The sequence below is a fragment of the Burkholderia sp. RS01 genome (assembly GCF_039748055.1).
Taxonomy (GTDB): Bacteria; Actinomycetota; Actinomycetes; order Actinomycetales; family Micrococcaceae; genus Arthrobacter.
Window position 1 is genome coordinate 114022 of record NZ_JBDLAK010000010.1, and the last position, 55135, is coordinate 169156.

The 55135-nt window shown below is 66.6% G+C and carries 59 protein-coding genes, 1 tRNA gene and 1 other RNA gene (2 of these 61 running past the window's edge); 36 read left to right on the forward strand and 25 right to left on the reverse strand.

Annotation, left to right across the window (positions count from 1 at the left end):
• From ABFP37_RS11255 to ABFP37_RS11310, 12 genes are all read left to right on the forward strand, one after another.
• Window positions 1-625, forward strand: the 3' portion of a protein-coding gene (locus ABFP37_RS11255) for a sugar ABC transporter permease (protein WP_078029848.1). Its footprint begins 350 nt before the window's first position; the window shows 625 of its 975 coding nt (coding positions 351-975); the start codon falls outside the window, past its left edge; its stop codon occupies window positions 623-625.
• The gene (locus ABFP37_RS11260) at window positions 625-1518 is read left to right on the forward strand and encodes a carbohydrate ABC transporter permease (protein ID WP_078029847.1); all 894 of its coding nucleotides are present in this window, start codon (window positions 625-627) and stop codon (window positions 1516-1518) included. The genes ABFP37_RS11255 and ABFP37_RS11260 overlap by 1 nt, the downstream gene beginning before the upstream one ends.
• A gap of 68 nt (window positions 1519-1586) precedes the next feature.
• A complete protein-coding gene (locus ABFP37_RS11265) occupies window positions 1587-2351 on the forward strand; it encodes a sugar phosphate isomerase/epimerase (protein WP_078029846.1) in 765 nt (254 codons plus the stop codon).
• Window positions 2348-3466, forward strand: a complete 1119-nt coding sequence (locus tag ABFP37_RS11270; protein WP_078029845.1) for a Gfo/Idh/MocA family oxidoreductase — start codon at window positions 2348-2350, stop codon at window positions 3464-3466. Before ABFP37_RS11265 ends, ABFP37_RS11270 begins: the two co-directional genes overlap by 4 nt.
• Window positions 3467-3476: 10 nt before the next feature.
• Window positions 3477-4673 (forward strand): Gfo/Idh/MocA family oxidoreductase, encoded by a 1197-nt coding sequence (locus ABFP37_RS11275; RefSeq protein WP_078029844.1) that lies wholly within the window; start codon window positions 3477-3479, stop codon window positions 4671-4673.
• A 1-nt stretch (window position 4674) separates the two neighbouring features.
• Window positions 4675-5676, forward strand: coding sequence for a sugar phosphate isomerase/epimerase family protein (locus ABFP37_RS11280; protein WP_347033628.1), 1002 nt, complete (start codon window positions 4675-4677; stop codon window positions 5674-5676).
• Between the two features lie 3 nt (window positions 5677-5679).
• Window positions 5680-6543, forward strand: coding sequence for a DUF1080 domain-containing protein (locus ABFP37_RS11285; protein ID WP_347033629.1), 864 nt, complete (start codon window positions 5680-5682; stop codon window positions 6541-6543).
• Between the two features lie 2 nt (window positions 6544-6545).
• Entirely contained in the window at window positions 6546-7448 is a 903-nt protein-coding gene (locus tag ABFP37_RS11290) for a hypothetical protein (protein ID WP_347033630.1), read from the forward strand.
• Entirely contained in the window at window positions 7441-8478 is a 1038-nt protein-coding gene (locus ABFP37_RS11295; RefSeq protein WP_347033632.1) for a Gfo/Idh/MocA family oxidoreductase, read from the forward strand. Before ABFP37_RS11290 ends, ABFP37_RS11295 begins: the two co-directional genes overlap by 8 nt.
• Window positions 8471-8953, forward strand: coding sequence for a heme-degrading domain-containing protein (locus ABFP37_RS11300; protein WP_347033633.1), 483 nt, complete (start codon window positions 8471-8473; stop codon window positions 8951-8953). Before ABFP37_RS11295 ends, ABFP37_RS11300 begins: the two co-directional genes overlap by 8 nt.
• 10 nt (window positions 8954-8963) lie before the next feature.
• Window positions 8964-9497: a GNAT family N-acetyltransferase gene (locus ABFP37_RS11305; RefSeq protein ID WP_347033634.1), complete on the forward strand. Its 534-nt coding sequence runs from the start codon at window positions 8964-8966 to the stop codon at window positions 9495-9497.
• A 91-nt stretch (window positions 9498-9588) separates the two neighbouring features.
• Entirely contained in the window at window positions 9589-10308 is a 720-nt protein-coding gene (locus ABFP37_RS11310; protein ID WP_347033635.1) for a DsbA family oxidoreductase, read from the forward strand.
• 353 nt (window positions 10309-10661) lie between these two features.
• Here the strand turns inward: ABFP37_RS11310 and ABFP37_RS11315 are convergent, their stop codons facing one another.
• Entirely contained in the window at window positions 10662-10916 is a 255-nt protein-coding gene (locus ABFP37_RS11315; protein ID WP_139362684.1) for a hypothetical protein, read from the reverse strand.
• A gap of 84 nt (window positions 10917-11000) precedes the next feature.
• A complete protein-coding gene (locus ABFP37_RS11320) occupies window positions 11001-11273 on the reverse strand; it encodes a hypothetical protein (protein WP_347033637.1) in 273 nt (90 codons plus the stop codon).
• Window positions 11274-11488: 215 nt separating this feature from the next.
• Between ABFP37_RS11320 and ABFP37_RS11325 the strand changes: the two genes are divergently transcribed.
• The gene (locus ABFP37_RS11325; protein ID WP_078026756.1) at window positions 11489-12139 is read left to right on the forward strand and encodes a TetR/AcrR family transcriptional regulator; all 651 of its coding nucleotides are present in this window, start codon (window positions 11489-11491) and stop codon (window positions 12137-12139) included.
• Window positions 12140-12142: 3 nt separating this feature from the next.
• On the opposite strand, the gene ABFP37_RS11330 is transcribed toward ABFP37_RS11325, so the two are convergent.
• Window positions 12143-12817 carry a LytR C-terminal domain-containing protein gene (locus ABFP37_RS11330; RefSeq protein ID WP_078026757.1) on the reverse strand — a complete coding sequence of 225 codons (675 nt, stop codon included), beginning with the start codon at window positions 12815-12817 and terminating at the stop codon, window positions 12143-12145.
• Window positions 12810-13109, reverse strand: a complete 300-nt coding sequence (locus ABFP37_RS11335; protein WP_104140389.1) for a type II toxin-antitoxin system VapB family antitoxin — start codon at window positions 13107-13109, stop codon at window positions 12810-12812. The genes ABFP37_RS11330 and ABFP37_RS11335 overlap by 8 nt, the downstream gene beginning before the upstream one ends.
• 147 nt (window positions 13110-13256) lie before the next feature.
• Between ABFP37_RS11335 and ABFP37_RS11340 the strand changes: the two genes are divergently transcribed.
• Both ABFP37_RS11340 and ABFP37_RS11345 read left to right on the forward strand, forming a co-directional pair.
• Window positions 13257-14189, forward strand: a complete 933-nt coding sequence (locus tag ABFP37_RS11340) for a hypothetical protein (protein ID WP_078026758.1) — start codon at window positions 13257-13259, stop codon at window positions 14187-14189.
• Window positions 14190-14248: 59 nt separating this feature from the next.
• A complete protein-coding gene (locus ABFP37_RS11345) occupies window positions 14249-15886 on the forward strand; it encodes a stealth conserved region 3 domain-containing protein (protein WP_347033640.1) in 1638 nt (545 codons plus the stop codon).
• 66 nt (window positions 15887-15952) lie between these two features.
• On the opposite strand, the gene ABFP37_RS11350 is transcribed toward ABFP37_RS11345, so the two are convergent.
• The 3 genes from ABFP37_RS11350 to ABFP37_RS11360 all read right to left on the reverse strand — a co-directional run bounded on the left by ABFP37_RS11350 (window position 15953) and on the right by ABFP37_RS11360 (window position 18836).
• Window positions 15953-16864 (reverse strand): phosphodiesterase, encoded by a 912-nt coding sequence (locus ABFP37_RS11350; protein WP_078026760.1) that lies wholly within the window; start codon window positions 16862-16864, stop codon window positions 15953-15955.
• Between the two features lie 174 nt (window positions 16865-17038).
• Window positions 17039-17389, reverse strand: coding sequence for a hypothetical protein (locus ABFP37_RS11355; protein WP_078026761.1), 351 nt, complete (start codon window positions 17387-17389; stop codon window positions 17039-17041).
• Between the two features lie 124 nt (window positions 17390-17513).
• Window positions 17514-18836: a peptidoglycan DD-metalloendopeptidase family protein gene (locus tag ABFP37_RS11360; protein WP_347033642.1), complete on the reverse strand. Its 1323-nt coding sequence runs from the start codon at window positions 18834-18836 to the stop codon at window positions 17514-17516.
• Between the two features lie 297 nt (window positions 18837-19133).
• Between ABFP37_RS11360 and ABFP37_RS11365 the strand changes: the two genes are divergently transcribed.
• Window positions 19134-19679, forward strand: coding sequence for an oxygenase MpaB family protein (locus ABFP37_RS11365; protein ID WP_347033644.1), 546 nt, complete (start codon window positions 19134-19136; stop codon window positions 19677-19679).
• Window positions 19680-19684: 5 nt separating this feature from the next.
• Window positions 19685-20041: a hypothetical protein gene (locus ABFP37_RS11370; RefSeq protein ID WP_347033646.1), complete on the forward strand. Its 357-nt coding sequence runs from the start codon at window positions 19685-19687 to the stop codon at window positions 20039-20041.
• A 46-nt stretch (window positions 20042-20087) separates the two neighbouring features.
• Here ABFP37_RS11370 and ABFP37_RS11375 read toward each other — a convergent pair.
• A tRNA-Ser gene (locus ABFP37_RS11375) sits at window positions 20088-20175 on the reverse strand.
• 168 nt (window positions 20176-20343) lie between these two features.
• Between ABFP37_RS11375 and ABFP37_RS11380 the strand changes: the two genes are divergently transcribed.
• The 5 genes from ABFP37_RS11380 (at window position 20344) to ABFP37_RS11400 (ending at window position 26544) form a co-directional block, all read left to right on the forward strand.
• The gene (locus ABFP37_RS11380) at window positions 20344-20667 is read left to right on the forward strand and encodes a hypothetical protein (protein WP_078026763.1); all 324 of its coding nucleotides are present in this window, start codon (window positions 20344-20346) and stop codon (window positions 20665-20667) included.
• A gap of 75 nt (window positions 20668-20742) precedes the next feature.
• Window positions 20743-20839: signal recognition particle sRNA small type (ffs, locus tag ABFP37_RS11385), an RNA gene on the forward strand.
• Between the two features lie 28 nt (window positions 20840-20867).
• A complete protein-coding gene (locus tag ABFP37_RS11390) occupies window positions 20868-24368 on the forward strand; it encodes a DNA polymerase III subunit gamma and tau (RefSeq protein ID WP_347033648.1) in 3501 nt (1166 codons plus the stop codon).
• A gap of 94 nt (window positions 24369-24462) precedes the next feature.
• Entirely contained in the window at window positions 24463-25062 is a 600-nt protein-coding gene (gene recR, locus ABFP37_RS11395) for a recombination mediator RecR (protein ID WP_078026765.1), read from the forward strand.
• A 123-nt stretch (window positions 25063-25185) separates the two neighbouring features.
• A complete protein-coding gene (locus tag ABFP37_RS11400) occupies window positions 25186-26544 on the forward strand; it encodes an aspartate kinase (protein WP_347033650.1) in 1359 nt (452 codons plus the stop codon).
• Window positions 26545-26562: 18 nt separating this feature from the next.
• On the opposite strand, the gene ABFP37_RS11405 is transcribed toward ABFP37_RS11400, so the two are convergent.
• Together ABFP37_RS11405 and ABFP37_RS11410 are read right to left on the reverse strand one after the other, a co-directional pair.
• Complete coding sequence (locus ABFP37_RS11405; RefSeq protein ID WP_347033651.1) at window positions 26563-26778, reverse strand: hypothetical protein; 216 nt, start codon at window positions 26776-26778, stop codon at window positions 26563-26565.
• A 141-nt stretch (window positions 26779-26919) separates the two neighbouring features.
• Window positions 26920-27144, reverse strand: coding sequence for a hypothetical protein (locus ABFP37_RS11410; RefSeq protein ID WP_347033652.1), 225 nt, complete (start codon window positions 27142-27144; stop codon window positions 26920-26922).
• An 82-nt stretch (window positions 27145-27226) separates the two neighbouring features.
• Here ABFP37_RS11410 and ABFP37_RS11415 point away from each other — a divergent pair, with 82 nt between their 5' ends.
• Entirely contained in the window at window positions 27227-27730 is a 504-nt protein-coding gene (locus tag ABFP37_RS11415) for a MarR family transcriptional regulator (protein ID WP_347033653.1), read from the forward strand.
• 111 nt (window positions 27731-27841) lie between these two features.
• On the opposite strand, the gene ABFP37_RS11420 is transcribed toward ABFP37_RS11415, so the two are convergent.
• Complete coding sequence (locus ABFP37_RS11420; protein ID WP_347033654.1) at window positions 27842-30289, reverse strand: S8 family serine peptidase; 2448 nt, start codon at window positions 30287-30289, stop codon at window positions 27842-27844.
• Window positions 30290-30533: 244 nt separating this feature from the next.
• On the opposite strand from ABFP37_RS11420, the gene ABFP37_RS11425 reads away from it, so the two are divergent.
• The 3 genes from ABFP37_RS11425 to ABFP37_RS11435 are packed head-to-tail and all read left to right on the forward strand — an operon-like array spanning window position 30534 to window position 32474.
• Window positions 30534-31133, forward strand: coding sequence for an SSI family serine proteinase inhibitor (locus ABFP37_RS11425; protein WP_078026769.1), 600 nt, complete (start codon window positions 30534-30536; stop codon window positions 31131-31133).
• A gap of 22 nt (window positions 31134-31155) precedes the next feature.
• Window positions 31156-32109 carry a 3-methyladenine DNA glycosylase gene (locus ABFP37_RS11430; protein ID WP_347033655.1) on the forward strand — a complete coding sequence of 318 codons (954 nt, stop codon included), beginning with the start codon at window positions 31156-31158 and terminating at the stop codon, window positions 32107-32109.
• Window positions 32106-32474: a serine protease inhibitor gene (locus ABFP37_RS11435; RefSeq protein ID WP_078026771.1), complete on the forward strand. Its 369-nt coding sequence runs from the start codon at window positions 32106-32108 to the stop codon at window positions 32472-32474. The genes ABFP37_RS11430 and ABFP37_RS11435 overlap by 4 nt, the downstream gene beginning before the upstream one ends.
• 147 nt (window positions 32475-32621) lie before the next feature.
• On the opposite strand, the gene ABFP37_RS11440 is transcribed toward ABFP37_RS11435, so the two are convergent.
• Window positions 32622-35678 (reverse strand): S8 family serine peptidase, encoded by a 3057-nt coding sequence (locus ABFP37_RS11440; protein ID WP_347033656.1) that lies wholly within the window; start codon window positions 35676-35678, stop codon window positions 32622-32624.
• Window positions 35679-36036: 358 nt separating this feature from the next.
• Window positions 36037-36222 (reverse strand): hypothetical protein, encoded by a 186-nt coding sequence (locus tag ABFP37_RS11445; RefSeq protein ID WP_078026772.1) that lies wholly within the window; start codon window positions 36220-36222, stop codon window positions 36037-36039.
• A gap of 238 nt (window positions 36223-36460) precedes the next feature.
• Between ABFP37_RS11445 and purS the strand changes: the two genes are divergently transcribed.
• From purS to purL, 3 genes are read left to right on the forward strand one after another with little or no spacing between them, the layout of a single operon-like run.
• Window positions 36461-36712 carry a phosphoribosylformylglycinamidine synthase subunit PurS gene (gene purS, locus ABFP37_RS11450; protein WP_056631212.1) on the forward strand — a complete coding sequence of 84 codons (252 nt, stop codon included), beginning with the start codon at window positions 36461-36463 and terminating at the stop codon, window positions 36710-36712.
• Between the two features lies 1 nt (window position 36713).
• Window positions 36714-37487: a phosphoribosylformylglycinamidine synthase subunit PurQ gene (gene purQ, locus ABFP37_RS11455; RefSeq protein WP_078026773.1), complete on the forward strand. Its 774-nt coding sequence runs from the start codon at window positions 36714-36716 to the stop codon at window positions 37485-37487.
• Window positions 37484-39817 carry a phosphoribosylformylglycinamidine synthase subunit PurL gene (purL, locus tag ABFP37_RS11460; RefSeq protein WP_078026774.1) on the forward strand — a complete coding sequence of 778 codons (2334 nt, stop codon included), beginning with the start codon at window positions 37484-37486 and terminating at the stop codon, window positions 39815-39817. The genes purQ and purL overlap by 4 nt, the downstream gene beginning before the upstream one ends.
• 83 nt (window positions 39818-39900) lie before the next feature.
• Here purL and ABFP37_RS11465 read toward each other — a convergent pair whose 3' ends face one another.
• The 5 genes from ABFP37_RS11465 to ABFP37_RS11485 are packed head-to-tail and all read right to left on the reverse strand — an operon-like array spanning window position 39901 to window position 42281.
• Window positions 39901-40194 carry a DUF503 domain-containing protein gene (locus ABFP37_RS11465; RefSeq protein ID WP_347033657.1) on the reverse strand — a complete coding sequence of 98 codons (294 nt, stop codon included), beginning with the start codon at window positions 40192-40194 and terminating at the stop codon, window positions 39901-39903.
• A 20-nt stretch (window positions 40195-40214) separates the two neighbouring features.
• The gene (locus tag ABFP37_RS11470; protein ID WP_078026776.1) at window positions 40215-40532 is read right to left on the reverse strand and encodes a putative quinol monooxygenase; all 318 of its coding nucleotides are present in this window, start codon (window positions 40530-40532) and stop codon (window positions 40215-40217) included.
• Entirely contained in the window at window positions 40529-41218 is a 690-nt protein-coding gene (locus ABFP37_RS11475) for a hypothetical protein (RefSeq protein WP_347033658.1), read from the reverse strand. The genes ABFP37_RS11470 and ABFP37_RS11475 overlap by 4 nt, the downstream gene beginning before the upstream one ends.
• Before the next feature lie 14 nt (window positions 41219-41232).
• Entirely contained in the window at window positions 41233-41781 is a 549-nt protein-coding gene (locus tag ABFP37_RS11480) for a DUF1990 domain-containing protein (RefSeq protein WP_347033659.1), read from the reverse strand.
• Window positions 41778-42281, reverse strand: coding sequence for an MmcQ/YjbR family DNA-binding protein (locus ABFP37_RS11485; RefSeq protein ID WP_347033660.1), 504 nt, complete (start codon window positions 42279-42281; stop codon window positions 41778-41780). Before ABFP37_RS11485 ends, ABFP37_RS11480 begins: the two co-directional genes overlap by 4 nt.
• A 45-nt stretch (window positions 42282-42326) precedes the next feature.
• On the opposite strand from ABFP37_RS11485, the gene ABFP37_RS11490 reads away from it, so the two are divergent.
• Window positions 42327-43352: a 2-oxoglutarate and iron-dependent oxygenase domain-containing protein gene (locus ABFP37_RS11490; protein WP_347033661.1), complete on the forward strand. Its 1026-nt coding sequence runs from the start codon at window positions 42327-42329 to the stop codon at window positions 43350-43352.
• 20 nt (window positions 43353-43372) lie between these two features.
• On the opposite strand, the gene ABFP37_RS11495 is transcribed toward ABFP37_RS11490, so the two are convergent.
• Window positions 43373-43798: a CoA-binding protein gene (locus ABFP37_RS11495; RefSeq protein ID WP_078026779.1), complete on the reverse strand. Its 426-nt coding sequence runs from the start codon at window positions 43796-43798 to the stop codon at window positions 43373-43375.
• A 286-nt stretch (window positions 43799-44084) separates the two neighbouring features.
• Between ABFP37_RS11495 and acs the strand changes: the two genes are divergently transcribed.
• The 5 genes from acs (at window position 44085) to ABFP37_RS11520 (ending at window position 50286) form a co-directional block, all read left to right on the forward strand.
• Window positions 44085-46334 (forward strand): acetate--CoA ligase, encoded by a 2250-nt coding sequence (gene acs, locus ABFP37_RS11500; protein ID WP_347033662.1) that lies wholly within the window; start codon window positions 44085-44087, stop codon window positions 46332-46334.
• 10 nt (window positions 46335-46344) lie between these two features.
• Entirely contained in the window at window positions 46345-47544 is a 1200-nt protein-coding gene (sfnG, locus tag ABFP37_RS11505) for a dimethylsulfone monooxygenase SfnG (protein ID WP_078026780.1), read from the forward strand.
• The gene (locus tag ABFP37_RS11510; RefSeq protein ID WP_078026781.1) at window positions 47544-48926 is read left to right on the forward strand and encodes an O-acetylhomoserine aminocarboxypropyltransferase/cysteine synthase family protein; all 1383 of its coding nucleotides are present in this window, start codon (window positions 47544-47546) and stop codon (window positions 48924-48926) included. Before sfnG ends, ABFP37_RS11510 begins: the two co-directional genes overlap by 1 nt.
• Window positions 48923-49417 (forward strand): CoA-binding protein, encoded by a 495-nt coding sequence (locus ABFP37_RS11515; protein ID WP_078026782.1) that lies wholly within the window; start codon window positions 48923-48925, stop codon window positions 49415-49417. The genes ABFP37_RS11510 and ABFP37_RS11515 overlap by 4 nt, the downstream gene beginning before the upstream one ends.
• 638 nt (window positions 49418-50055) lie before the next feature.
• Entirely contained in the window at window positions 50056-50286 is a 231-nt protein-coding gene (locus ABFP37_RS11520; RefSeq protein ID WP_078026783.1) for a hypothetical protein, read from the forward strand.
• Window positions 50287-50363: 77 nt separating this feature from the next.
• On the opposite strand, the gene ABFP37_RS11525 is transcribed toward ABFP37_RS11520, so the two are convergent.
• From ABFP37_RS11525 to ABFP37_RS11540, 4 genes are all read right to left on the reverse strand, one after another.
• The gene (locus ABFP37_RS11525) at window positions 50364-50912 is read right to left on the reverse strand and encodes an RNA polymerase sigma factor (RefSeq protein ID WP_078026784.1); all 549 of its coding nucleotides are present in this window, start codon (window positions 50910-50912) and stop codon (window positions 50364-50366) included.
• Between the two features lie 87 nt (window positions 50913-50999).
• A complete protein-coding gene (locus tag ABFP37_RS11530) occupies window positions 51000-51527 on the reverse strand; it encodes a hypothetical protein (RefSeq protein WP_347033663.1) in 528 nt (175 codons plus the stop codon).
• Between the two features lie 258 nt (window positions 51528-51785).
• Window positions 51786-51968 (reverse strand): hypothetical protein, encoded by a 183-nt coding sequence (locus ABFP37_RS11535; protein ID WP_139362685.1) that lies wholly within the window; start codon window positions 51966-51968, stop codon window positions 51786-51788.
• A gap of 132 nt (window positions 51969-52100) precedes the next feature.
• Window positions 52101-53390 carry an adenylosuccinate synthase gene (locus ABFP37_RS11540; protein WP_347033664.1) on the reverse strand — a complete coding sequence of 430 codons (1290 nt, stop codon included), beginning with the start codon at window positions 53388-53390 and terminating at the stop codon, window positions 52101-52103.
• A 408-nt stretch (window positions 53391-53798) separates the two neighbouring features.
• Here ABFP37_RS11540 and ABFP37_RS11545 point away from each other — a divergent pair, with 408 nt between their 5' ends.
• The gene (locus tag ABFP37_RS11545; RefSeq protein WP_347033665.1) at window positions 53799-54425 is read left to right on the forward strand and encodes a hypothetical protein; all 627 of its coding nucleotides are present in this window, start codon (window positions 53799-53801) and stop codon (window positions 54423-54425) included.
• A 70-nt stretch (window positions 54426-54495) separates the two neighbouring features.
• Here ABFP37_RS11545 and ABFP37_RS11550 read toward each other — a convergent pair whose 3' ends face one another.
• Together ABFP37_RS11550 and fbaA are read right to left on the reverse strand one after the other, a co-directional pair.
• Window positions 54496-54927, reverse strand: a complete 432-nt coding sequence (locus ABFP37_RS11550; RefSeq protein ID WP_078026787.1) for a DUF3151 domain-containing protein — start codon at window positions 54925-54927, stop codon at window positions 54496-54498.
• A gap of 2 nt (window positions 54928-54929) precedes the next feature.
• Window positions 54930-55135, reverse strand: the 3' portion of a protein-coding gene (gene fbaA, locus ABFP37_RS11555; RefSeq protein WP_078026788.1) for a class II fructose-bisphosphate aldolase. The gene runs 814 nt beyond the window's last position; only the last 206 of its 1020 coding nucleotides appear in the window; its start codon lies beyond the right edge, outside the window; its stop codon occupies window positions 54930-54932.

Genomic DNA, 55135 nt, shown 5'->3' on the forward strand with positions numbered 1-55135 from the left:
GGCTGTCGGACTGGGGCTGGCCCTGCTGTTACGGACCAAGATCCCGGCCGGCGGCACCTTCAAGGTCCTGCTGCTCCTGCCCTGGGTGGTCCCCATCGTCGTTTCCTCCACCGCCTGGAACTGGCTGGTGGCCACACCGGACAGCCTCGTCCCCTCCCTGTACCGCAACCTGGGCCTGGGCACTCCGCTGTTCCTCGCGGACCCCACCCTGGCCGCGGTCACCGTGATGATCTTCAAAGTCTGGGTCAGCTTCCCGTTCATGATGATGATGATCTCCGCGGCCCTGGCCTCCGTGGACAGCACCGTCTACGAAGCGGCCAGCATGGACGGCGCCACCCGCTTCCAGCAGTTCAGCCAGATCACCCTGCCGCTGATCGCCCGCTCCACCTACATCAGCTGGATCCTGATGACCATCTTCTGCGTCAACGACTTCCCCACCATCTACCTGCTCACCGGCGGCGGCCCCGTTGACGCCACCACCTCCCTCGTGGTCCTGGCCTACCGCACGGTCTTCCAGGACTTCACCACCGGACCCGGCGTGGCCATCGCGTTCCTCATGACCATGACCCTGGTGGTCATCTCCGTTCTTCTGTACCGCCAGATCCGAAAGTCGAGCGTCGAATAATGAGCGCAGTAGTCCACGCCCACCCCCAGTCCGGCCCCGTCCTCGGCGTCGCCGGCCCGGCCAAGAACAAACGCGTCCTCTCCGAAGCCGGCCACCGCGGCCAGTGGTGGCGCTTCACCGCCATCCTTCTCATCACCGCGATAGTCCTCGTACCCATCATGGTCACGGTGGTCCTCGCCTTCACCCCCGGCCCCAACAGCACAGCGACCGGCCTGACGTTCGAGAACCTCAGCAACGTCTTCTCCACGACACTGGCCGCCACCTGGCTGCAGAACAGCCTCGTCACCACCCTCTCCACCGTGGTGGTCTCCGTCGCAGTCGCAGCCCCGGCCGGCTACGTCCTCTCCCGCGGCCGCTCCAAAGCAGTCTCTGGCTACTCCCTGCTCCTGTTCGTCATGCAGTCCCTGCCTGTCATCACCTCCGTGGTCCCGCTCTTCATCCTGTTCGCAGCCATGGGCCTGGTGGACAACCTCATGGGACTGACCATCATCTACGTCGGCTCCACCATGACCGTGGCCACCTGGATGATGGCCGCCTACTTCGACTCCATCCCCATCAGCCTCGAAGAAGCCTCCTGGATCGATGGCTGCTCCGTCTTCGGCTCCTTCACCAAAGTCGTCCTCCGCAACTCCCTGCCCGGCATCCTCTCCACCGCGATCTTTGCCTTCCTGCTGGCCTGGAACGACTACCTCGTAGCCATCGTGTTCCTGCGCTCCAACGAAATCTTCACCCTCCCCATGGGCGTCCAGTCCTTCTTCCAGCAAAACAACACGGACTGGTCCGGAGTCATGGCCCTCGCGGTGATCATGATGCTCCCACCCGTCATCGTCTTCGCCACACTGAACAAATACTTCAGCGTCGGCGGCATCGGCGGATCCCTCGCCGGCCGGTAACCAGCTACCAGACGGCGCCGCCATCGGCTCTGAACCCTTTTTCGAACAAGCTCCCGCAAAGGAACCCCATGTCTTACTCACTTCAGCTCTACACCCTGCGCAATGCCGTCCAGGAGGACCTGCCCGGCACCATCAGGAAGGTCGCTGAGATCGGCTTCACCCAGGTTGAACCGTACAACTTCGTGGCCACGGCAGCCGAACTAGGTGCCGCCTTGAAGGAGAACGGCCTGACCGCCCCGTCTGGGCACGCGCCGCTGCTCAGCCAGGACCAGGATGAGATCTTTGCCGCCGCGAAGGAACTTGGCATCAGCACCGTCATCGACCCCTACCTGCCTGCCGAACACTGGCAGAAGGCCGAGGACATCCAGGCCACCGCTGCCAAGCTCAACGCGGCAGCGAAGAAGGGAGCTGAATACGGCATACGTGTCGGCTACCACAACCACGCTTGGGAACTGGAGTCCATCATCGAGGGACGCACTGCGCTGGAATACTTCGCCGATCTCCTGGACCCGGAACTGGTCCTGGAAGTGGACACCTACTGGGTTGCCGTCGGCGGCCAGGACCCGGTGGACATCCTGGCCAAGCTCGGGGACCGGGTGAAGTTCATCCACATCAAGGACGGCCCGGCCACCACCGACACCAAGGCCCAGCAGCCCGCCGGGCAGGGCAAGATCGCAGTGTGGGACGTCATCGGCGCCGCCAAGTCCCTGGAAGTGGGCGTCGTGGAGTTTGATGACTACTCCGGCGACATCTTCGACGGCATCGCCCAGAGCCTTGCCTTCCTGAACACCGGAGCGTCCGAAGGCGCCCAGTCCGAAGGAGCACGGGCATGAGCACCTCCTCCATGAAGCGGGGCCCGGTCGGCGTAGCGGTCATCGGCGCCGGCAACATCAGCAAGCAGTACCTGGACAACCTGACCGTGTTCCCGGACCTGAAGGTCCACGTCATCGCCGATCTCTTCGAAGATGCCGCGGCGGCGCGGGCGAAGGAATACGGGATCGCCGAGTTCGGCGGGGTGGACGCGGCCCTGAACCATCCCGACGTCGAAATCATCGTCAACCTGACCATCCCTGCCGCGCACGTGGAGGTGGCCACGGCCGCCGTCAATGCCGGCAAGCATGTGTGGACGGAGAAGCCCTTCTCGCTGGACCGGGAATCAGGGCTGGGGCTCCTCAAGGCCGCCGACGCTGCCGGACTGCGGCTCGGCTGCGCACCGGACACGTTCCTTGGCGCGGGGCTGCAGACGGCCCGGCGACTGATCGAGCGCGGCGACATCGGCACCCCGCTGACCGCCATGACCACGTTCCAGACCCCCGGGCCGGAATCCTGGCACCCGAACCCCGCGTTCCTCTTCCAGCACGGTGCCGGTCCCTTGTTCGATATGGGCCCGTACTACCTCACCGCGCTGGTCCAGACGTTCGGATCCGTGCGCAAAGTGGCAGCCATCGGCTCCAAAGCCAAGGAAGTCAGGGTCATCGGCTCCGGGCCCAAGCTGGGTGAAGAGTTCACGGTGGAGGTCCCCACCCATGTCAGCGCGATGGCACAGTTCGACGGCGGACAGTCCTCGCACAGCGTCTTTTCGTTCGAGTCGCCGCGGCTGCGGATGGGCTTCGTGGAGATCACGGGCACGGAGGCCACCATCTCGCTGCCGGATCCGAACTACTTCGACGGCGACATCAAGCTCTGGCGCGCCGGCGACGAAGAGTGGACGGTCATTCCCGCGACCGGCGCCGCCAACGGCCGGGGCATGGGCGTGCTGGACATGGCCCGCTCCATCCGGGCCGGGGTTCCGCACCGCGCCACGGGCAACCTGGCCTACCACGTGCTGGACACCATGGTCTCGATTTCCGAATCCGTTGAATCCGGCACCTTTGTCGACGTCGAAAGCTCCGCCCCTGCGTCGCCGGTCCTCCCCGAGGACTGGGACCCCACCGCTTCCACCCTCTAGGAACCAGGCCATGAACTCCCCCGAAAGCACGGACGGCACCAACCCGGACACCCTACCGCTGGGCGTTGCAATGATCGGCTATGCGTTCATGGGCAAGGCCCACTCGAACGCCTGGCGGAACGTTTCGTCCTTCTTCGACGTCCCGGCCTTCGAGCAGAAATTGCTCGTGGGCCGGGACGCCGCCCAGGTCGCCGAAGCCGCCGCGAAATACGGCTGGGCCGAAACCGCCACTGACTGGCGTTCGGTCCTGGAGCGGGACGACATCCACATCGTGGATATCTGCGCCCCGGGCTGGATGCACGCCGAGATCGCCATCGCGGCGCTCGAGGCCGGAAAGCACGTCCTGGTGGAAAAGCCGCTGGCCAACACCCTGGCCGAGGCCGAAGCCATGGCGGACACGGCCCGGTCCGCCCGGGAACGCGGCGTGCAGTCCATGATCGGTTTCAACTACCGCCGCGTGCCCGCCCTGGCCCTCGCGAAGGAGCTCATCGCCGAAGGCCGGCTCGGGACGGTCCGGCACGTCCGTGCCGTCTACCTGCAGGACTGGCTGGTAGACCCGGATTCCCCCATGACATGGCGGCTGAACAAGGAAACCGCCGGGTCCGGAGCGCTGGGCGACATCGCGTCCCACGCGATCGACCAGGTCATGTTCCTGCTCGGCGGCACCGTCACCGAGGTCTCGGGCCGGCTGCACACCTTCGTGAACAGCCGCCCCGGGGCGGACGGCCCCGAAGAGGTAACGGTCGACGACGCCGCCTGGGCGACGCTGACACTGGACTCAGGGGCCATCGCCTCCGTGGAGGTCTCCCGCATGGCCACCGGCCAAAAAAACTCCCTGAAACTGGAGATCTACGGGGACAAGGGCTCCCTCCTGTTCGACCTGGAAGCCATCAACGAACTCGGCTTCCTGGACGCCACTCTCCCGGTCCGGGAACAGGGCTTCCGGCGGATCCTGGTCAACGAACCCGAACACCCGTACATGGCTGCCTGGTGGCCGCAGGGCCACGTGATCGGCTGGGAGCACACTTTCACGCACGAAATCCGGGACTTCCTTACCGCGATCGACGGCGGCACCCAGCCCTCGCCGTCGTTCGAGGAAGGCCTGGCCGTGCAGCGGGTGCTGGCCGCCATCGAAGAATCCGCCAACGCCAAGTCCTCCATCATCCAGCTCACCGCCTCCCCCGTCCCCGCCATTGAAGGAGCCTGACATGCCCCGCCCGTACACCCTGTTCACCGGCCAGTGGGCCGACCTCCCGTTCGAGGAAGTCGCACGCCTGGCTTCCGGCTGGGGCTACGACGGCCTGGAAATCGCCGTTTCCGGGGACCACCTGGATGCCTGGCGCTGGGACGAGCCCGGCTATGTCGAGTCCAAACTCGCCGTCCTGGAAAAGTACAACCTCAAGGTCTGGGCCATCTCCAACCACCTCAAGGGCCAGGCCGTCTGCGATGACCCCATCGACTTCCGCCACGAAGCGATCGTCGGGTCCAAAGTCTGGGGCGACGGCGACCCCGAAGGTGTCCGCCAACGCGCTGCCGAGGAAATGAAGCACACCGCCCGGCTCGCCAAAGCCCTCGGCGTGGACACCGTGGTCGGGTTCACCGGCTCCTCCATCTGGCAGTACGTCGCGATGTTCCCGCCCGTGCCGGAAAAGGTCATCGAGGCCGGCTACCAGGACTTCGCGGACCGCTGGAACCCCATCCTGGATGTCTTCGACGAGTGCGGGGTCCGTTTCGCCCACGAAGTCCACCCGAGTGAGATCGCCTACGACTACTGGACCACCGTCCGCACCCTCGAAGCGATCGGCCACCGTCCCGCGTTCGGGCTGAACTGGGACCCGTCCCACTTCATGTGGCAGGGCATCGACCCCGTCTCCTTCATCTGGGACTTCAAGGACCGGATCTACCACGTGGACTGCAAGGACACCAAGCTCCGCCCCACCGGCCGGAACACCGTCATGGGTTCCCACCTGCCCTGGGGCGACCCGCGGCGCGGCTGGGACTTCGTCTCCGCCGGACGCGGCGACGTCCCCTGGGAATCCTCCTTCCGCGCCCTCACCGCCATCGGCTACACCGGCCCCATCAGCATCGAGTGGGAAGACGCCGGCATGGACCGCCTCCACGGCGCCCCCGAAGCCCTCGCAGCGCTCAAGACATTCGACTTCCCCGCCTCCCAGACGTCCTTCGACGCCGCCTTCAGCAGCAAGGACTAGGTCATGCCAGGCATTGAAACGCCCGGGGGCGGTGACGGTTTTGTCCCGCTATTCGACGGCACCACATTGACCGGCTGGCGATCGGTACCCCGCGTCTATGGCACCGAATATCCGGGCGGTCCGGCCCTCTTGGAACGCTTTGCCGCCCTGGGCCTGACCCCGCCGGTGGAACCCGAGAAGCACCCGGCCCGCTGGTTCGTGGACGACGGCATCCTGGTCGGCGAGCAGGACTCCCCCGGCAGCGGCTACGGCGGCTACCTGGTGAGCGAGCAGGCGTTCGGCGACTTCGAACTCGTGCTGGAAATGCGCCCGGACTGGCCGGCAGACACCGGTGTGATGATCCGGCGCCGGCCGGATACGTGGGAAGGTTTCCAGGTGCTCGTGGACCACCGTCCCTCCGGCGGCATTGGCGGGTTCTTCGGCAACGGACTGGCGAGCTTCTCTGCCGTGCCCTTCGCCGTCAACGTGGCCACGGACGCAGACGGGCGGCCCACCGGACTGATTGCGGACAACCCGGCCACATCCGTGGAGCCTGTCACGGAAGAAAAGCGTGCCCGCCTTAGGTACGCCGCCGACGTCGAGGACTTCCTCAACATCTGGCGCTGGGACGACTGGAACGAACTCCGCATCCGCTGCGTCGGCGCCCTGCCGGTCATCACCACCTGGGTCAACGGTCTCAAGATCGCCGAACTGGACACAGCCAGCCTGGACTCACCGAACTACCACCCGGCGGATGTGCTGGGCGTACTCGGCGAGCGCGGGCACATCGCGTTGGAAGTCCACGACAATGACTCCATGTTCGGCGAGGCCCGCTGGGGCAAGGGAGCGCAGTGCCGGTGGCGAAACATCCAAATCAAGGAGCTCTAAACATGCTGCGTACCCTTCGGCCCGGCCAGCGCTGCGAGGTCTGGATTGCGTCCGTCACGGGCGAATCCGAACTCGTCTATAGCACCGACCAGTTCCTCCTCGAAGCGCCGAACTGGACCTTGGACGGCTCGGCCCTCATCCTCAACGGCGACGGGAAACTGTGGAGCTTTGATGTTGCAGGCCGGACACTCGAACAGGTCCCGCTCACCGGCATCCCGGACCTGAACAACGACCACGTCCTCGCTCCTGACGGCACCGGCATCTTCCTGTCGGCGAACGACGGCCACATCTACCGGGCAGCTTTGAGCGGCGGTCCGGTGGAACGGATCACCGACGACGACGGCTCCTTCCACTTCCTGCACGGCGTGAGTCCAGACGGCGGCGAGCTCGCTTACGTGGGTATCGAGGCCGGCGACTTTACGCAGCCGGGCCGCCTCAGGACCATACCGTCCGACGGCGGTGCTACCGCCGGAGTTGATGTCGGCCCCGGCCATTGCGACGGACCGGAATACTCGCCGGACGGAAAGTGGCTCTACCTGAATACCGAGTCCTTCAGCGCTCTCCGCGGCCACGCCCAGCTTGCCCGCGTGCAGGTTGACGGAACCGGTTTCGAGCGCCTCCTTGAGAGCGGGACCGTCGACTGGTTCCCGCACCTCTCCCCCGACGGGGAGCTGGCCAGCTACATCCGCTTCCCCGCAGGCACGGAGGGCCACCCCGCGGACTTGCCGGTCGCCGTCGTGCTTGTCTCCACCAACGACTGGACCGCACCGCTTCACACCTGGCCCGTCTTCGGCGGCCAGGGGACCCTCAATGTCAACAGCTGGGCACCCGATTCCAAGCGCTTTGCGTTTGTGGCGTATCCGCTCGCCAACACCGACTCACCAAAGGACCACGCTCGTGACTAATCAACCCACCGGCACTTCCGACGGTGCAATCCGCTGGGGCATCCTCGGCACCGGATTCATCGCCGGGCTGCAGGCGCAGGACCTGACCGAGAACGGCTTCACGGTGCAGGCCGTCGGGTCACGCTCGCTGGACTCGAGCAAGGCGTTTGCCGAGCAGTACGGCGTGGCAACGGCACACGGCAGCTACGAGGACCTGGTGGCAGACCCGTCGGTTGACGTGGTGTACATCGCCACGCCGCACCCGTTCCACCACGCCAATGCCTTGTTGGCGTTGAATGCGGGCAAGCATGTGCTGGTGGAGAAGCCGTTCACCATGAACGCCAGCGAAGCCCAGGACATTGTTGATCTCGCGGAATCCAAGGGGCTCGTGGCGCTGGAAGCCATGTGGACCCGATTCCTCCCGCACATGATCCGCCTCCGCGCCATCATCCAGGAAGGCACCATCGGTGAGGTCCGGAAGGTGGTGGCCGGCCACAACCAGAGCCTGCCCAAGGACCCCGCCCACCGGCTGAATGATCCTGCACTGGGCGGGGGAGCGCTCCTGGACCTCGGCATCTACCCGATCTCTTTTGCGTTCGACATCCTGGGAGCGCCGGAGACGATTCGCGCCAGTGCCTCCATGACTGCGACGGGCGTGGACCGGCAGACTGCAGCCATCTTTGACTATGCCGGCGGCCAGCAGGCCATCGTGGACTGCGAACTGGACGCCGCCAGCGCCAACCGGGCCATGATCATCGGGACCGAAGGGTGGATCGACCTCGAATCCACTTGGTACAACCCCGTGCCGTTCACCGTTCATGCCGTGGATGGCAGCGTTGTTGAACGCTACGAGCAGCCTGTCGCCAGCCGGGGTATGCAGTACCAGGCCGCCGAGCTGGAGCGACTGGTCAGGGAAGGCGATACCGCCGGCACCATTCTTCCTCCAAGCGAGACGGTCGCCGTCATGGCGGCGATGGACGAAATCCGCCGCCAGATCGGGCTCAGCTACGATGCCGACACTCCCGTTGAGGGAACGGTTCCGAATGACTGACGCCGACTCGCCGCGGATCACCGAACTGCGCCGGCACGAGGAAGAGCTCGTCTTTCCGTGCTTTGACCATCACGACGCGTGGCGACTCGGCTCGCTCATCGCCAACCGCGCGATCGCCGAGGGCCACTCTGTGGCCATCGATATCCGGCGCCACAACCTCGTGCTGTTCCGCTGTGTCCTGCCAGGAGCCACGGCCGACCAGGAGGAGTGGATCCGCCGCAAGTCGGCCAGTACCCTGCGCTTTGAACGCAGCACAGCGCTATTGACCGAGGAGTTCTCGGCCAAAAGCTTCGACCCCACGCAAGGCGGGTGGCTCGCAGCGGAGGATTACACGCTAGCCGGAGGCTCCTTCCCTGTCCGTGTCCCGGGCACGGGCGTCGTCGCTGCTGTCACGGTTTCCGGGCTGTCCTCCGATGACGACCACCAGCTGGTGGTCGACAGCATCAGGGCCCACCTCAAGGACACAGCAGCATAGGATTTTGGGCATGACGCACGCCATCCGAAAAGCAACCGTGGACGACGCCGGCCGGCTGGCCGGGCTTGCTGCCGTCACCTTTCCGCTCGCCTGCCCGCCGGAGTCCTCCCCTGCCGATATCGCGGCACACCTCGAGGCGACGCTCAGCGAATCAAACTTCCGAGGTTATCTGGCAGACCCCGACGTCACGGTCCTGGTGATCGACTCCGACGGCGACCTCCGCGGCTACAGCATGCTCGTGGACCGTCCGGCCCGGGATCCGGACGTTGCCGCCGCCCTAACCGCCCTGCCGGCCACCGAGCTCAGCAAGTGCTACGTGCACCCCGACCACCACGGGCTGGGCGCCGCGGCGGAGCTGGTGCACGCCACCCTCGGCGAGGCCGCAGCCACCGGTGCGCGCGGAATGTGGCTCGGAGTCAACAGCCAGAATGCCAAGGCCATCCGCTTCTACGAGAAATCAGGCTTCCGGAAGGTCGGCACCAAGTCGTTCACCCTGGGCGCCACGGTGGAGCACGACTTCGTCATGGAGCGCGCCCTCCCGTAGCCCGAAGCGCAGCTCCAAAGCGCGAACTGGCAGTGAGCAAGCCAACAGCTGAACCGGGAATGTCCCGCCGGAAGCGCCGGTTGTCGCAGACATGAAGATTGAAATCTGGTCAGACGTCGCGTGCCCGTGGTGCTACATCGGCAAGCGCCGGTTCGAGGCCGCCCTGGCCGAATTCCCGCACCGTGACGAGGTAGAGGTGCAATGGCGCAGCTACCAGCTGGATCCCTCCCTGCCGGAGCACTACGACGGCACCGAACTGGACTACCTCAGCACCCGCAAGGGCATGGCGCCGGAGCAGGTGTCCGAGATGTTTGACCATGTGGCAGCCCAAGCCCAAGGCGAGGGGCTCAACTACCGGTTCGACGCCGTCGTCGTTGCCAACAGCTTCACGGCCCACCGGCTCATCCACCTCGCGGCCACCCACGGCAAGCAGGACGAGGCCAAGGAACGGCTGCTCAGCGATCACTTCGAGCACGGCAGGGACATCGGCAGCCGGGAGTACCTGACCTCCCTCGGCCAAGACCTGGGCCTTGATGCCGCCGACGTCGCCGAGCTGTTCAGCACGGACAAATACTCCGACGACGTCCGGCACGACTTCGCCGAGGCACGCGCCCTGGGCATCAGCGGTGTGCCGTTCTTCGTGATCGACCGCAAGTTTGGACTCTCCGGTGCCCAGCCCGCCGCGACGTTCACCATGGCACTCGAACAGGCCTGGCAGGATTCGCATCCCCTGGTCATGGTCGGCACCGACGGTTCGGCCGCCGCGGATGCAGCGGGCGACGCCTGCGGACCCGACGGCTGCAGCACCTAAAGCGCCTACGACGGCGGCACGCTCCCGAACCATGCGGCACCGCCTGGCGGCGGAACGGCCCTGCGTGGTGCCGTAGAACGCGTCGTTCACGTCGTCCCGGTCGGGCTCTGTGTCCCTTGGAAGCTGGTCCAGGACGTCCAGGTGGGTGTCAAGTCCCACCGGCTGTTCACCCGGCCGGCCGAGGAGGTAACCCTGACCGGCGATGACGGGCCGGCCGGTAGCCGTAAGTCCGGGCTGCAAGAGCCGGGTGAGCATGTGCGAGGGTCACCACCCCGTACTTCTTGTTGGTCAGCGTGGCCTCCAGCGACGGCTGGAACGGGGGGCGCCCCGAAAGCCCCGTCAGCGGGTCCGCGTCAGCCTGCAGGCGCGCGTGCACGTGGCGGCGTTGCAGTGCCCGGCCCCCGAACACGTAGGACAAGGGGGTCCGCCACGAGTATCGCCGCCAGCAGTCCGAGGAGTTTGTTGGACCCCAGGTTCCCGACCAGTCCGGTGATTATTTCCGCGCGCTGGTCAATTTCCAGCACCAGCGTTCCTTCCGGCGCGGACACTGGCACCAGGAATTCGTACCTGGTCACGCCGGTGCCTCCGATTTCCGATTCGGTTTCCACGGTTGTGGTGCCTGTCGAAAGCATCTCGGAAAAACGTGTTGCGTCAGCGGTCTCCGACTCGCCCGCGCCCACCTGGCCGTCGCCTCAGGCGATCAGCGTTCCGTCCAAGCGGAACAGACCCACATAGACGGTGCCCTGGCTGCGCTGCAGGTGGTGGATTTCATCAGCAACCGCCTGCTCACGCTTGGCCGGATCCAAATCGGCGGCCGGCGATTCCTCGAGTTCCGCGGCCACCGCCTCGTAGGTCAGCCGGTATCCTTCCAGCCAACGGTCGATGATCTGCTGCCTGGCTACGGCGTACTCCACCAGGCCTGCCACCAGCATCGCGGCGGACACCGCGAACGCCCAGCGGACCATGAAGGACAGCCCCGACGCACTGAAACCGCGTTTGCTGTGGCGCGGCCGTTTGCGGGAGGAACCCGCTTCAAATTCGCGGTCCGTTCACATGTGATGGCCATGATGTTCCACAACGCCCCAGTTGCAAGGAATAACGCACACTCTACCGGCGCCACTTCGCCCCAGACAGCAAAAACATGACCTGGTTTACTGACAGATCGCGGTAAAGTGTGCGTATGCCACGGATTTCGGCCCCCAGCAACGCTGCGCAGCGCGCCGACACCCAGCGCCGCATCCTGAAGGCGTTCGGCGAGCTCCTCTTCACACACGGGCTGCCCGGGCTCACCATGACGGACGTGGCGCGGCACGCTGGCGTTGGCCGCACGGCCGTCTACAACTACTACGCCGACATCGAAGAGCTGCTGATCGCCTACGCCCTGGTAGAGACCGAGCGGTTCCTGGCCGAGCTGCGCGACTCCCTCGCCCGCCTGGACAACCCGGTGGACCGTCTGGCGCTGTATGTGCGGGCGCAGGTCGAGGACCTCAGCCGCCGCCACCTGCCGCCCGGGCCCGCCATGGGTGCGGTGCTCTCACCCTCGTCCTTCGCCAAGCTGGCCGGCCACGTGGGCGGCCTCAGCAACCTGCTCCAGGACATCCTGAGCGACGGCATGGAGCAGGGATACCTGCCGGCAGCAGACGCAAGGCAGCAGGCGCAGCTCATCCACGGAACGCTGTCCTCCAGCGCCGCCCGAGGCAGCGACGAGCCGGAGGACCTGGAAGAGCGCATCTCACGGACTGTCCGGTTCATCCAGCTGGGGGCCGGCGCCAGGTTCGACGACGGCGGCCGCCCCGTGCGCCTCAGCCCTCCGCCGGAGGCGGCGGGCTGAAGATCAGCGCTTGGCGCCCTGGGTGGGAATAACCGGCCACCGGGAGTCATCAGCAATGCGCCGGCTTTCCCGCGGGCAGCTGAGCTGGCCGGGCGTCTGGTCAACGAGCGCGGGCTTCATCAGGCCGCGGTAGTCGCCGGCCAGGATAACGTCCACGCTGGCGTCCGTGCGGCCGTCCTGGAAATAGTCCGAGCCCGGCACGTTCCGCTGCACGCTGAAGGCCGCGGACTGTCCGGCTGCCCCGGAAACGACAGCTGCCACGCCGCGGTAGCCTGTCTCGGTGTTGCCCACGGCACCGACAGCGAATTTCCGGGCGCGGAACTCGTTGGCCGCGGATTTGGCCAGGCCCGCCCGGCTGGTCGAATTGAAGACGTTGACCTTTACCTTGGCATTGGGTGTGTAGTTGAACGTGGTGTCGGGGCAGAGCGACGCCTTCTCCTGCGTCTGGATCGCCGTCGGAAACTTGATCTGGCCGTTCATGACGCCCACGGCGCCCATGATTGCCGCGACAATGAGGGCAAGGAGCAGGACCAGCACCACGCCGTGCAGGATGCGCCGCCGCAGCCGGACCGGGTTGTCCACGGTGTCGTCCGGCTCCGCGAAGGTGGCCCGAAGCTCCGGCCCGGTGATGACGCGGTGCCCGTGCAGGACCGAGGCATCCTTGGGTTTTCTAGCCATCGATCACCAGCACACGGGCGTGGATGGCGGTCCGCTGGTGAAGGGCCGTGCGGACCGCCCGGTGCAGGCCATCCTCCAGATAGAGCGTGCCTTTGTACTGCACAACATGCGGGAAGAGATCGCCAAAAAATGTTGAATCCTCGGCCAGGAGGGCTTCAAGGTCCAGGGTCCGCTTGGTGGTCACGAGTTCATCCAGGCGCACCGGCCGCGGCGGAAGGGCGGCCCAGTCCTTGGGCGTGCTGAAACCATGGTCGGGGTAAGGGCGTCCCTCGCCCACAGCTTTGAATATCACCATGCAATGCTAAGCACCTTGCCGGTCCAAGGGAATGTGGAACCCGCCCGGCCCGGAGGTTGTAGCCAAACAGTAACCATGTGTCACATCGGGCCGACTTCCGCCCGCCACCGCCGGCCGGCCGGCGCCGGCTGTAAGAATGGAAGCATGACTGCACCCCCTGCGAATGCTGCCGCCGCCGGCCTTGGCGCCCACACGCCGTCGGCTCCTGCCCTTGCCCTGCTCCTGGACGTCGACGGTCCGGTCGCCAGCCCCGTCACGCGGGACGTCAAGCCGGAAATCATTGCCGACCTGGTGGCCCTGGCCTCGGCGGGAGTTCCGGTCATCTTCAACACCGGCCGTTCGGACGCCTTCATCCGCGAGCAGGTCATGGAGCCGATGATCGCCGCGGGGATGCCTGCCGGGACCCTGATCCACGCCATCTGCGAAAAAGGCGCCGTGTGGTTCAGCTACACCGCGGCAGGTCCGGGTCCAATCCACGTGGACCACGAGCTCGCCGTCCCCGCCGCGTTCGGGGACGACGTCCGCCGGATGGTGGCCGAGGACTACGCCTCGCACATGTTCTTTGACGAAACGAAGCGCGCCATGGTGTCCGTGGAGCAGCACATCGAGGTGCCCAGCGGGGAGTACCTCGCCGAGCAGGAGCTGTTCGACGCGGAGGCGGTTGAGCTGATGGGGCGCCACGGGCTGGGCGTGGTCAGGCTGGACCACCACGCACCGAATTCCGATGACCAGATCGATTACCGCGTGGATCCCACCATCATCTCGACGGACATCGAGTCGGTCCGCCTCGGCAAGGACCTGGGCGCGAGCAGGGCGGTGGAGCTGCTGGCGGCCCAGGGCATCACGCCGCAGGCGTGGCGGACAGTGGGCGATTCCCGGACGGACTACGCCATGGCCGACTGGCTGCACCACAACGACCACCAGGTCAAGCACGTGGACGTCCGGCCCACGGACGGAGTGCCGGTCAAGCCCTATGACGTCCTCACGGCCGCCGATCTAGGCCTGGACGGAACGGTGATTCACGACGACGCCGGAGGGGCCTTCCTTCACAGGTGGAGGGAAGCGCTGGCTGGCTGAGCCCGCTGCCGCCGCAGCGGCGCCAGTAATTTCCCTGCAGTTTTTTCGGCAGGACTATCATGCAAGTAAGACCCCACCCCCGAACAGCACGGAGAATCACCATTACAGACGTAACGGTTCAGGATGATATTTACTACGGCGGCCAGGCATCCGAGGACGTACCCGCGCATGCGGAAGTAACGTCGCCGGCGGCTGTTGCGCGCCTCAAGCATCGCCCCGACGTCGTGCGCCGCTCGGGCCGGTATGCGCTGATCAATGAGAACCGGACGCCGTACCAGGCGATGGTGGAGGACCTGCTGTTCCTCCGGAACGTGCTGGCCGCGGCCGGGCTGGATTACCTGCTGGTCCGGGGCAATAACGACCGCCCGGTGATCGCGCTGGACTGGAAGAACCGGAAGAAGCTTCGCGCCGCCCTCGTGGACGCCTGCCGGAACGAACCGTTCTACTCGATGACCGTTGACGCCAAGAAGAAAACGGCCGTGCTGGTGGCCGACGGTGAACTCTCAACCAACCGGCAGGCACGGATCTTCCGGCTGTACCGTCCCCGCGTGGAGCCGACCGGCGGCTTCGAATTCGGCGCTTCCGCCGGCGTGCAGGTGGAGCTGTGGAGCTTCCAGGGCAACGAAGTGATCCTGCCGATCGAGAATTCGCTCACCCGCCGCACCATGTTGGCAAACGACGCCGTCCGTGGAACCGTTGAGCGCTACGGCCACACCTGGCCCACCATCGAGAACATGTTTGCGGACCACGCGAGCGACATCAGCTTCGACATCGACCTGGTCTTCTCGTGGGTGGACGGAAGCTCTCCGGAATACATCGCAGCCCGGCGGGCACGGATGGCCGGAGCCGTCGTGGGAGAAGGCGACGACCACGAGGCGCGCTACCGCCAGATCAATGAGCTCAAGTATGCGCTCCGGTCCGTGTACATGTTTGCACCCTGGATCCGCCGCATTGTCATTGCCACGGACTCCCCCGCGCCGGCGTGGCTGGCGGACCACCCGTCGGTGACGATCGTCAACAGCGAGGAGTTCTTCGCGGACCCCTCCGTGCTGCCGACGCACAACTCCCAGGCCGTCGAGTGCCAGCTGCACCATATCGAGGGCCTGTCCGAGCACTTCCTGTACTCCAATGACGACATGTTCTTCGGGCGGCCGGTCGGACCGGACATGTTCTTCACGCCGGGCGGCATCACCAAGTTCATCGAGGCGGAGACCCGCATCGGCCTCGGTGACAACGACGCTGAGCGCAGCGGATTCGAAAACGCCGCGCGGGTGAACCGCAAACTGCTGTGGGACCGCTTTGGCCGGATCACCACCCGGCACCTTGAGCACACGGCCGCACCGCTGCGGCGCAGCGTGATCGCCCAGATGGAGCAGGAGTTCCCCGCGGAGTTCGCCAAGACGGCGGCCAGCACGTTCCGTGCCGCGGACAACATCTCCGTGACCAATTCCTTCTACCACTACTACGCTCTGCTCACCGGACGCGCGGTGACGCAGACGGCGGCCAGGGTCAGGTACGTGGACACCACGGCCCGCGCCGGCCTGAACTACCTCCCCAAGCTGCTGTCCAAGCGCAACATGGATTTCTTCTGCCTCAATGACGGCAGCTTCCCGGAGGTTCCGGCAGAGGAACGGGCGGAACTCGTCACCGACTTCCTGGAGAAGTTCTACCCCATCAAGGCGCCCTGGGAAAAGTAGCAGGGGACGGAAAAGCAGCCGGGCACAGCTGATTGCCCCGGGCCGCGAGGCAGCCGGGGCGGGCTGCTATTTGGTGGTCAGGACCTGGCGCTTTGCCTGATCGGGAATGCGGATGCCGGCAGCGGCCAGCCGCCGTTCCGTCTCTTCCGGGCTCACGTATTCCCCGACGGTCGGTGCGGCTCCCAGCGGAACCACCGAATGCACGATCGTGTGCTCATAGACGTGCACCAGGTTGAAGGCCTGCCCGGCGTCGCGTCCGCGGGTGCCGCCCACCGGAACGTTCAGGTCCTGGGTGTAACAGGTGGCGGAGGCCACCGACACCGGGATACCGGCGAACGTGCCGGTGGTCGAGTAGTGCAGGTGCCCGGCGAGGATGGTGCGGACATCAGAGTTGCGGACCACTGCGGCCAGGGCAGCCTGGTCACGGAGCTCCACAAGCACGGAGAGGTCCAGGACGGAGGGCACCGGCGGGTGGTGCAGCGCGAGGATGGTGCCGTCCGGGGCAGGCGTCTCCAGCTGGGCGGCAAGCCAGTCAAGCTGACCGTCGCTGAGCTCGCCGTGGTGGAACCCGGGCACGGAGGTGTCCATGGTGATGACCCGCAGGCCGTTCACATAGTAGCTGTGGTCCACAGGATCGTCGTTGCCGGGCTGGTCCAATAGGCCGGCCCGGAAGTTGGCACGGTTGTCATGGTTACCCATAGCCCAGATGACCTTGGCACCGAGATCCCTGCACGCCGGTTCAACGATGGCACGAAGCTTGGCATACGCCTCGGGGTCGCCTTTGTCCGCCAGATCGCCGGTGAAGATCACGGCTTCGGGCCGCGCGCCCGAGGCTTGAACCTCGTCGAAAAGCTGGATCAGGCGGGCTTCGCTGTCTACGGCTCCATAAAGGGGGTCCGGACCTCCCAGCAGGTGGGGGTCACTCAGGTGGAGTAGAAAATGACGTGGCCGGGGGTGCTCGGCCTCGATGAGCTCCATTGCTGCCTTCGCGGTAGTGAGGAAGCGGGGCGCCTCCTGTGTCCCTCTCAGTACGCTCCATCCAACCAGATAAAAAGCGAACTTTGGGGAAACTGGAGTTGGCATGTTGAAAAATTACGGCTGCGCCGCCGCTTTCGGGCTACCTTCCTCGCTTTCGTTTAATGACGGCGGGCATCACTCGATGACCGCCTTGATGGCTTGCCGCAGCTCCGGCGACGCCGGATCCACGGCGGAGGCGAACCGCCCCACAATTTCACCGTCACGGTTGACCAGGAACTTCTCGAAGTTCCACGTGACCGTGCCCGGCAGAAACGTCTTCTTGATGGTCAGCTCGCCGTACAGGGGGTGCCGCGCTTCGCGTCGGACGTTTGCCTTGGCGGTGAGGGGGAAGGTGACGCCATGCTGCTGCGTGAAACCGCACTCGGAGGCCGAGTTAACCACCGGCATTGCGTTCCCTGTGAAGCGTCCGAAATCGGTAGCGGTTCCGTCGTTCAGTGTCAGCGGAATCGTAGGGAGGGAAGTCACATGGTGCCTTCTGACCGGGTGCATAGCTGTCATTAGTGACAACGGTATTGGCTCCCGCTGCATTCCTTCGACCTCCTAACCCGGCTGGCGGACCAGCCGGACGGCGGGGCAACCGCCGCCGCACCTACGGCGCGGCGGCGGGCTCCACCGGCACTACTCCTTCAGGCACGGCCCCTGAGGCGGCTGCCGCAGAAGCATCAGTTGGAACAACCGTCGACGACGGCACAGGCGCCGGATCAGCCGTGGGAACCGGCTCCGGCTGGGACGGGGCCAGGCTTTCCGTGGCCGACGGCGTTGGGACGGGATCTGTCACCGGCACGGACTCCGTCGGTACCGGCTCCGCCGTCAGGGCAGGTTCAGTGGGAGGAACGGGGTCGACGGGCGCCGGGTCGGTGGTCACGGGCGGCGGCTCCACCGGTGCCGGTTCAACCGGTGGCGGTGTCGGCTCCGCCGGAGGCGGCGTTGGCGTGGGAGTCGGGGTGGGTGTCGGCGTGGGGGTGGGTGTCGGCGTCGGAGTGGGCGTCGCAGGCGGCGTCGGGGTAGGCGTCGGTTTCGGCGTCGCAGGGGCCGTCGGTTTGGTGGGTGTGGCGGTCGGCGTCGAGGACGGCCGTGGCGACGACGAGCTGGGTACCAGTGCGGTCCGGGGCAGGCTGGCCGCGGAACTGGTCCGCGGCTTGGCGGCCAACGCGGCAGCAACAGGAGACAGGCTGTCGTCGGTGTTCCCCGGCAGGGCGGGGATCGCCCAGCCCGAGGTGAGGGCGGTGCTGGGGTCGAAACTGGTCAGGACCGCCGGAGTCAGCCGGTCCACCTGCCGGATGGGCAGCAGGGTCCATTTCATCGGGTCCTCGTGCTGTCCGTCCTTGATCACTTCGAAATGCAGATGGCATCCGGTGGAAGCTCCGGTAGTGCCCACTTCTGCAATGACCTCGCCAACCCGTACCTGATCGCCTTTTTCGACTGCTATGCCCTGGAGGTGGTTGTACGTGGTGATCAGCCCGTTACCGTGGTCGATCTCCACACGGTTGCCACCGCCCCAGGGGTGCCATCCGGCCGCCCGGACCACCCCGGAGTCGGCCGCGTAGACGCGGGTTCCACAGGCGGCGGCGAAGTCCTGGCCCCAGTGGAATTCGCCATCTTCGCCGGTCAGCGGGTTATGGCGCACTCCGAACGGAGAAGTCGGGTTGAGCACTTCAAGCGGCGCCATGAGGAAGCCCTCGCCGGGCCGCTTCAGTTCAGAGGACGCCACGCCCGGCGTCCGCGGCTTGGTTCCGGTCTTTGCAGTCGACGTGTCCACCACCGTCCGGCCGTAAGGGACCTTGGCCAGGGCGTCCGCGGCCGGCTCGCCCAGGGCATGGCCTTCGTGCGTGGTGTCCGGATCAAGCAGGGATGGGCCCACAACGCCGGAAGGAGGTGTCAGCGGGATGGCGTCCCCGACGGGCTGCTGCACTGAACCGGCCGGTCCCTGGAACCCAAAGGCGAAGACGGAGAACCCAACGACCACGGCCGCGGAGAGACTCCGCAAGGCGATCCGCCCAGGTCCGATAACCCTCGGCGCGTGTCCGTGTCCCCCATGAGCTGCCACTGATTTCTCCTGAATTAGGACCCGCCAAACTCCTATCGCGACGAGCATTGTCCTCCATTGTGGCCACACGCTCAGTCCGCGGGAAACCCCCAAAACTGGGGGGCTAAATACGGTGTTATTTATAGGCTTAAGCCGCCAGCGTCCCTGGGCAACAATGGAAACATGCGGAATTTCCTGAGGGAATGGCGGTCCGAAGTTCGGCGCGCGCTCACCGGAAGCCCGGAGGAGCCGCCCGACTGGGCGCTCATGTTTGGCCAAGGGGACGACCCCGGATATTTCCTCCCGGGCTCAGCTGTCTGGACCGTCCACGGGGGCATGCCCGCGCTCATCGCAGGCATCCGGTCATTGCTCATGCAGTCGCTTCACCCCGGCGTCCTTGCCGGGGTCCACGACCACTCGAAATTCCGCGAGGACGCCCTGGGCCGCCTCGCCAGGACAACCCGCTGGATCCACGCCGTCACGTACGGTTCCCAGGCCGACGCACTCGCCGCGTGCAAGCGCGTGCAGCGGATCCATGAGTCGGTGCACGGAAAGTACACGGATGGACAGGGTGAGGTCCGGGACTACTCGGCGAACGATCCCGACTTGCTCCGGTGGGTCCACGTCACCTTCACCGACTCGTTCCTCTGCGCGCACAAGCGGTGGGCGGGTCTATCCCGGGCGGTCCCGACGCGTACGTCCGGGAGTGGGCGCAGGCGGGACGGCTGATGGGCGTGGACTCTCCTCCGCTGAGCGAGGCCGAACTGAAACCCGAATTGGACGCGTGGTTCGCCTCGGGCGGTCTTCGTGCCGACGAACGGGTTGCCGAAACTGTCGCCTTCATCCGCAATCCGCCCCTGCATCCGCTCCTGAAACCCGGCTACCGCGTCCTGTTCGAGGCCGCGGTGCTCAGCCTGGAGCCCCGGTACCGCGCCATGCTCGGCCTGCGGACCGCCCGGCTTGGTCCCCTGCCGCTGCCGGTGACCATCGCCGCCCAGGTGACCCTCGCCGTCGTGCGCCTTGCACTGGACCGGACCGGGCCAAGTGAGCGCTCGGCGCGGGAGCGGCTCCGCCGGCTGGGCGTGGCGTAGGAACCAGAAAACCCGGTTCCGACAATGTCGAAACCGGGTTTTCCGATGGCGGAGAATGGGGGATTTGAACCCCCGAGGGCGTTAACCCAACACGCGTTCCAGGCGTGCGCCATAGGCCGCTAGGCGAATTCTCCAGTAGCTTCTGAATCAAAAGCAGATACTAGAATACCTGAACTTTTCGGCATCGCCCAATTGGGCCAGCCGGGGGCTTCACACAGGCCGGCGACGGCAGGCACTGCGCCCGCCCGGCCGCCGGTCAGCGAACGGTGACGCGCGGGTGCCCGGCTGGCAGGATGGTTGCCATGTCCCAGCTCCACGCCCTCGTTGCCTATGTCCCGGAATCACACGCCGAGGCAGTGCTCGCCGCCATCGGGGATGCCGGCGCAGGCCGGCTCGGCAACTACTCGCACTGTGCGTTTACGGCTCCGGGCACGGGGCGCTTCACGCCCCTCGCCGGCGCCGAGCCCTTCATCGGCGCAAGGGGCGTGCCGGAGCAGGTGGCCGAAGTCCGGATCGAGTGCGTGGTGGACGACGGAATGCTCGACGCCGTCATCCGGGCGCTGCGGGCGGCCCACCCTTATGAGGAGCCCGCCTTCATGACCTGGCCCGTGAACGGGCATCGGTGAGAGGCCCGATATCGGCGCCCGGACGGCAGTGCCGGAGCCGATTCGGGGCACGCCTAAACTTCGGGTAAACTGTCTGACGGCCCCTCATGTGGCGTCATCCTGTTGAACTCCCCCAGGACCGGAAGGTAGCAAGGGTAAGCGGGCTCTGGCGGGTGCATGAGGGGTCTTTTATGTCAGTCCCGATTGGTAGGGTTTTCTCTGTGACTGTTACTACTGCCCTTTACCGTAGATACCGCCCCGATTCGTTCGCGGACGTTATCGGGCAGGAACATGTCACGGAGCCGCTCATGACGGCACTGCGCAAAAACCGGGTGAACCACGCCTACCTGTTCTCGGGTCCGCGCGGCTGCGGCAAGACCACCTCCGCCCGCATCCTGGCCCGCTGCCTCAACTGCGCCAAGGGCCCCACGGACACCCCCTGCGGCGTATGCCCCAGCTGCGTGGAACTGGCCCGCGGCGGCTCCGGATCACTCGACGTGATCGAGATCGACGCCGCCAGCCACGGCGGCGTGGATGACGCCCGGGACCTCCGTGAGCGCGCCACGTACGCTCCGGTGCGGGACCGCTACAAGATCTTCATTATCGACGAGGCCCACATGGTCACCTCGGCGGGCTTCAACGCCCTGCTGAAGATCGTTGAAGAACCCCCGGAACACATCAAGTTCATCTTCGCCACCACCGAGCCGGACAAGGTCATCGGGACCATTCGGTCACGCACGCACCACTACCCCTTCCGCCTGGTGCCGCCCGAGCCGCTGATGGCCTATCTGGAGCTTCTCTGCCAGCAGGAAAACGTGCCCGTGGCGCCCGGCGTGCTCTCGCTCGTCATCCGCGCCGGCGCCGGGTCCGTCCGCGATTCCCTCTCCGTCCTTGACCAGTTGATGGCCGGCGCAGGCCCCGATGGCCTGGATTACGAGCTTGCCGTGGCGCTCCTTGGCTACACCCATGCATCGCTCCTGGACGACGTCGTCGAGGCGATCGCAGCCTCTGACGCCGCCACCGTCTTCCGGGCAGTGGACCGCGTTATCCAGACCGGCCACGATCCCCGCCGCTTCGTCGAGGACCTCCTGGAACGCTTCCGGGACCTCATCATCGTCCAGGCAATGCCGGAAAGCGCCCAGTCCATCCTCCGCGGCATGCCCGCGGACCAGATTGCCCGGATGCAGAACCAGGCGCACAACCTGGGTGCCGCCGAGCTTTCCCGCGCAGCCGACGTCACCAATACCGCGCTGACGGAAATGACCGGCGCCACGTCGCCGCGGCTGCACCTCGAGCTGCTCTGCGCCCGCATCCTGCTGCCCAGCTCCGAACAGACCGAACGCGGGATCGCGGCCCGGATTGACCGCGTGGAGCGGAGGCTGAACTACGCAGGGAACGACGTCGGCGCTCCCGCCGGCGTGTCTGCCGCCCCTTCGCCTGCTGCGGCTGTTTCTGCAGCTCCTGTTCCGCCGGCCGCGGCTCCCGTTGCTCCCGTTCTGCCGGCCCCGGCTGCCGATGCTCCCGCCGCTGCCGCGCCTGCCCCGGCCGCTTCTGCACCATCCCCGTCAGCACCAGCAGGTCCGGCCGCCCAGCCGCCCGCTGCCGCGCCTCCGGCTGCCCGGCAACGGGCGGCCTCACCCGTCACTGCGCACGCCGGAAGGGAGCCCCTCGCCGCGCCCCGGATCAGTACCGATGACTGGCCGGTTGATGAGGCACCTGCCGGCGCCCGCGGGGCGGCTTCGGCACCGCGTGGCGACGCCGGCCGGGAGGCTACTCCGCAAAGCCCCGCCGCCCAGCCCCTGCATGCGCCCCGGCCCGCTCCCGGAGAGCAGGCTGCGCAGGCTGTCCAACCGGCACCGGCCCGGGGTCCGGAGGCACGGCCGGAACCGGCCGCGGCACAGTCTGCCCCGCCGCAGCGCGCGGCAACGGCACCGGCCGGCGCAGGTGCCGACGTCGAGGTCCTCCGCCGGGCATGGCCGGAGATCCTGCAGACCCTCACCAAGATCAAGCGCCTAACATGGACCCTCGTGGAGCCGAACGCCCAGGTCGGCCAGTTCGACGGCCAGGTGCTTACCCTTGTCTTCACGACGTCCGGGCTGGCCGGTGCCTTCGGCCGGGCGGATCATTCCGAAAATCTGCGGCAGGCCATCCATAAGACGATCGGCATCGACTGCCAGATCACTGCTGTGGCGGCCGGGTCCGGCAGCTCAGCGAGCTCTGAGCCAAACCCAAAAGCGCCTACTAGCCGGGACGTCCCGGCTACCACCACGGATGCGGATTGGGGGCTTGCCCCTGCCGCGCCCGACTCAACGCCGCCTTCGGCACCCGAGTCCGGGCCGGTTGCACAAAGCGGCGCAGCGTCAGTTGCGGCCACCTCCGCCGCCGGTCCTTCCGCCACCGGTCCTTCGGACGGAGTCCCTTCCGTGGCGGGTCCGGTCCCAGCAACGCAGCCGGCCGCTTCTGCGCCGCCCGTTTCCGCGCCGACCGTTTCCACCCCCACCGTTTCCAGTCCGGCTGTGTCATCCTCGGCTGTGTCTTCTCCGTCAGCGGCTTCCGCCGGATCCACCGCGGCCGAAGCGGTCGGGGCTGAAACGGCCGGGGCTGCTGGTTCCACGCCTGCGGGTTCGGGCCCCGGCAGTGCAGGTAGTGACCAGTCGCCGGCACGCGGGCAGTCCTCACCGGCTCAAGCTTCGCCGCCGCAGGCGTTCGACGCCGCGCAGGCCGGCGCTTACTCCTACCCGGACGACGATTGGGGGCCGCCTCTGGACGAGGACGCGCCGCCCCTGGATGAAGAACCCCCCGTGGACTGGGAGCCGCCGCGCCAGGCTCCGGCACGCCCTGCCCAGTCTTCGCCCGACCGGCCCAGCACAGCTCCGGCTACGGTTGCTCCTGCCACCGCCGCCCCTGCTTCACCCGCTGCGGCCGCCAACGCGCCCGGCACCGCTGACCGCACGCCCGCCCAGAGTACGTCCGATGATCCTTGGTCGCGCGCCGTTGAGCAGGCCCCCGGTGTGTGGCTCCTCGGTTCAGAGACCAATGTCGGCAAATCCCAAGGCGAGTCCGGTGACGCGTCGGAAACGGTCCCTCCGGAGCCGGCCGCCCCGAGCTATGAGCCGGCAGCGGCACAGATTCCCCGGACAGACCGCCCGGCCACCAGCGTCCCTGATGCGCCGGTCCCGGCGACGGGCACGGCACAGCCGCCGGGCAACGGCGGCACTCCCCCGCCGGCCGAGGTGCCCGAATCGGACGTGCCCCAGTTCGCCCCCGCTTACGCCATGGCATCCGCCCAGGCCTCAGGCAGCCATGACTACGGCGTCCCGGGGCCGAGTATTCAGTCGCCCGCCGCGCAGGCTGTCGCCGTATCAACACAGGTGCGGGTGCCGGTCTTCGCACCGAGCGCTGCCCCGGCTACACAGCCTGGCCCGGCGGCCGCTCCCGCCCCGGCAGGTGTGGCGAGAGCCGCGCCTCCGGTGCCCGGCAGCGGAAAGCTGAGCCTGTACCAGAGGCTGTCCAACAGCCCCGAGGCCGAGGCAGGGCGGGCCAAGGCGCCTGCCCGGCAGACCGAATCTGCCGCGCCGTACGTGCAGGACATTCCCAGCGCGGACGACGAAACCATCGAGGAGTCGGGCGTATTCGGCCGGGCCGCCGTCGAGCGTATTCTGGGCGGGAAACTCATTGAGGAACGGTCCCTGGACGGAAGCCCGCTGCTGCCCCGCTATTAGCCAACCCGTCACCCCCTGACAGCCGGGCGTCCCTGCCCGGCCCCTCTCCGCCCATGCCGGCCGGAGGTCTTCCAACCAAGTAATCGAGGACATTGTGTACGAGGGTGCAGTTCAAGAGCTGATTGATGAGCTCGGACGCCTCCCCGGCGTAGGGCCGAAGTCGGCCCAGCGGCTGGCCTTCCACATTCTGGAGGCCGACCCCCAGGACATGAAGCGCCTGGTGGAGGCCATCACCACGGTGAAGGAACGCGTCAAGTTCTGCACGGCCTGCGGCAACGTGACAGAGCAGGAACTGTGCAACATCTGCCGGGACCCGCGCCGGGACCCGACGGTCATTTGTGTTGTCGAGGAATCCAAGGACGTCCTGGCAGTGGAGCGCACCCGGTCATTCCGCGGCCGGTACCACGTGCTGGGCGGTGCGATCAATCCGATCGCCGGCATCGGCCCGGAGCAGCTGCGGATCCGCGAGCTCCTCACCCGGCTCAATGACGGCGCCATCCAGGAAATCATCATTGCCACCGACCCGAACCTGGAGGGGGAAGCGACGGCGACGTACCTGGCACGGATGCTCAAGTCGATCGGCATTACGGTCACCCGGCTCGCCTCCGGCCTGCCCGTCGGCGGCGACCTCGAATACGCCGACGAAGTCACGTTGGGCCGGGCCTTCGAAGGCCGCCGCAACGCCCTGAGCTGACCGTCCCAGGGTCACAATTCAACGCGAGGCGGACGGCGGCGATAAACTGTTGGCATTAGTACGCCGTCGCGCCGCAAGGCCCCTGGCCGCCAAAACTCCGATTGATCCAGTGAGGGTGCACGCATGAGTATGCCCAGTACCGAAGTGAAGACCGAACCTCAGCCGCAGGAGCTGGCCGTCAGTGACTCCGTCACCACGCAGCTCATTGTGCAGAAGTTCGGCGGTTCCTCGGTGGCCGACGCTGAGGGCATCAAGCGGGTTGCGAAGCGCGTGGTCGATGCGCAGAAGGCCGGCAACGAAGTTGTTGTCGTCGTCTCCGCGATGGGCGACACCACCGATGAACTCCTGGACCTCGCCGCACAGGTCACCGATTCCGCCCCGGCGCGGGAAATGGACATGCTTCTCTCCGCCGGCGAACGCATTTCCATGGCGCTGCTGGCGATGGCGATCAACAAGTTCGGCGCGTCCGCGCAGTCCTTCACCGGTTCCCAGGCCGGCATGATCACCGACGGAATCCACGGCAAGGCGCGGATCATCGACGTCGATCCGCACCGCATCCGGACCGCACTGGACAAGGGGCACATCGCCATCGTTGCGGGCTTCCAGGGCATGAGCCGCACCACGAACGAGATCACCACCCTGGGCCGCGGCGGTTCGGACACGACGGCGGTCGCCCTCGCCGCCGCCCTGGAAGCCGACGTCTGCGAGATCTACACCGACGTGGACGGCATCTATACCGCCGATCCCCGCGTTGTGCCGTCCGCGCAGAAAATCGACCGCATCTCCAGCGAGGAAATGCTGGAACTGGCTGCCTCCGGCGCCAAGATCCTCCACCTGCGGTGCGTTGAATACGCACGGCGTTTCGGCGTGCCGCTGCACGTCCGTTCTTCATTCAGCCAGCACGAAGGCACCTGGGTCCTGCCCGGCGCCGACGACAAGATCACGACTCAAGAGGGAGTTGCCTTGGAGCAGCCAATCATCTCCGGTGTTGCACACGACCGCTCGGAAGCGAAGGTCACGGTTGTGGGCGTTCCGGACATTCCCGGCAAGGCCGCCGCGATTTTCCAGGTGATCGCTGACGCGCATTCGAACATCGACATGATCGTGCAGAACGTCTCCACGCACGGCACCGGCCGGACCGACATCTCCTTCACGCTCCCCATCGTCGAGGGGGCGGATGCCCTGGCCGCACTCCGCGCTGCCCAGCAGGAGATCGGCTTCGAGAGCATCGAATACAACGAACAGATCGGCAAGCTGTCCCTGATCGGCGCCGGCATGCGGTCACACCCGGGCGTCTCCGCCACCTTCTTCAAGGCGCTGTCCGCAGCGGGCATCAACATCAACATGATCTCGACGTCAGAGATCCGCATCTCGGTCGTGACGCACGCAGACCTCCTGGATGACGCGGTCCGCGCCATCCACAAGGCCTTCGATCTGGACAGCGAAGCCGAAGCCACCGTCTACGGCGGCACCGGCCGCTAAGGACAGGTTCCAGGCGCCCTACTTGAGGTCGCTCTTACGGACTGCATAATGGTGCCCCTCGGAATCCGTCTCGACTTCAAATTGGGCCAGATCGTCCTCTGAAGCGTGTTCAAAATCGTCGTGCATATGAACCACCGGGGCGGCCGGATCGCCCTGGGTGGCAGGGCCGAATATGAACCGGAGCCTGTCGGTCATATCCATAAAGCCAGCAAGCACATGTGCCACAAGTCCCACCCCCTTCCCTGATCGAAGGCGGAGAGCAACCGCTCGTCCGTACTGCCGTGCCCTTATTTTACGCCGGGACCACGAAAAATGGCCCTCTGCGGAGCGTGAGAGTCATGCGCCATGGCCGCGGGGCAGGAGAAGGCTGGCGGCTTAGCGCAGGGACTTGTCCTCGGGGTTGCGCGGCACCACATACGTGTTGCCGTCCGGCCGCCGGACCGTTTCCCACTGCTGGGTCTCGGCCTCGCGCTGGGCGAGCAGCTTCCGGTTCTCCTCGGTCATGTCATGCCCCAGGGAACTCCGGTTGGCCGGGCCGAAGATCGCCCTGAGCTTGCCGGTTGCGCGCATGAACCTCTGTGATGCGTTCTCTTTTTCCACGGTTTCCACACTCCATTTCCAGGACACTTCCGGAAACAACGATACACTAATCATTAGTGCACTAACTATCGAAGGGATGCCCATGCCCGGCCAACCGGAAGCCCCTGCCGTCCCCTCAGCCACCGGGCCCGCCGCAGGCTCCGATGTGCTCGAGGACGATCTCCTGCTGGAACGCCAGCTGTGCTTTGCCCTGACCGTCGCCTCCCGCAGCGTCGTCGGCGCGTACAAACCGGTGTTGGACAAGCTCGGCCTCACGCATCCCCAGTACCTGGTCATGCTGTGCCTGTGGGAATCAAGCCCGCGCTCAGTCCGCGACATCAGCGACGCCCTGGCCCAGGAGCCCGCCACCATTTCGCCTCTGCTCCGCCGTCTTGAGGCGGCCGGGCTCATCACCAGGCGGCGCGTCCAAGGAAACGAACGCGCCCTGGCCGTCGAGTTGACCCTCGCCGGGGCCGACCTGCGCAGGCAGGCCACCGAGGTCCCCGGCATCATGATGGCGAGGCTGGGCCTGACCCGGGAACGGGTGGAAACCCTGCACCGCACCATGATGGACCTCATCGCCGCCACCGGTTCTGCCCGGAACTAGCGCCCCGGAAAGCGCCGGCGCTTCGGCGCAAGCGGCAAACGCGCCACACGGACGACGCCGGCACTCACCACGTGCGGTGAGTGCCGGCGTCGTACGCTGTTGTCCCGACGGCTACGGCGCTACGGGCCGCACCGCCACCGGCGAGCGGACGCTGTTCTTGGACGAGGCCCAGGTCAGCGAGCCCATGGAGTAAGTGTCCAGCGCAGCTCCGGCAGTGGTGAAAGTAACCGTGAAAGTGGCGCTTTCACCCTCAGCCAGGGTCAGCTCGGCAGGGCTCACCGTTGCGGTGACGCCGGGGAGCGAGATAGCCGCCCGGTAGGTTCCCGCTGTCAGTGCCGTAACGCTGCGGGTGACGGTCTGGCTGCCGGCCAGCGAACCGAGCGCAATTGACGGCACATTGACATCCTTGGCGGCAATCGCCGCCACGCCCAACTGGAATCCCTGCCCTTGGAGGAAGCCCATCCAGTCGGCGATTCCCGCGTCATAGACGAGCCCTGGGGACGAGAATTTGGCGGGATCCACGTGACCTGCGCCCTGGGCGAAGACGTCGTGCACGGCTGCACCGTCAGCGTTGACCAGGTCATAGGCGGTGGTCATGATGGCGGACTTCACAGCCGCCGGCGACCACTGCGGGTGCTTTCCGAGCAGCAGGGCGCCGGAGCCGGCAATGTGGGGCGCGGCCATTGATGTGCCGGACAGGAACCCGAAGTCCTCGCCCTTGAAACCTATCGGCGAAACGGCCGCCAGGACTGCCACGCCGGGAGCAGTGACGTCGGGCTTCAGCAGGTCGCCGTCGGACGCCAACGTTGGCCCGCGGGAGGAGAATTCCGCGATCTGCGGCACCGGCGGCAGTTTCGCGCCCGTGGTGTCAGTGGCCTTGAGGCTTGCCTTCAGCCCCGGATTCGCCGTGACCACATCCTTGATCTTGGGGTCGTCGATGTGGACGGTGGGAACACTGTGCAGGTCCGCGTCGAGGGATCCCGGGGTGAGGTTGACCAGCACCATGCCCACACCGCCGGCCCGCTTCACCTCGTCACTCTTGTCGACGCGCGGCACCACACCCCGGTCGCAGACCACGATCTTTCCGGCCGCCTTGGCCGGGTCCAGGGTGTTGGGAGCGCAGAGGGCCGCGTTCGCGTCCACGGCAGCGGCCGCCTTCACGGTTACTGCCAGGACGATGGGCTTCGAGTCCACCTCGGTGCTCATCACGCTGGCTCCGGCGAATTTCGCGCCGTTGGACAGCTCAGCGGTTCCACGCAGGGAGTTGTCGAACGTGGAGGCCGCAACGCTGGTCAGCCAGGGACCCGCGTGGTTCACCGTGCCCGCCCCCGGACCGGAGTTGCCTGCCGACGTCGCCACAAAGACGCCGGCGGCCGCGGCGTTGAGGAAGGCCAGGGAAACGGCGTCAACCGTTGAATTGTTGTTGCCGGAGATGGAGTAGTTCAGTACGTCCACGCCGTCCAGGACCGCATCCTGGATGGCGTTGAGGATGTCGGATTCCAGGCAGCCCGTTGCCTCCGGGACTGCGCCTTCCCAGCAGACCTTATATACGGCGATCTTCGCCGCCGGGGCGACGCCCGAGCTCTTGCCGAAGTCCCGTCCGCCCGCCACCTGGGTGACGTCGCTGTTCCCGGCCGCGGTGCTGCCGGTGTGCGAACCGTGGCCGTTCACGTCCACCGGGGAAAACTTTTCAAGCGGCGACCGGAGCTCAGGGGGAACCGCGGCCTTGTAGGCCTGGTCGTAGAACCTGGCGCCAAGGACTTTGCTGTTGCACTCGGTGCCGTCAAAGCCGTCACCGCTGACGCAGTTCCCGACAAACGTTCCGCCGTTGGCCTTCTGCATGCCAATGACGTTGTCCTGGAGACGGAAGGGTTCGCCAACCTTGGGGCGGCCCGACAACGGTTTGACTTCGTCGCCGGCGAAGAACGGGTTCTCCGGCGAGTAGCCGGTGTCCAGCATTCCCACAACCACGCCCTTACCGGCATCGCGCTTGCCGCCGAAGTGCTCATTCCAGACGCCGTCGCCGCCGGGAAGGCCGAGGAAATCGCTGGTGGAGTAGTCGGGCTTGCGCAGGCTGTCGGGGACCACGGCCAGCACGTTACCGTCACCGGCCAGCCCCTTGACCTGCGCCGCCGAGAGTACGGCGCTGAAGGCGTTGACGGCCAGGGTGAAGCTCCTGTTGATGGTCACGCCCTTCGCGGCGGCCGCTTGCCTCTGCTTGGCCTTGAGGTGCGCGTCGTACTTACGCGAGTTGGGGCCGGAGGGATTCAGCTTCTTGCCCTTCGGGACCGCCGTGCCGGGAATGCCGGGCACACCGCCCGAATACGTCGCCAGCGGCTTGTCCTTGAGCATCACAATGTAGCGGCCGTCGAGCGATGAGCCGCCGGGGCTTGCGGCCGCCTGTGCGGCTGCCTGTGCGGATACCTGTGCGGATACCGGCCCTGGCGCGGCCGTCGTCGGCGCGGCCAAGCCCTGGCTGATGACCATTGCAAGACCAACGGCCAGTACTGCGGGTAGCCGTCTGCTGCCGGGGCGGGGGGTTTTTGGATGGGGGGTCATGGGGAGATGCCTTCCTTTGTTCTTGGACCTGTAGACCTTTGGTCCTGTGAACTGGACGCTCTGCCCCCCATGGGCGTCATCACTTTTTGGTTTTTACCGCGCACCCGTCAATGTCAGAAAGATACCGCGGACGCCGCGAAGAATCGATACCCTTCCGTTAGCAATCGGCCGATACCGTTACCGGCCCGTTCGGGCGGCCGGAAGCCGCCGACGGTAGAATGGGAAAAACTTGAGGAGACCCGGCATGCGCAAGCAACTGATTTCTGTGCTGCTCGCCCTCGGAGCGATGGGCGGGCTTGCCGCCTGCACCCCAGGCACCGGACCCGGTCAGCCTTCGGCGACGCCCACCAGCGAAGCCCCCGGCACCGGAACACAATCGCCGGGAGTCACGCCCGGCCCGGGAACGTCTTCCCCTGCGGGCAGCACGCCGCCCGACGCCGAGACCACCGTTCCCGCTCCGGCACCGCCTGCTGCGTCGCCGCTGCCGTCAGGGCCCGGCACCGGCGACGCCGAGCTCTCCATCACCGTGAAGGCGTCCAAAGACGGAACCGCCGTCAACTACACACTGGTGTGCAAGGGCGGCGTTCCCGTGGCCGAAAGCCAGCATCCCAAGGCCGCTGCGGCCTGCACGGCGCTGAAGAAGAATGCGGCCATCCTGAACCGCGCTGCGCCCAGCAAGGATGTCTCCTGCACCCAGCAGTACGCTGGCCCGCAGGTTGCCACCGTCACGGGAGTGGTCGACGGCACGCCTGTGGAGACAACGTTCTCCCTGCGCGACGGCTGCGAAATCGGCGCCTGGAACGCCGCCCAGGACGTCCTCGGTTCCTCCAGCGGGTCTGTCTAGGACTGTGGAGCACCTCAGGACATTGCCGGGCACGACTCCGGCCGCCCAGCCGCATGTGCTTCCTCCGGACGACTGGCGGGCGCGCGAGGCCGCCCATGCCGAGCGCGTGCGCCGCTACGCCGACCCCTACCTTGAACGCCGTTCGGCCGGCCGCAAGCACCCGGTGGAGGATTTCCTCTTCACCTACTACACGCAGAAGCCGGGCCAGCTCATGCGCTGGCATCCGGGTGACGGCGCCGTGCTCTCCGGCACGGACGCAGCGGCGCGGGCGGGCTGGAAGTACTACCGCACGCTCAGCACCGCCGAACTTGCCGCCGCCCGCCTGCCGGCCGGCAGCGTTGCCGTGACCCTGGACCGGGCCTCGTTCCTGGCCGAGCGCCGCGACGCCCTGGTCTTCGCCCAGATCATCCTGGCAGGCACCGCCGCCCGCCCGGCCCAGTTCGGGTGCTTCGGCCTGCATGAATGGGCCATGGTCTACCGGCAGGAGAAATTCGAGCTCCGCCACGAATACCTGAACCTGCGGCTGGGCGCCTCCGGCACCGACAAGGTGGTCGAGGACAACAGGATCCGCTGCTCGCACTTTGACGCGTTCCGTTTCTATTCGCCGGACGCCCAACCGCTGAACGAATTCTCGCCCAGCAGGGAGAACCAGCGGACCATGGAGCAGCCCGGCTGCCTGCACGCCAACATGGACCTGTACAAATGGGCCTACAAGCTCTCGCCGGCCCTGCCCAGCGAACTCATAATGGACTGCTTCGAGTTGTCCTGGCGCGTACGGGCCATGGACATGCAGGCCTCACCCTACGACCTCACGGACTGGGGCTACCCGCCGATCCGGATAGAGACGGCCGAGGGCAAGGCAGCCTACGTGGAGCACCAGCGGGCTTTCTCCGCGGAGGCCCAGGTGCTGCGGGCCCGCCTGTTGGCGGAGCTGGCGCCGATGTTCGATGCCCTGGCCGCGGAGGAGCGGCCGTGAGCCGCGCGGAACCGGCTCCCGACTTCGACCTGACGGTCACCCTGACCGAGTCCCCCGGCAGTCCTGCCCACGTCTTCACGCTGGTTTGCCGTTCCGGCCGCCTCTCCGAATCAACGCTGCCGGACCCCGCGGGGGCGATTGCCGCCGTCGAACGCTTCGGCGAGCGGATCTTCTTCCCCGAGCCTGGCCCGCCCAAACTCTGCACACAGCAGTATGGCGGTCCGCAGGTGGCAGTGGTGACCGGCCACTATGGCGGACGCACGGTGCAGTCGCGGTTCTCGCTGACGGACGGCTGCGAGATTGCGCGCTGGCGCGCACTGTCCCCGCTCCTGGGCGGAATTGCCGGGTCTGCAGGTGCCATCTGAGCCATCTTCCGCCGGTCAGGTGCCCGGCAGCGCCGGAGTAGCCGGCGTCTCAGCAGGACTCCCGCTTAACGGCAATGGCCGGCGGTGTTAACCGCCGGCCATCGCTGTCAGGACCCCCAACAAAGGGAACCCGGATCCGGGACCTTCCTAGATGGAGTTATCCGGAGTCCGCGTCAGGTCGTCATTGACGACCTTCCCCGTTTCCTTCTTTTTCTTCGGATTTTCCGAAGCCGGCGGGACCCCTGCACTGCCTCCCGGTGTCACCACGACGCTGACGAACGTCGGTGCACTGGCACCGTCGAACGTCACCCGGCCAATGTAGGACCCCGGAGCCAGGGCCTTCCACGCCAGGGCGAGCTGGCCGGCCCTGCCGTTGCCAAGCCGCACGGGGTCCGGCGTCACTGTTGCGTTGCCCTCGTTTGCGCCAAGGACAGCCGCGTCCACGGATGCCTTGGTGGCCTGGCCTTTGGGGCTGTCGTAGAGGTTCACGAACATCCGGTACGTGCCCGGGGCCGGGTTGGGGATGGAGACCGATTCGCTGGCGGCAGCCGTCGCGACAACGACGGACTGGCCGCTGGGCGTGACGACCACCATGTCGAAGTCGGCGCTTTCATCCGCGGAGAACACGGACAGCTTGGCCAGAGGGACGTTCGCCGGGACCTCCACCGTCTTGACGAAGTTCGACGCATCGGCAGCGTACTTGAACGGCCCCGGAACCAGCTCAATGGCGGAGGAATCCGCCTTGGACAGTCCGTCCAGCGTCACGTTCGTGGGCGAGTTGGAACCCGAAACGATGCTGATGTTTCCGGCCCCGTTGCCTGCCGGAGCCGTGAACGCGACGTTCTTGGGCGCCACCACTGACTGAGGACGGACCGCGATCGGCGACGCCACGTTCTTGTTGGCCCCCTGCCAGGTGAGCGAACCCGTGGCGAACTGCCCCAACTTTGCGCTCTGGTTTTCGAAGGACACCTTGAACGTGCGCTTCTCGCCGGCCGCGCCGAACTGCAGGATGGACGGCGTGACCGTGACCTTCACTCCCGGCACGCTGGCCTTGGCGCGGTATACGCCGGGCGTCAGTGCGGTCACCGTGCGGGTGACCTCGATCTTGCCGGCAAGATTGCCGAGGGAGAAGGACGGGACGTTCATGTCGCGGGGCTTGGCGACGCCGAGGCCGGGCATGCCCAGATCGACGCCGGTGCCCTGGATGAACCTGAGGTAGTCATCGCCGTCGGCGTCGTAGACCAGTCCCGGATCCAGTAGGCGGGCCGGATCAACCTGCCCGGCACCGGTGGCCAGCACATCGGTGTTCTTCTTGCCGTCGGCGAGCTTGACGTCGCCCGCGGTGGTCATCATGGCCGATTTGACGGCTGCCGGCGACCACGCCGGGTTCTTGCCCAGGATGAGGGCGCCGAAACCTGCCACGTGCGGCGAGGCCATGGACGTGCCAGACATGAATCCGAACTTGTCACCCCCGGCGCCGATCGGCGAGACACCGGCCAGCACGGCGACGCCGGGCGCTGCGACGTCGGGCTTCAGCAGATCCGAATCCGTGGCAATCAGCGGTCCGCGCGAAGAGAAGCCGGCGATCTGGGGCTGCGCCTCGGCGGGCAGTCCCGTGGTGTCCTTGTTGATGAGGGAGACGGTGATGGCCGGGTTTGCCGCCACCTTGGCCTTGATCGTCTCGGTGGCCGGCGGGTTGAGGTGGACCGTGGGGACGGAGTGCTTGTCGGCGTCCAGCGACGATGCGGTCACGTTCACCAGGATCATCCCGACGCCGCCGCCGCGCGCCACTTCGGCGCTCTTGGCCACGCGGTCGTACGTGCCGCGGTCACAGACCACCACTTTCCCGGCGATTTTCGCCGGGTCCAGCGAGCCCGGGCCGCACAGCCGCGGAGCGGGATCCTGCCCGGAAGCTGCATCGGCGGCAAGCACGACGCCGGCGCCCGCTACTTCGCGGTTCATGATGCTGGCCCCACGGAACTTGCTGCCGTCGGAGAACTCCACCGTGCCCTGCAGCTCCTGGGAGAAGCTGCTCGCTGCTACGGTGGTGACCCACGGTTCCCCGTGGTTGACCGTGCTGGCGTCGGGGCCGGAGTTTCCGGCCGAAGCGGCCACAAAGACTCCGGCGGAGGCGGCTGACAGGAACGCCAGGGATACCGGATCCGTGGTGGTGGACGTGGTTCCGGAGATGGAGTAGTTCAGGACGTCGACGCCGTCCAGCACGGCCTGGTTGATGGCATCAATGGATGCCGAGGTGTAGCAGCCGCCTGTGGCGGGGTCATTGTCTTCCCAGCAGATCTTGTAGATCGAGAGCTTGGCTGCCGGGGCAACGCCGCTCGTGGTTCCGAAGCTGCGGCCGTCCACGAACGACTCCACGTTGGCGTTGCCGGCGGCGGTGCTGGCGGTGTGGGTGCCGTGGCTGGCGACGTCAACCGGGGAAATGAGCTCTTCCGGCGCGCGGTCCTTCTTGGCCACCGTTGCCTCGAAGGCGTCGGAGAAGTAGCGTGCGCTGAGGACCTTGGAGTTGCAGGCGCTGCCGTCGAACCCTTCGCCTGCCTGGCAGTCACCCTCGAAGGTGCTGCCGTCCGACTTCAGCATGGCGATCTTGCCGTCGCCGGTGCGGTACGGGACGCCGACCTGCGGTTCGCCGGTGAGGGGCTTGACGTCGCTGCCTGCGAAGAACTCGCTGGAGGGCGTGTACCCGGAGTCGATGACGCCCACCACGACGCCCTTGCCCGCGCCGTTCTGGCCGCCGAACTTGGTGTTCCAGGTGCCTTTGGCCCCGCTGAGCTTCAGGAAATCGGTGGTGGAGTAGTCCGGTGCCCGCTGGGTGTCCGGAGCGACTGCGAGGACGCCGGGGTTCTTGGCGAGGTTCACGGCCTGGTCCGCCGTCAGCGTTGCGCTAAAGCCGTTCAAGGCCGCGGTGTAGCGGTGCCGGATCTGCACGTTCTCCTGTTGGGCCACCGCCGTCTGCTTCGCCTCAAGATGGGTCTGGTACCGCTTCACTTCGGCCCGGTCGGCGTCGAGTTTCCGCCCGGAACGGGGCTTGGTGGCCTGCAGCCCCGGTGTGCCGCCGTCGTACGTGGCGGCGGGCTTTTCGGTCAGGACCACAATGTAGCGGCCCGCCTGGTAGTCGTTCGGATTGATGTTCTTTTGCTGGGCTGCCGGCGGCGTGCCCTGGATCGGGGCTGCGGTGGCCGGCAAGGCTGCTAGCGATGAAAGGAGCAAAGGCAAACCGACACACAGTGCGGCTGCTTTCCGGGCCCCCCGGCTTCGGAAGAAGCTTTTTCCTGCTGATTTCACGAGTGATTTGAACCTTTCATAAGGAACGGCCCCGGCTACGCTGCCGGGCGCAAGGGTGTCGTGTCACGTTGGTTGACAGGTCTTGTCAGGCCATGCGAACGGCAGCCGATCCCACAGTACCTACTGATAGGTAGTTATGACATAGGACACAAACACAATTTTGGGGTTGTCACTCGAAAACGGTCCGTTAAAAGCAACCGGCGGGCGCCCGCGAGGGGCACCCGCCGGTGCGGCGTGCGGTAGCGCGCTGGTGGACCGGCTACTGCCGGGGCGTGCGGACCACGTCACTGATCCACTGGCGCGTCTTTTCGTCCACCGGGCCTGCGACCCGGTGCTGTTTGGCAGCGCGGTCAGCCTTGATCTTTTGGAGGACCATTTTCCCCAGCCCCGCGAAGACAGCGGCAGCAACCATCGGCAACAGTACGGATTTCGGTTTCTCACCCATTCCGCAATCCTACTGACGGCGGGGACGGCGGGCCAGAGCCGCCGTCGCCCTTCATGCCTGCCGGCGCCGGCAGCCCCGAATACGGAGTGCGCCGCCGGGGCCGGTAGAATAGGCAAGCAAGCTCGCGGAGCGCTCGTCCATGTCGTGCCATTTGTACCACCCAGGCCACAGCGGAATGGCGTGAGACGGCACCACTCCGCTGCGCCCTTACCCAATGCTCACGCACAGGAGTTACCGGATGCCCCGGATCGTTGTCGACGTCATGCCCAAGCCCGAGATTCTGGACCCGCAGGGGAAGGCCATCGTGGGTGCACTCCCCCGCCTGGGCTTCACCAGCTTTAGCTCTGTCCGCCAGGGCAAGCGTTTCGAACTGACCGTCGACGGTGAGGTGACCGACGCAATCCTGGCCCAGGCCCGCGAAGCCGCGGAGACCCTGCTGTCCAACCCCGTGATCGAGGACGTCGTCAACGTCGAGGTCGTCGAGGCCTGAAATGACTGAACTTCCCCTGATCGGCGAAGCAATCGCCGTCGCCGCCGAGCCGCGGCTGGCCGGCGCCCGAATCGGCGTCGTCACCTTCCCGGGAACGCTGGATGACCGCGACGCCGCCCGCGCCGTCGGCCTCGCCGGCGGCACTGCCGTGCCGCTGTGGCACGCGGACAACGCACTCGGTGAGGTGGACGCCGTCGTCATTCCCGGCGGTTTCTCCTACGGCGACTATCTCCGGGCCGGCGCCATCGCGCGCTTTGCGCCGCTGATGTCCAAGATCATCGACGCCGCCAACTCCGATGCCAAGCTGCCCGTGCTGGGCATCTGCAACGGTTTCCAGATCCTCACCGAGTCGCACCTGCTGCCCGGTTCGATGATCAAGAACGACCACCTGAAGTTCATGTGCCGCGACCAGGTGCTGCGGGTTGAAAACAACAGCACCGACTGGACCCTCGATTACGAGGCAGGCCAGGAGATCACGGTGCCGCTGAAGAACCAGGACGGCCAGTACATCGCCGACGAGAAAACCCTCGACGCCCTCGAGGCCGAAGGCCGCGTCGTGTTCCGCTACGTGGGCTTCAACCCGAACGGCTCCCGCCGCGACATCGCCGGCATCTCCAACGCCGCCGGCAACGTGGTGGGCCTCATGCCCCACCCGGAGCACGCGGTGGAGGTGGGCTACGGTCCCGAGTCCCTCGATGGAATCGGCGGATCGGACACCGACGGCCTCGCCTTCTTCACCTCTGTCCTGAACAAGATCGTGGGAGCAAACAAATGACGGAGACACCCTCAGTGGCAGCGCCCGTGGAGACCGCCCGGAAGTTCAACATCGACACCGTCGAGAACGCCGCCAAAACCCCTGACACCGAACTGCCCTGGGCCGAGCTGGGCCTGAAGCAGAACGAGTTCGAAGAGGTCGTCAAGGTCCTGGGCCGCCGCCCGACCGGCGCCGAGCTCGCCATGTACTCCGTGATGTGGAGCGAGCACTGCTCCTACAAGTCCTCCAAGAACCACCTGCGCCAGTTCGGCGAGAAGGTGACCGAGGAAATGAAGAAGGACATGCTGGTGGGCATCGGCGAAAACGCCGGCGTCACCAACCTGGGCGACGGCTGGGCCGTCACGTTCAAGATCGAGTCCCACAACTCGCCGTCGTTCGTGGAGCCCTACCAGGGCGCCGCAACCGGCATCGGCGGCATCGTCCGCGACATCATCTCCATGGGCGCCCGCCCGGTGGCCGTGATGGACCCGCTGCGCTTCGGCGCCATCGACCACCCGGACACGGCCCGTGTCATGCACGGCGCCGTTGCGGGCATCGGCGGCTACGGCAACTCGCTCGGCCTGCCCAACATCGGCGGCGAGATGGTCTTCGATTCCGTGTACCAGGGCAACCCGCTGGTCAACGCGCTGGCTGTCGGCGTCATGCGCCACGAGGACATCCGCCTCGCCAACGCTTCCGGCAAGGGCAACAAGGTGGTGCTGTTCGGTGCCCGCACCGGCGGCGACGGCATCGGTGGCGCATCGGTGCTGGCCTCCGAGTCCTTCGACGACACCAAGCCGTCCAAGCGCCCCGCCGTCCAGGTGGGCGACCCCTTCGCCGAGAAGGTCCTGATCGAGTGCTGCCTGGAGCTGTTCAAGGGCTCACTGGTTGAAGGCATCCAGGACCTGGGCGCCGCAGGCATCTCCTGCGCCACGTCCGAGCTCGCCTCCAACGGCGACGGCGGCATGGAGGTCGAACTGACCTCCGTCCTGCTGCGCGACCCCACGCTGACCCCGGGCGAAATCCTGATGTCGGAGTCGCAGGAACGCATGATGGCCGTGGTCACCCCCGAGAACATCGCGGCGTTTGAAGCCGTCATGGACAAGTGGGCGGTGGAGTACTCCTGGTTGGGCGAGGTGACCGACACCGGCCGCCTGATCATCACGTGGGAAGGCGAGGTCATTGTCGACGTCGACCCGCGCACCGTTGCACACGACGGCCCGGTCTACGACCGCCCGTACGCCCGCCCCGAATGGCAGGACTCCGTCCAGGCCGACTCCTTCACCGGATCGGTCCAGGATGCCGGCCGCCCCGCCGCCCCGGCGGAACTGGCCGCTGCCGTCACCGAGCTCGTGGCTTCGCCGAACATGTGCAGCAAGGACTGGATCACCAACCAGTACGACCGCTACGTCGGCGGCAACACGGCCATGGCGTTCCCGGACGATGCCGGCGTGGTCCGGGTAGATCAGGAAACCGGGCTGGGCGTGGCCCTTGCCACCGATGCCAACGGCCGCTACACCTACCTCGATCCATATCAGGGCGCGCAGCTCGCGCTGGCCGAGGCGTACCGCAACGTTGCCACCTCCGGCGCCGTGCCGATGGCCGTCAGCGACTGCCTGAACTTCGGTTCCCCCGAGGACCCGGACGTCATGTGGCAGCTTGCCGAGGCCATCCGCGGCCTGTCGGACGCCTGCATGGAACTGGGCATCCCGGTCACCGGCGGCAACGTCTCGCTGTACAACCAGACCGGCACCACCCCGATCCACCCCTCCCCTGTGGTGGCTGTGCTGGGCAAGCTCGACGACGTCGCCCGCCGCACGCCGTCGGGCTGGCGCGAAGACGGCCAGGCCATCTACCTGCTGGGCACCACTGCAGCGGAACTGGACGGCTCGGAATGGTCCAACATGCGCGGACACCTGGGCGGTTTGCCGCCCAAGGTTGACCTCGCCGCCGAACGCGCACTGGGTGAAATTTTGATCAACGCGTCCCGCGACGGCATGGTGGACTCCGCGCACGACCTCTCCGAAGGCGGCCTCGCGGCAGCCCTCGTGGAATCCTCGCTGCGCTACGGCGTGGGTGCCCGGATCGCGCTCCAGGATGTCCTGGACCGCGACGGCGTTGACCTGTTCACGGCGCTGTTCTCCGAGTCCCAGGGCCGCGCCATCGTGGGCGTCCCGCGCTCCGAGGAAGTCCGCTTCACGGACATGTGCACCGCCCGGGGCTTTGCGCACCTTCGCATCGGCGTGGTGGACGCAGCCAGCGGCCAGCTGGAGATCAACGGTGTGGATCCGCTTCCGCTTGATGCACTCCGCGAAGCCCACGAGGCCACGCTGCCGAAGTACTTCGGCTAAGGGTTCCCTGCTTGAACCAACGCGGGGTCACTTACCGCCCATAAATCCCTCGGATTGGGCGCTAAGTGACCCCGCGTTGCTCGTTAGTCCTGGCTGTGGAGTTCGCGCTGCCGCGCGCTGAGCAGCTCGATCTCCGGCCGGGCAGCCACGAAGCGCTCGACGGCGGTGAGCACCTCCACAAGGTGCGCCCGGTCGGCGGCGACCAGTCCGGCCCCCACCCGGGCGCGCCGGTACTGCTCATGGTCCCCGACTTCTGCAACGGAGACGTCGAAGCGGCGCTTGACCTCCGCCAGCAGCGGCCTGATGAAGGAGCGCTTCTCCTTAAGGCTCTGGACGTCCCCGAGAAGGATGTCGAACTCAATCCATCCGATCCACATGGCTTAATCGTAGCGACGGGTCAGATGGTGAGTTCGCCCATCCGGTCCCAGCCCTCGCCGTCGAGCTGGCGGCTGATGATGTGCGGTGTCTCCGCGAGTGCCTGCGGCATGTCGGCCATGGCCTTCTTGAAGTGGGCACTGTTGACGTGGTCCCCCGCGGCGTCGTCCTTGAACGCTTCCACCAGCACAAACTCGTGGGGATCGTCCACGCTGCGGGACCAGTCGAACCAGAGGTTGCCGGGCTCATGCCGGGTGGCCTCGGTGAAGTCAGCCACGAGGTCGAGCCACTTCTCGGACCAGTCGGGCTTGACCTTGAATTTAACGACAATAAAGATCACGGGAGATTGCCTTCCAATCGTGGATTGCTGGGGTCAGCTTTTGCACCCAAAGGGACAATTCTTTCACCGGCCAGGGCCTGCTCGCATTCCTCGATCGCCGCACGGGCGTATTGCTGCTGGGCCGGCGTTCCTGCCCGCTCCGCCCATTGTTCGGCCAGCTGGAACTCCACCAGGGCTTCGGTAAGCCGGCCTGAGTCATGGAGCGTCCAGCCCAGGTTGTTGTGCAGCGCCACCATCCAGCGCCTGGCGAAGGCGTCGTGGGCGGTGGACGCGTACTCCAGGGTGCTCCGGGTCCAGGTTTCCGCATGCGCGGAGTCCGCAATGGCCAGCATGTGCAGCGCGTCCACGGCGAGGAACTCCTCGCCGAGATGGTCACCGAGTTCGGCCGCCTGCTCGAACAGCGGCACCGCCATCGCGGCGTGGCCGCTCGAATTCAGGACCCGTCCGCGCTCCAGCAGGATCCGGACGCCGATCGTCGGCTCGTCCTCCCCGTCAATTGAATCCAGCAGTGCGTCCGCCTCTTCGAAGCGGCCCTGCAGTCCGATCGCACGCCCCAGCTGGGTGGCGAGCTCGGCCCTTTCGTCGGCGTCGTATTTCTGGTCGGATATCGCGTCCCGGAAATGCTGCTCGGACAGCTCCGGATCCTCGAAATTCCATAAACGGTCAAGGGTCTTTTGGTCCAGCATGTACCTTCTCCTGATCAGCTTTCACCTGCGGCGAGTTGGCGTGCACCTTCAATGTATCGGGAAGTGATGAGGCTCTGCGCCCGCCTGGCAAAGGCGCCGCCCGCCGTGTAGAACCAGTTGGAGTGCCGGCTGAAGGCCGTGATCTTGAGGAACACGCTGCCGCTCGCATCGATCTGGACCTCGAACGCCTCCTCGCCCCGCTCGGGATGACCCGGCAGCGTGCCGTAGGCGAAGCCCGCCGACTGCGGCCCGTCGCCCGGCAGCGGCCGGTGGACCCACACAACCTCGCACGGGGCGTTGATGCGGAAAGGACCGATGCCGAAGCCGCTCACCACGCGCGCGCCCGGGACCACGACGGCGGACTCCGTGCGGACCCGCAGCCCGGACCGCCGCTGCAGCTCCCAGGCCAGCACTCCGCGCACCACCCTGCGGTAGACGGCGAGGCCTTCGCCGAGGTAGTTCTGCGACACCAGGCACGGGAATCCCTCCGGGGGCTGGCCGTACTCGGTGGAACCGATGCCGGGGTAGTTGAGCTCGCCGCGTGCCAGGCGCTTTTCAGTCAACGCCGAGGTCCCGTGCTGCCCGCATCGACGGATGCGGAGCCGGGGCCGGAGCCGCCGTCTGCGGCGGGGGCTCCAGCGCCGTCGTCGGACGCCGTGCCGCGGGCGCCGGCCAAACGCGCCCAGCCAAGATGCTCCTGCTGCTTCCTGCTCAGTGACGCAACAACAAGGTCGTAGGAATCCTCCACCATGTCGCGGATCATGTCGTCCGGCAATGATCCGTCGAGCCGCACGCCGTTCCAGTGCGTTTTATTCATGTGCCAGGCGCCGGTAATTTCGGGGTGTGCCGCGCGAAGCTGCTCCGCCAACGCCGGCTCGCATTTGAGGCTCACGGACCAGTCGTCCGGATCCATTGCGGAGGCCGCGAACATCTTGGCCGCATGCCGCGCGCCTCCGGCCACGGCGGCCCGTACCTTGAAGACGGACGTCTCCGGGCCGAAGGGGAAGTCCTCGAAGGCCCCCGGAAAGCTGAGGCAGATCTCCCTGAGTTCGGCTGTGTCCATGCAGCGAGCCTACAAAGCCTTCCACGCCGGTGCTAGTCTGCGACTATGTCACAGGATCAGGAGACGATACCTGTTCTGGACCTGGGCGCCTCGCGTCAGGCCGACGGACAGTTCAGTCCGGGCTTCATTGGACAGCTCCGCGATGCCGCGCACCGGGTCGGCTTCTTCCAACTTATCGGCTACGGGGCCGCGCCCGGCCAGGCAGAAGACCTCCTGGCAACCATCAGGCGTTTCTTTGATCTGCCCCTCGAGGAGCGGATGAAGCTGGACAACCGGCTCTCCCCGCATTTCCGCGGCTACACCCGGATGGGCACGGAGGTCACGCAGGGAAGGGCGGATGCCCGGGAGCAGATCGACTACTCCCCCGACCGTGAACCCGTACTGGATTATCCCCTCGACCAGCCATACTGGCTCCTCCAGGGCCACAACATGTGGCCGGATTCGTTGCCGGAGCTGGAGCAGGCCGCGATGGCCTGGGCCGGGCTCATGTCCACGGTGGGCGGCGAACTGATGCGGGCCATCGCTGTCTCCCTCCAACTGCCGGAGGACTACTTTGACGAACCCTTCCGGGACGCACCCGCCTGGATGGGCAAGCTTGTCCACTACGTCGGCGGAGTTGTCGAAGCGGCCGGCGACCAGGGCGTGGGCTCGCACGCCGATTACGGTTTCGTGACCCTGCTCCTTCAGGACACAGTAGGCGGCCTGGAGGTGCTCCCGCCGGGGGCCCGCGAGTGGACCTCCGTGGAACCGCTTCCCGGCGCTCTGGTGGTGAACCTTGGCGAGATGCTGGAGGTGGCAACCGGGGGCTATCTCGTAGCGACCATCCACCGGGTGCAGGCCCCGCCACCTGGCGTGGACCGCTACTCCGTGCCGTTTTTCTGGTCACCGCGGCTGGATGCGGTGATCGATCCGGTGCCCCTCCCGGAGGAGCTGAAGGCGCAGGCCCGGGGGATCACCGATGACCCATCCAACCCGATGCTCGCTTCCTTTGGCCTCAACATGCTCAAGGGCAGGATGCGCGCCCATCCGGATGTGACCGAACGCCACTACCCGCAGTTCCTCAAGCCCTGAGTAAAAACCGACGGGCCGGCTCAGAGGCCGACGTGCCAGCCTTCGCGGGCGGGGCACGAGTTCACCACGACGTCCAGACCCGCTGCCTTCGCGCGCTCCACCGCGGCGTCGTCGAAGACTCCCAGCTGGAGCCAGACCGCTTTGGCGCCCACCGCGATGGCCTGGTCAATCACGGAGCCCACCTTCTGCGAATTAACAAAGCAGTCCACGACGTCGATGGGGTGCTTCTCCGCCGGGATCTCGGCCAGGGAACGGTATCCCTTCTCGCCGTGGACGTCGTCGCCGGGGAGGTTCACCGGGATGATCTCCATGCCCATGCGGTCCCGGACATACAGGGCGACGTCGTAGGCAGAGCGCCACTCGTTGGTGCTGAGGCCGACGATTGCCCACGTCCCCTTGGTTCGCATGAGGCGTTCAATGACTGCTCGATCGTTAACGTGGGCCATGGATCAAGCCTACTCCTGCGGCCATTGGACATGATTGCCGAAGAAATGAACGAAGTTGAAGCGGCCTGTGCAGCCGTGAACGAATATTACGCAGGAATAAAGCTGGAATTATGTGTAATGGTTCGCCTCGGTTTTAGTGGATAGTGACCATCCCGAGCGGCCGAGAGACCTGGATCGATGAAGCCGCAGCAACCCCGGTGACGTGAGACGACCATTCCCACGGAACTGTTTCTCCTTTTGAGGGGCAACACGAGGGTGCTACTGCCAGGACCGATGGAGTACCGCAATGACACCTGAGATTTCTTCTGCCCTGCCCTCGCTTGCCCGGATTTCCACCTTGGAAAATCAGGCAGCAGAACACCCACAAACCACTTCGAACGCGACGGCGATCGAAGCAGGGCTGCGTGACGCGCCCGGCTCCCCTCGCGGCTCTTCGGGATGGTCCTCGACCGAGCCCATGGACGGCGCAGTGCACGGCGCTTCCTCGGACGGGCCGGCGCGTCACAGCAGCACCAACCCCAGCGCGTCCTCCCCGGAGGACGCGCCCCTGGAAGACGTGTCCCTGGAAGACACGTCGTTGGAAGACACTGTCGCCTTCTGGGAGACACAGGCACTCCGGCTCGCCTGGGAAACCGCACCGGAGAACGCCGGCGCGAACGGCGGCAAACCCTGGCACACTGCCCACCGGCGGGTGCCGGCGGACCTTGAGGCCGGCACCGGCCCGGACATCACCTGGTTCGAGGGCGGCAAACTCAACGTTGCCTACAATTGCGTGGACCGCCATGTTGCGGCCGGCCGCGGCGAGAAAGTGGCCCTGCACTTCGAAGGTGAGCCCGGTGACCGCCGCGCCATCACCTACGCCGAACTGCAGCGGGAAGTGTCCAAGGCCGCCAACGCCCTCCTGGATCTGGGCATCACCAAGGGCGACCGCGTGGTCATCTATCTTCCGGTCATCCCCGAAACCGTGATCATCACCCTTGCCGTGGCCCGCATCGGCGCCATCCATTCACTCGTCTTCGGCGGGTTCTCGGCCGAAGCCCTCAAGTTCCGGGTGGAGGACACCCGGGCCAAGCTCCTGGTCACCACGGACGGCCAGTTCCGCCGCGGCGTCGCGGTTCCCGTTAAGGACAACGCCGACGCCGCCGTCTCCGGCGACAACGAGATCCAGCACGTCCTGGTGGTCAACCGAACCACTGCGTCGGAGCAGCTGGCGACCGTCCCGATCACCCCAGGCCGAGACGTGTGGTGGCATGACGCCGTCGGGCAGGCCTCCGACGTCCACGAACCCGAGGCGTTCGACGCCGAAACTCCCCTGTTCATCATGTACACCTCCGGGACCACCGGGAAGCCGAAAGGCCTGGTGCACACCTCCGGCGGCTACCTGACGCAGGCCTCCTGGAGCTTCGAACACCTGTTCAGCAACCCGGACCCAGCGCTCCGCGACCGGGACGTGCACTGGTGCACCGCTGACCTCGCCTGGGTCACCGCCCACACCTACGAGATCTACGGGCCGCTCTCCAACGGCGCCACCCAGGTGATCTTCGAAGGTACGCCCAACACGCCGCACCCGGGCCGGCATTTCGAGATCATCGAGCGCTACGGCGTCACGCAGTACTACACAGCGCCCACCCTGGTCCGCTCGCTCATGGGCTGGTTCCCCGACGGCGTCCCCGACACCTACGACCTCTCCTCCATCCGGATGCTCGGCACCGTGGGCGAAGCCGTCAACCCGGAAGCCTGGCGGTGGCTACGGCAGAACGTCGGCGCCGGCACCGCACCCGTGGTGGACACGTGGTGGCAGTCCGAGACCGGCGCCACCATCCTCTCCCCCGCCCCGACGGACACCGAGTTCAAGCCAGGCTGCGCGGCCCGCCCGCTGCCCGGCGTCAGCACCCGGATCGTGGACGACGCCGGCAATACGGTTCCGCCGGGCGTGCAAGGCTTCATTGTGGTGGACAGACCCGGGCCTGCCATCGCGCGCACCGTCTGGGGCAACCCGCAGCGCTACTTCGATTCGTACTGGCGCAAGTACGCGGAGCAGGGCTGGTTCCTGGCCGGCGACGGCGCCAAGTACGACGCCGACGGCGACATCTGGATCCTCGGGCGGGTGGATGACACCCTCAACGTCTCCGGGCACCTGCTCTCCACCATCGAGATCGAGTCGGCCCTCGTCTCCCACCCCTCAGTGGTGGAGGCCGGCGTCTGTCCGGTGGCGGACCCCAAGACCGGCCACGCGATCGTGGCGTTTGTTGTGCTGAAGGGAGGGGTTACCTGCGAGGTGGCCTCCGAGCTCCGCAACCACGTCGCGACGGCGATCGGGCCGATCGCGAAGCCGCGGGACGTCGTCGTCGTCCCCGATGTGCCAAAGACCCGCAGCGGCAAGATCATGCGCCGGCTGCTCACCCAGCTTTTCGAGGGAACCGCCCTCGGCGACACCACGTCGCTCCAGAACGAACCGGCGATCGCCGGAATCCAGGACGCGCTGCGCGACTATGCCGCAGCCGTCCCGGCCTCTCCCCCCAACGGACAGAAGTAAAGGAATAACCATGAACGACATCAGCAACGTTGCCCGTCTTTCCGAGCCGCTCAAGTTCGCCTACTGGGTCCCCAATGTTTCCGGCGGCCTGGTGGTCTCCACCATCGAACAGCGCACCGGCTGGGACTTCGACTACAACAAGAAGCTGGCCCGGATCGCCGAGGACTCCGGCTTCGAATACGCCCTGACGCAGACCCGCTACGCCGCCTCCTACGGTGCCGACAAGCAGCACGAGGCCACGTCCTTCAGCCTCGCCCTCCTGGCGGCCACCGAGCGCCTCAAGGTCATCTCCGCCGTCCACCCCGGCATGTGGCACCCCGGCGTGCTGGCCAAGTACATCATCACCGCGGACCACATCTCCAACGGCCGGGCCGCCGTCAACATCGTCTCTGGCTGGCTCAAGAACGAGTTCACCAGCTTCGGCCTCGAATGGCTGGAGCACGACGAACGCTACGTCCGCACGGAGGAGTTCATCAGGGTCCTGCGGGGCCTCTGGACCGAGCAGGAATACAGCCAGTCCGGCAAGTACTACAACATCACGGACTTCACGCTGAACCCGGCGCCCGTGGACGTTCCCGGCCGCGCGCACCCGGAGATCTTCTTCGGCGGCAACTCCACCGCGGCCCAGGCCACCGCCGGCCGCGTGGCTGACTGGTACTTCTCCAACGGCAAGGACCTGGAGGGCTTCAAGGAGAACATCGCAGGCGTGGTGGCAGCGTCCGGCGAATCACAGCGCGGCACTGAGGGACGGCTTGCCGCACCCCGTTTCGGCCTCAATGGCTTCGTGATCGCGCGCGACTCCGCAAAGGAGGCCCGCGACACCCTCCGCGAGATCGTGGAGAAGGCGCACAAGCCCGCAGTCCAGGGCTTCCGCGACGCCGTGCAGGAAGCCGGGGCGTCCACGAAGGACGGCAAGGGCATGTGGGCCGACTCGAGCTTCGAGGACCTGGTGCAGTACAACGACGGCTTCAAGACGCAGCTCATCGGCACGCCGGAACAGATCGCGGAGCGGATCGTGGAGTTCAAGAAGATCGGCGTGAACCTGTTCCTCACCGGCTACCTGCACTTCCAGGAGGAAGTCGCCGCGTTCGGCCAGGACATACTGCCGATCGTCCGTGAACTCGAGGCGGACCTGGCCCGCAAGAACGGCACGGAGCTGGACCTGTCCGGGACGCCGGTTGCCGCAGCCGCTGAGTCGGTGGCTGTCTGATGGCCGACCGCAAGTTCGGTTTCCGCACCCGCGCCCTGCACGCCGGCGGCACCCCCGACGCCGAGCACGGCGCCCGCGCGGTGCCCATCTACCAGACCACGTCTTTCGTGTTCAAGGACACCCAGGACGCCGCCAACCTCTTCGCCCTGCAGAAGTACGGCAACATCTACTCGCGCATCGGCAACCCCACCGTGGCGGCGTTCGAGGAACGCATCGCCTCGCTTGAGGGCGGCATCGGCGCGGTCGCAACGTCGTCGGGCATGGCCGCGGAATTCATCACCTTCGCCGCGCTCACCCAGGCCGGCGACCACATCGTCGCGGCCTCCCAGCTCTACGGCGGAACCGTCACCCAACTGGATGTCACCCTGCGCCGCTTCGGCGTCGACACCACGTTCGTTCCCGGCACCGACCCCGCCGACTACGCGGCCGCCGTCCGGGAGAACACCAAGGCGATCTTCGTCGAGGTGGTGGCCAACCCGTCGTCGGAGGTCCAGGACCTTGAGGGCCTGGCGAAGGTGGCGCACGACGCCGGCATCCCCCTGGTCGTGGACGCCACCTTGAGCACGCCGTACCTCGTGCGGCCGATCGAACACGGCGCGGACATCGTGATCCATTCCGCCACCAAGTTCCTGGGCGGACACGGCACAACGCTGGGCGGCGTGATCGTGGAGAGCGGCCGGTTCAACTGGGGCAACGGCAAGTTCCCCACCATGACCGAGCCGGTGGCCTCCTACGGCAACGTCTCCTGGTGGGGCAACTTCGGCGAGTACGGCTTCCTCACCAAGCTGCGCTGCGAGCAGTTGCGCGACATCGGGCCGGCCCTTTCGCCGCTGTCTGCCTTCCAGCTGCTGCAGGGGGTGGAAACCCTCCCGCAGCGCCTGGACGAACACCTCAAGAACGCCAAGGCCGTCGCTGAGTGGCTCGAGGCGGATGAGCGCGTGGCCTACGTGAATTTCTCCGGGCTGCCGTCCCACCCGCACTTTGAGCGGGCGCAGAAGTATTTGCCGCTGGGTCCCGGCTCGGTGTTCTCCTTCGGGGTGAAGGGCGGCCGTGCGGCGGGACAGAAGTTCATCGAGTCCCTGCAGCTCGCCTCGCACCTGGCCAACGTAGGCGACTCCCGGACCCTGGTGATCCACCCCGGTTCCACCACGCACCAGCAGCTCAGTCCCGTGCAGCTCGAGTCGGCAGGTGTCCCGGAGGACCTGGTCCGCATCTCGGTGGGCCTCGAGGACATCGACGACATCCTGTGGGACCTGGACCAGGCCCTGGACGCGGCGTCGGCACCGGTGGTCGAGACTGCAGAGACCCTGGTTTCGGCAGGCTCGCCCAGCGGCGAGGCAACCACCGAAGCCGACACCTGCACGATTGGCGCACGGGCATGAGCACGACGGACCGCACCTGGGAAGGCCCCACAGCTCCGGAGCGCCTGAACCTGCTCCGGCAGGCGAAGTCCATTGCGATCGTGGGCGCCTCCGACAAGCCGTCCCGGGCCAGCTACTTTGTGGCCACGTACCTGCAGTCGTCCACGCGCTACAAGGTGTACTTCGTGAACCCGGTGGTGAAGGAAATCCTGGGCCAGCCGACGTACGCCTCGCTGGCGGACCTGCCGGAGAGCCCGGACATCGTGGACGTCTTCCGCAAGCACGACGACCTGCCGGGCGTCCTGGGCGAAGCCATCGCTGCCGGCGCCAGGACGCTGTGGCTGCAGCTGGGTTCGTGGCATGAGGACGTGGCGAAGGAAGCGGAAGCCGCCGGTCTCGACGTCGTCATGGACCGCTGCGTCAAGATCGAGCATGCACGCTTCCACGGCGGCCTTCACCTGGCCGGCTTCGACACCGGCGTGATCTCCTCGAAGCGGCAGGTGCTGGCGTAGGCGTACCGCTCACGCGGGCCCTCGGCGGATGGCGGGCCTCAACGGCAGCTGAAACCGCCGGAGGCAAGAAAGGAAGTGCCGAGCTGGAACCTGATGGGGGACACATTCCAGCCCGGCCTTTCACCTACGTAATCGTCGGGACCGGCCCGGAGGTTACGCCACTTCGAAAAAACGTTGAAACTTTTTCCTGCCCCGTTTCCCGAGCCGGAATCAGTGGTTCAGGGCTTCCCTGGCACGGGGCCCGGGACGCTCCCCGGAAGAGTTGGGAGCAGCGGAAGCAGGCTGTGCAGGGGCCTCGAACCGGCGCCGGGCTGTGCCGGACCGGGCGCCGCGGGCAGGGGGGTTGCCGGCACGGGCGTCGGCCGCAGCGGCGCCACCGGAGTTTGGGCCTGTTTTCCACCGGGAGCAGACGCCGCATTGCCGGGCGTCGGCCTGGCAGACGCCGGCCTCGCAGATGCAGCCGCTTGAGGACGGGCAGACTTTACCGCCGCGGCTGATCCTGACGGTGTTGCCGAGGGAGACGGCGTCACGGCCGCTGATGGCGCCCCGGGCGGGACCGATGCGTCAGGAGCCGAAGCCGGCGCATCCGTGGTCGCCGCGGGGGCTTGGCTGGCCGGCTCGAGGATCTTCACCACGGCATGGCTGACGCTGAGGCGGAAGTCCTCGCCGGAGGCAGCAACGGCGCCGGCGCCAAGGCCCATGGCCCCGACCACAGCGGCGCCGACTACGACGCCCATCCGGCGTTTCCGGTTGCGGCGGCGGACGTCCAGGAGCGTAACGCCGGGGGTCAGCAGGGCCTGGAGGTCCGCGCGCGGTTCAGGGGGGCCGTCCAGGGCGAACGCGCGCAAATCTTCCAGCGACCTGCGTAGGTCCGTGTCCTCTTCGAACCCGGAATCCTGGAGGATCGCCTGGATATCCCCTTCTTCCCGGCCTGTGGGCGAGACACTCATGATGGTGTGTAGTCCTTTTCCTTAACGAGTTCGCGCAGGGCTATTAGTCCGCGGCGCTGGAGCTGCTTGATCGCGCCCGGGGTCTTGTTCATGATGCCGGCCACCTGTTCGACGGAGAGGTCCGCGACGATCCGCAGTACCAGGACTTCACGCTGCTCGTCGTTGAGCATGGCCAGGGTGGAGGACATACCGCCCAGCGAGCCGAGGACCTCGTCTTCGGCGGAGCTGGAATACCGTTCGTCAGCCAGGGGATCGTATTCGGTCAGCTGGGGTGCTCTGGCGTACCGGCGCCGGTGGTCGACGAGCCGGGCATGGGCCACCGAGAAAATGAAGGTCCGCAGGCCCGAGTGACCGCCTTTGACGCCAACGAGTTTGGGCAGGACATCAACGAAGACGTCCTGTGTGAGGGCTTCGGCGTCGTCAACGCCGCGGGCCCGGAAATAACCGAGCACGGCAGGGGAAATAATGCTGTAGACGGCGCTGAAACCTGAAGGATCGCCAGCCAACGCGGCTGCCAATTCGTCATCGGTCAGCTGAACTGCCAAGGAGCTGTCCTTCCCTTACGGCGAGTGTGCGGCGGTAGTAAGCCTAGCCGCCGCACACCTTGTGGCCCTATTCGGGAAAGTCCGTGCCTACTTGCCGAGCTTGGGCAGGTCTGCAGACGGAACAGCCGGCGCAGCCGGGGTTGCCGGTACAGCCGGGACGGCCGGGGTTGCCGGCACAGCCGGGACGCGCGCGCTACCCGGAACGGCGGGAACTGCCGGCGTGGCCGGCACAGCCGGGGTGGCCGGAACGCCGGCGACACCCGGAACCGCAGGCGTGGCGGGGACTGCCGGAACAGCGGGCGTGGCGGGGGCTGCCGGAACACCGGCGGCCGCGTCAACCTTGGCGGCGGCGGAGCCGTGCTCGGCCGAGACCTTGGCCTTGCCGGAAACCTCGGCGCCCTTGACCGCAGGGGTCTTGACGGAGGGTGAAGCCGGAACGGCGGGCACAGCCGGGAGCTCGGGGGTAGCGGGGACGGCGGGCGTAGCTGGGGTCACCTCTGCATGCTGTGAGCCGGAGACCTGGGCCGCGTTGGCCAGTCCGATGCCCGAGAATCCTCCGACAGCGATGATGGCGGCTCCGACAGCAATCCTGGTGGTCTTGCTAACACTCTTCATAAGAAAAAAACATCCTTTTGTTGGTTGAAGGCCGGGCTGGAGGCTGATGGGGACAACCACCGGCCCGGCGCTTACACAGAGGTAATCGAACCGCCGGGGCCTGAGGTTACGCGTCCGCCGGAATTCCTTTTCGGCGGAAGTCCCCTTAGGACGGGGTGGCGTGCCGCGGCGGAGGCCCCGCTCACAGGGAGTCAAGGTCACGTCAGGGGCCCGCGGCGGCTAGGGTCGCCCACGGCAACTAGGGGTGCCCGTGGAAGGTCAGAACAGGCGCAGCTGCCCGCCGGGAACGCCGTCAACGCCGGCCTCGGGCAGCATCTGGACCAGTGCGTGCACGCTGCGCACATCACCCAGGTCCATCAGCAGTTCGTCGATGCGCGTCTGGCCGTCCAGCACCGGAACCACAGTCAGGCATTCACTGTCATCGATGCTGAGATTTCCCACCTGAGTGAGCTTAGGGCAGAGCGCCGACAGCCGGGGACCGACACTCCGCCCGTTGCCGGCAACGACCGCGGCGGGCCGCCTCCGAGAGGTGACCCGCCGCCGTCGGAACCGCCGAGGATGTGGCCGGGAGCGTCAGTCGTTGATCAGATCGTTGACAACGATGGTCTGGTCCCGGTCCGGGCCCACGCCGATCGCCGAGAACCGCGTGCCGGAGAGCTTCTCGAGGGCCAGGACGTAGTTGCGGGCGTTCTCGGGCAGATCGGCCAGCGTGCGGGCTCCGGTGATGTCCTCGGTCCAGCCCTCGAAGTACTCGAAGATGGGCTTGGCGTGGTGGAACTCGGTCTGGGTCATGGGCATTTCGTCGTGCCGGACGCCGTCGACGTCGTACGCGACGCACACCGGGATCTGCTCGATGCCCGTGAGGACGTCCAGCTTGGTGACGAAGTAGTCCGTGAAGCCGTTGACGCGGGAAGCGTGGCGGGCCAGGACGGCGTCGTACCAGCCGCAGCGACGCGGCCGGCCGGTGTTGACGCCGAACTCACCGCCGGTCTTCTGCAGGTACATGCCCATCTCATCGAAGAGTTCGGTGGGGAACGGGCCGGCGCCCACACGCGTGGTGTAGGCCTTGATGATGCCGATGGAGCGCGAGATGCGGGTGGGGCCGATGCCGGAGCCCACGGAGGCGCCGCCGGCGGTCGGGTTGGAGGACGTCACGAACGGGTACGTGCCGTGGTCCACGTCCAGGAACGTGGCCTGGCCGCCCTCCATGAGCACCACCTTGCCCTCATCCAGGGCGGTGTTCAGCACCAGCGTGCTGTCGATGACCAGCGGGCGCAGCCGTTCCGCGAAGGAGAGGAAATAGTCGACGATCTCGTCCACAAGGATGCCGCGGCGGTTGTAGACCTTGACCAGGAGCTCGTTCTTCTGGCGCAGCGAGCCTTCCACCTTCTGGCGCAGGATGGATTCGTCAAAGACGTCCTGCACTCGGATGCCGAGGCGGGCCACCTTGTCCATGTACGCGGGGCCGATGCCGCGGCCGGTGGTGCCGATGGCACGGCTGCCAAGGAAACGCTCCGTGACCTTGTCCAGCACCTGGTGGTAGGGCGCCACGAGGTGGGCGTTCGCGGAGATGCGCAGCTTGGAGGTGTCCGCGCCGCGGGCTTCCAGGCCGTCGATCTCCTGGAACAGGGCCTCAAGGTTCACCACACAGCCGTTGCCGATGATCGGAACTGCGTTCGGGCTCAGGATGCCGGCAGGAAGGAGCTTAAGCTCATACTTCTCACCGCCCACGACGACGGTGTGTCCGGCGTTGTTGCCGCCGTTCGGCTTCACGACGTAGTCGACGCGGCCGCCGAGCAGGTCAGTGGCCTTACCTTTGCCTTCGTCGCCCCATTGGGCTCCGACGATCACGATTGCTGGCATGGGATCCTCCCCCATTCGTTCGGGCCGACTTCCGTTACATTCACCGGGGAGTTGCACCCCGGTGGCTGGCCGGAAGGCAGCGCCGTTCATGAGAATGCCCCGAATGTCAGCGACCTCACTCTCGGCATCGGCCGATGGGCAAAGACGCAAGAGTTCCGGGGCTCTTACCACCCAAGTTTAGCCGATGGCCAGCGGATGTCTTGCTTTGGCCGTCCGCTGCGGCGCCTGTTTCGCCGGGAGGCGAGCGGTGCAGTGAGCGGTACATTTTGCGGGGCTTGCTAAACTGATAAGGATCGACCAGGAATCGATCCACACCACATTTTCAAACCGACCCGGACTTGGCGCGCCCGTTTCCGGTACGGCAGCGTGACCGATCCCCGCAGGAGACACAGCACTTACATGACAGCCTTGGCTACTGAATCTTTCCGTGAACAACTCCTGAGCCGCCGTTACGAACCCAATGTCGCCGCTGTTAATGAATTGTGCGACGCCCTGCAGGGCACCAAGCCGGGCACCCAGGTTCCTTATGTCGACCCCATGCACGACGTCGACGAATGCCGCATCATCAGCCTCTACTCCAACATCGGCACCGCCTCCCCGTCGGGCTTCATCACCCCGGGCGACGACGACGCCGCCACCCGCATGCTCGGTGTGCAGTGGAAGCTCGGCCTCCGGCCGGAGTTCATCATGCCCTGGAACGTGCACCCGTGGCACACCGCCGGCGAACCGAACGGCAAGTTCACCCCTGACCAGATCTCCGCCGGCCTGAAGCCGCTGCTGAAGTTCCTGGCCCTGGTGCCGCGTGCCTCGGTGATCGTCGCCCACGGCACGGAGGCCAACCGGCTCGCGGGCCTGCTGCTTAAGACCGAGGTCCCGCTACTTTGGCGCCGCGGCCTGAAGACCTACAAGGTCCGCTCCCTCAGCGGCCGCGCCTTCGCGGGAACGCCCGCGCGGCAGCAGCAGTACCTCGATGAAATGCACGTGGTATACGCCGACGCGATGGCCCGCACGGGCCTGGCCAAGGCCGCCAGCTAGGTTTCTGAACCACCGGACACAACGACGTCGGCCCCACGCCAGCAGGTGAGGGGCCGACGTCGTTTTTGGTTCAGTTGAGGTTTTCGCCCTGGATGGCGGCCTTGGCCGCCGGATCCGAGTCGTTCAGGAACTTCTCGATGCGTTCCGTTTCCTCAGTCTCACCGATGGCCGCAGATGCGCTTCCGAGCCAGTACAGCGCCCGCAGGAAGCCGCGGTTGGGCTCGTGCTCCCACGGAATGGGACCCACTCCGCGCCAGCCGTTGCGGCGCAGCGAGTCAAGGCCGCGGTGGTAGCCCACCCGCGCGTAGGCGTAGGCCTCAATGGTGCGCCCCTCCGCCCACGCTTCCTTGGCGAGCACGGCCCACAACTGCGACGACGTGGGGTGTTTGGCCACGAGGTCCAGTGCTTCCTGGCCCGCGTCCAGCTGCGCGGAGACCTCGGTCTCGGCAGGCAGGAGCGTGGGCTCGGGGCCCATCAGGTTCTTGCGGAACTCGTCAGACACGGTTAGAACGTCTTTCCGGCCGAACCGAGCTGCTGGGTGGCTTCAACAACACGGGCGGCGAGGCCGGCCTCGGCGGAAGCGCCCCATACGCGGGGATCGTAGGTCTTCTTGTTGCCCACTTCGCCGTCCACCTTGAGCACTCCGTCGTAGTTCTTGAACATGTGGTCGGCCACGGGACGCGTGTAGGCGTACTGGGTGTCCGTGTCGA

Bases quoted from the DNA above. Each gene is read 5' to 3' on its own strand.
- ABFP37_RS11365 (WP_347033644.1), top strand. From the start codon at position 19,134: ATGCGGAATTTCCTGAGGGAATGGCGGTCCGAAGTTCGGCGCGCGCTC.
- ABFP37_RS11515 (WP_078026782.1), top strand. From the start codon at position 48,923: ATGAGCACGACGGACCGCACCTGGGAAGGCCCCACAGCTCCGGAGCGC.
- acs (WP_347033662.1), top strand. From the start codon at position 44,085: ATGACACCTGAGATTTCTTCTGCCCTGCCCTCGCTTGCCCGGATTTCC.
- ABFP37_RS11475 (WP_347033658.1), bottom strand. From the start codon at position 41,218: ATGCTGGACCAAAAGACCCTTGACCGTTTATGGAATTTCGAGGATCCG.
- ABFP37_RS11510 (WP_078026781.1), top strand. From the start codon at position 47,544: ATGGCCGACCGCAAGTTCGGTTTCCGCACCCGCGCCCTGCACGCCGGC.
- ABFP37_RS11490 (WP_347033661.1), top strand. From the start codon at position 42,327: ATGTCACAGGATCAGGAGACGATACCTGTTCTGGACCTGGGCGCCTCG.
- ABFP37_RS11530 (WP_347033663.1), bottom strand. From the start codon at position 51,527: ATGAAGAGTGTTAGCAAGACCACCAGGATTGCTGTCGGAGCCGCCATC.
- ABFP37_RS11340 (WP_078026758.1), top strand. From the start codon at position 13,257: ATGACTGCACCCCCTGCGAATGCTGCCGCCGCCGGCCTTGGCGCCCAC.
- purS (WP_056631212.1), top strand. From the start codon at position 36,461: ATGCCCCGGATCGTTGTCGACGTCATGCCCAAGCCCGAGATTCTGGAC.
- ABFP37_RS11305 (WP_347033634.1), top strand. From the start codon at position 8,964: ATGACGCACGCCATCCGAAAAGCAACCGTGGACGACGCCGGCCGGCTG.
- ABFP37_RS11260 (WP_078029847.1), top strand. From the start codon at position 625: ATGAGCGCAGTAGTCCACGCCCACCCCCAGTCCGGCCCCGTCCTCGGC.
- ABFP37_RS11330 (WP_078026757.1), bottom strand. From the start codon at position 12,817: ATGGCTAGAAAACCCAAGGATGCCTCGGTCCTGCACGGGCACCGCGTC.
- ABFP37_RS11265 (WP_078029846.1), top strand. From the start codon at position 1,587: ATGTCTTACTCACTTCAGCTCTACACCCTGCGCAATGCCGTCCAGGAG.
- ABFP37_RS11400 (WP_347033650.1), top strand. From the start codon at position 25,186: ATGAGTATGCCCAGTACCGAAGTGAAGACCGAACCTCAGCCGCAGGAG.
- ABFP37_RS11520 (WP_078026783.1), top strand. From the start codon at position 50,056: ATGGCTGACGCTGAGGCGGAAGTCCTCGCCGGAGGCAGCAACGGCGCC.
- ABFP37_RS11285 (WP_347033629.1), top strand. From the start codon at position 5,680: ATGCCAGGCATTGAAACGCCCGGGGGCGGTGACGGTTTTGTCCCGCTA.
- ABFP37_RS11325 (WP_078026756.1), top strand. From the start codon at position 11,489: ATGCCACGGATTTCGGCCCCCAGCAACGCTGCGCAGCGCGCCGACACC.
- ABFP37_RS11485 (WP_347033660.1), bottom strand. From the start codon at position 42,281: ATGGACACAGCCGAACTCAGGGAGATCTGCCTCAGCTTTCCGGGGGCC.
- ABFP37_RS11350 (WP_078026760.1), bottom strand. From the start codon at position 16,864: ATGGAGCTCATCGAGGCCGAGCACCCCCGGCCACGTCATTTTCTACTC.
- sfnG (WP_078026780.1), top strand. From the start codon at position 46,345: ATGAACGACATCAGCAACGTTGCCCGTCTTTCCGAGCCGCTCAAGTTC.
- purQ (WP_078026773.1), top strand. From the start codon at position 36,714: ATGACTGAACTTCCCCTGATCGGCGAAGCAATCGCCGTCGCCGCCGAG.
- ABFP37_RS11290 (WP_347033630.1), top strand. From the start codon at position 6,546: ATGCTGCGTACCCTTCGGCCCGGCCAGCGCTGCGAGGTCTGGATTGCG.
- ABFP37_RS11300 (WP_347033633.1), top strand. From the start codon at position 8,471: ATGACTGACGCCGACTCGCCGCGGATCACCGAACTGCGCCGGCACGAG.
- ABFP37_RS11345 (WP_347033640.1), top strand. From the start codon at position 14,249: ATGCAAGTAAGACCCCACCCCCGAACAGCACGGAGAATCACCATTACA.
- ABFP37_RS11495 (WP_078026779.1), bottom strand. From the start codon at position 43,798: ATGGCCCACGTTAACGATCGAGCAGTCATTGAACGCCTCATGCGAACC.
- ABFP37_RS11275 (WP_078029844.1), top strand. From the start codon at position 3,477: ATGAACTCCCCCGAAAGCACGGACGGCACCAACCCGGACACCCTACCG.
- ABFP37_RS11380 (WP_078026763.1), top strand. From the start codon at position 20,344: ATGTCCCAGCTCCACGCCCTCGTTGCCTATGTCCCGGAATCACACGCC.
- purL (WP_078026774.1), top strand. From the start codon at position 37,484: ATGACGGAGACACCCTCAGTGGCAGCGCCCGTGGAGACCGCCCGGAAG.
- ABFP37_RS11310 (WP_347033635.1), top strand. From the start codon at position 9,589: ATGAAGATTGAAATCTGGTCAGACGTCGCGTGCCCGTGGTGCTACATC.
- ABFP37_RS11415 (WP_347033653.1), top strand. From the start codon at position 27,227: ATGCCCGGCCAACCGGAAGCCCCTGCCGTCCCCTCAGCCACCGGGCCC.
- ABFP37_RS11465 (WP_347033657.1), bottom strand. From the start codon at position 40,194: ATGTGGATCGGATGGATTGAGTTCGACATCCTTCTCGGGGACGTCCAG.
- ABFP37_RS11420 (WP_347033654.1), bottom strand. From the start codon at position 30,289: ATGACCCCCCATCCAAAAACCCCCCGCCCCGGCAGCAGACGGCTACCC.
- ABFP37_RS11320 (WP_347033637.1), bottom strand. From the start codon at position 11,273: ATGGTCCGCTGGGCGTTCGCGGTGTCCGCCGCGATGCTGGTGGCAGGC.
- ABFP37_RS11445 (WP_078026772.1), bottom strand. From the start codon at position 36,222: ATGGGTGAGAAACCGAAATCCGTACTGTTGCCGATGGTTGCTGCCGCT.
- ABFP37_RS11270 (WP_078029845.1), top strand. From the start codon at position 2,348: ATGAGCACCTCCTCCATGAAGCGGGGCCCGGTCGGCGTAGCGGTCATC.
- ABFP37_RS11280 (WP_347033628.1), top strand. From the start codon at position 4,675: ATGCCCCGCCCGTACACCCTGTTCACCGGCCAGTGGGCCGACCTCCCG.
- ABFP37_RS11540 (WP_347033664.1), bottom strand. From the start codon at position 53,390: ATGCCAGCAATCGTGATCGTCGGAGCCCAATGGGGCGACGAAGGCAAA.
- ABFP37_RS11425 (WP_078026769.1), top strand. From the start codon at position 30,534: ATGCGCAAGCAACTGATTTCTGTGCTGCTCGCCCTCGGAGCGATGGGC.